Origin of the sequence: Staphylococcus taiwanensis, from assembly GCA_020544305.1 — a bacterium.
Classification (GTDB): domain Bacteria; phylum Bacillota; class Bacilli; order Staphylococcales; family Staphylococcaceae; genus Staphylococcus; species Staphylococcus taiwanensis.
In genome coordinates this window covers 519,041-576,711 of sequence record CP058667.1, presented here as the reverse complement: position 1 = coordinate 576,711, position 57,671 = coordinate 519,041, and the positions used below count along the sequence as shown (strand labels likewise).

Sequence of the window (57,671 nt, the reverse complement as noted above, 5' to 3'; positions counted from 1 at the left end):
CCCTATTAATAAACCAACAATTGACATGACGACAATCGATGGCCATTTAATTTGTGTCGCTAACCATTGACTGAATATGCCTAATGCTAAAAACAGGACAATGATTAACATGACAGGTAAATCTATAGACATACCTACACCTTCCTCAACTAATTTCAAGTTTTTTATAATACTGTGTAATACTATCAAACTTTGTTTAAGTCTGCATTACTATTCTTTAATCATTCTGTTAATGACCACTTCGGACACACAATGTTCACTTCGAGTAAACTTTCCTATTTATTTCTGGTCTAGTTTCGTCTAAAATAGATAATTGCGTTTTACATAAAGATATTTATTAATTGAAAGGGTTTTTTATCGTGCGTCTTTTTAAGGAAGCCATTATGGTTGCGTTCGCGTTCGTCGGTGTTGTAGTGGGTGCTGGCTTTGCGACTGGACAAGAAATTTTCCAATTTTTCACTAGTAATGGAAGTTACAGTGTTCCTGGTATTATAATAACTGGAACCATTGTCACATTAGGTGGGATATTTGTTTTAAATACAGGCTTTACTTTAAAGTCTCATAATCATTCTGAGTCAATTCATTATTATTTACATCCAATTATCGCACGTATCTTTGATATTATTTTGACTATTTTTCTATTTTCATTAGCGATCATTATGACAGCTGGTGGTGCTTCTACCATTCGAGAAAGTTTCGGTCTACCATATTGGTTAAGTTCATTACTACTCGTTCTTTTAATCTTAGTCACTTTATTTTTAAAGTTTGATCGTTTAATTACTGTATTAGGGATGGTTACACCTTTTTTAGTTATTGTAGTTACGATTATTGCTATTTATTATTTTTCAGTTGGAGATTTGAATTTTTCGGCTGCCAATCATTTTGCTGAACTTCGTCATACGCTATCTTTAGGATGGTGGTTTGACGGTTTAAATTATGCTAGTTTACAAATTGCAGCTGCTTTTAGCTTTTTAAGTGTTATGGGCGGTCGTTTGAAGCAGCGTCAGTCAGCGTTGTGGGGCGGTTTATTAGGCGGTATCATTATTACCTTTTTATTATTAATGATTAATTTAGGCTTAGTAACGGAGTTCAATCATATTAAATCTGTGGCGTTACCTACATTATTATTGGCTCATCAAATTTCACCCATATTAGGCACGATGATGTCGATAATTATGATTCTAGTAATTTATAATACGATTGTTGGTTTAATGTATGCCTTCGCATCACGATTTACAGCGCCCTTTTCCAAAGGTTACTTTATACTCATTGTCGTGATGGCTTTAATTACATTTATATGTACATTTATTGGTTTCATTTCTTTAATCGGAAAAGTCTTCCCAATTATGGGATTATTTGGATTCATACTCCTTATCCCAATTTTATATCAAGGCTTTAAGCATATTACTTCACTTAAATAATACACTCGATTTGTATTTATTATAAAAAAACAATTCATCGTAATGGAACTTGAAGTTATGAGATAAATGACCTCAAGTTTCTTTTTATATACATTTCCAAATAACCGTTGTCACTATTTTATTTCGATTTCGATGTAATTTCAGTGATAAATAAAAGTGCACCAGTTTACACTTCTGTGGACTGTGCACTTAATTTTTTGAACGCTTGTTGAATTGTAGTGAGTTCTTCGTCTGTTAATACTGAGAAAGCTTGTTCTAATGTTGCAGCGTGTTGTGGAAATATCTCTGCCATAAATGCTTGTCCTTTGTCAGTTAATGTGGCATTAAATACACGCTTATCACTTGGATCTTTAGCTCGAATAATCCACCCTTTTTCCTCTAATTGACTCACAACATATGAAATACTGCTACTCGCAATAAGTACCCTATCCCTAATACGTTGTATAGGTTGTGGACCTTTACTATAAAGTAGTTCTAACACTGCAAACTCAGTGACATTGAGTCCATAATTTTTCACATCTTGTTGTACTATCTTTTCTAAAGTATCTAGGGATCGATTTAAACCAACAAATGCTTTTAATGAATGTGTCGTTCTATCCATTTTTCCACCTCCTCTTCATTTATTTCGATTTCGAAACAAATGGTATAGACCTTTAATTTTAAAGTCAAAACTTTAGTTTGTTAGTAGTATTTTACTATGTTTTTACCATTTTGTGAGATGCTTTTTTCTTTGATTTAACTTTTCCTAAAAATTAAAAATAAGCATACATCAATTAGGTTAAGGGAATACATATCTTGGAGGTGTCTCATATGACCAATCAATTATTTATTAACAATGAATTCGTAGAAAGTAAATCCAATGACACAATGGACGTTATCAATCCAGCCACTGGTGAAACATTTGATACTATTACTTTCGCAACAGAGGATGAAGTTAACGAGGCAATCGAAAAATCTAAACATGCACAACTTGAATGGGAACAAGTACCTGCGCCTACACGTGCAGAGCATGTAAAATTATTAATCCCTTTATTGGAGAAAAATAAAGACGAACTAGCTCAATTGTATGTTAAAGAACAAGGTAAAACGTTAGCACAAGCTGAAGGTGAAATCGACAAAGCTGTGCAATTTATCGACTATATGACAAGTCTAAGTATGCATAATAAAGGTGAAGTTCTACAAAATAGTGTAGCCAACGAAACGATTCAATTAACGAAAAAACCAATTGGTGTAACTGCGGGCATCGTGCCTTGGAATGCACCAATTATGGTCTTAATGCGTAAAGTGATTCCAGCGTTGGTAACAGGCTGTTCAGTTGTCATTAAACCAAGTGAAGAAACAACTCTATTAACATTAAAATTAGCTGAACTATTCCGTGCTTCAACGATTCCAGCTGGTTTAGTTCAAATTGTGCCAGGTACTGGCGAAACAGTTGGCACACAATTAGTCACACACAAAGATATTCAACTCGTATCTTTAACAGGAAGTATGCGTGCCGGTAAAGCGGTTTATAAGAATGCTGCGGATACTGTAAAAAAAGTTAACCTTGAATTAGGAGGCAACGCACCTGTCTTAGTGACACCACATGCGAATGTAGATAAAGCAGTGGATTATATTGTAACAGCTCGTATTAATAATGCTGGCCAAGTCTGCACTTGTCCAGAACGAATCTTTGTTCATGAAGATGTGCATAATGAATTTTTAAATAAAGCGAAACAACGTATGAGTGCGTTACACGTTGGTGATCCATTTGATGAAAAAACGGATTATGGTGCCATCATCAATCAAACTCAATTAGACAGTATTGATGACAAAGTTCAAGAAGCGATTAAAAATGGTGCTGACTTAGTCTTAGGTGGTCATAAATTAGACCGTGATGGTTTCTTCTATGAGCCTACGATTTTAGATCATGTTAAAAAAGACGATAGTGCCTTTAAAGAAGAAATCTTTGGCCCTGTATTAGCAATTACAACTTATCGTGATTTCGATGAAGCTATTGAAGCAGCAAATGACACAAATGCTGGTTTATCTTCTTATATCTTTTCAGAGAATTTAAAAGAAGTGATGGATGCAACAGAACGCTTGAAGTTCGGTGAAGTTTACGCTAACTGTGAAGCTGAAGAAGTGGTGAACGGCTATCATGCAGGTTGGAGAGAATCTGGACTTGGTGGTGCAGACGGTATCCATGGTTTAGAAGAATATTATAATACGACGGTAAGCTATATTAGATATGAATAATCGTCACTAAAAACCCCCAATTCCTATTGAAAGGAATTGGGGATTTTATTAGTTATTGATTCAACGCTTTGTCTAATGCTTTAACATTTTTCTTCATAATAGATTGGAATGTTAATGAATCATCATTAGCTTGTGATTTAGACAATACCGATAAGTTGTTGAAGCTAACAGGTTCTGCTTTAGTTTCATCACGAATCACGTTTGTAATCTTAGAAGTGATATTTTGTTCATATAAAATATATGGTTGATGTGTTTGGTTAATTTGTTTAATAAGTGCCAGAATATCTTTTTGACTTGGCTCTTCGTTATTCATACCACTGACACCTTCTTGTTTAAAGTGATAACGTTGTGCTAAATAGCCTAATGAATCATGTGAAATAATCACTTTATCTCTTTTCGGATGCTTAGTAATATGTTTCAATTCTTGGTCTATAGTGCTTAAATCTTTATTTAACTTTTTATAATTATGTTCATAATATATTTTGTGTTTGGGGTCTCTTTTAATGAGATCATTTTTTATTTTTAACGCAAATTGTTTATCTAATACAGGGTCTAGCCATACGTGTGGGTCATGACTACCTTCTTCCTCATGATGTTCATGCTCGTGTTCATCATGGTCGTCATCTTCTTTCAACAAATCTTTATGATTTAATCCGCTAGCTACTGCTAATTTCATATTATTATTATTCATTGATTGTGTGATTTTTTTAGCGACAGGGTCTAAATCGTCACTTGAATAAATAAACAAATCGCTTTTCGCAATATTAATCATATCTCTTTGCGTTGGTTCATATGTATGCATATCAGCTCCTGGAGGATAAATAGTATCAACATTCACATATTTACCGCCTATTTGTTGAGTAAAGCTTTTAAATGCAAATACAGTTGTATAAATATTAATCTTATTTTTGGTCGAGACATGTTCTTTTTGCTTATGTGTATACTGTTCTGTGCTACATGCTGACAGTGTAATACTCAAGACCATGACTAATATGACTAACCCAATTCGTTTCACACAGAACCCTCCAAAGCGTAATTATTTCGTTCTCAACTATATCTTTAATAATGCAAAAAATCAATATTCATGATTATATCATTTCTATAATAATTGCATACTAAATATAATTTATAGAATGTTTTAAATGTCTTAAAAAGTGAAATATACTACTATGACATTATTAGAGGAGTGACGTTAAATGGCTGAAGAAATTAAACAAGGTACAAACAAATTTTATGTTGGTGAAGATGAAAATAATGCACAAGCAGTGATTACTTTTAAACAAGTCGACAATAATGAAATTGATATTGATCACACAGGTGTCGCAGATGAGTTAGGTGGTCAAGGCTTAGGTAAAAAATTAGTTGAAGCTGTTGTTAACCATGCGCGTGAAAATAATTTAAAAATTATCGCATCTTGCCCGTTCGCAAAAGATGTTTTAGAAAAAAATGATGACTATCAAGATGTCTATTTAGGTTAATCTTTTTAATAACAATTAATTTAAGTTTATTTAGAAATTAGCATATGTAACAATTAATATAGCTTTTAGATTTACAATAGGACTTTTATGTTAGTCTTATTGATTAAGTCTAAAAGCTTTTTTAGTGCTTTTATCAATCACAAACAACTATCTTGCTAATTAGCAAAATAAGTAGTATATTTATTATACTTAATATAAATAATAGATAATGATGAGTATCTCATCTTAGGAGGCACGTATATACATGAATTCATTTCATACAACTGAAGCAACTCAAGTTACTAATATTACTCTAAATGTCGAAGATTTAACTAAAATGACAAATTTCTATACAAACATTCTTGGATTTTCAATTAAAGAACAAAATGATCATCAAGTCATCTTTAATGTGGGCGCGCATGGTCACACATTAACATTACGTTATTTAAAAGATGGACGTCATCCTGGTTTCCGCGAAGCAGGCTTATTCCACATTGCATATCTACTACCTACACGCACTGATTTAGCGAACTTCTTATTTCATGCAAGTCGCTTGAATGTGCCAGTTGGAGGCGGTGACCATTTAGTAAGTGAAGCTTTATACTTTAATGATCCTGAAGGTAATGGTATCGAAGTATATCAAGACCGTCCTTCTGAAGAATGGCAATGGGATGGTAATTTCGTCAAAATGGACACTTTAGCTGTAGATGCAGATGATTTAATCGCACAACGAACTGAAGACGGTTGGTCAGGATGGCCAGCTGATGGTAAAATCGGACATTTACATCTTAAAACAAATGATATCGGTCAAGCCCGTAATTTCTATATTGACCAAATTGGATTAGAACATATTTCTAATTTCCCTCAAGCATTGTTCATGTCAACTCAGAAATACCATCACCATATTGCGACAAATGTGTGGCAATCAAATCAAGTTAGAACAGATAATGAGAACACTTATGGCTTAGTTCACTTTGATATATATAAACCAAACGCTAAAGAAGAAAATATCACATCACCTGAAGGCTTTGACATTACGATTCATAGTGATACAAGCGTAGTTCCAGGATAATCACAAAAACAGGGTAGCCCTCAACGGCTACCCTGTTTATTTATTTTCCACGCATAAAGTTTACTTCTGTAGTTACTTGTTGACGTATTCTTTCTTGATCCTCTCTAATCCATCCAGGTATTAAAAATGCATCAATCACTACCCAAATAAATGTTGGAATACCCAATGTAAACCAAACTGTAATTAATGAGACTAATAATAAAGCAATTGCAGATCCTGTTTTACCCATATAAAATCGATGAGCACCAAAACCTCCCAAAAAGAACCAAAATAAATATGCAATATTTGTTTTTCTAGATTGATTTACAACTTGTTGTTCGACATAAGCTTTTTCTTCTAAATTCATAATTATACCTCACTAATAAATTTGAAAATAGTTTACCACTCTAAATTAAACAAACAAGTTATAAAATACATATTTTATCTTTATAAATAGTCGTCATAAATCTATATTAAAATAACTACAATAATATTAATATTTTATATAAAAGAACAGAGTTTACAATTTTATAAAGAAAAAAGCAGGACGTTTGAAACGCCCTGCCAACAATATATCTAACTCTATTAATATAATCCTTTAGTTTCATTGCTTGTATCGATAAAGATATTTTTAACTTGTTGATAGTTTTTAATCGCATCTTTATAAATTTCACGACCGATACCAGATTTTTTATATCCGCCAAATGGTGCACCAGCTGGGAATTGGTTGTAAGTGTTAATCCAAATACGTCCAGTTCTCATTGCTTTAGCAACATTTAATGCACGGTTGATATTAGTAGTAAAGATACCACCAGCTAAGCCGTATTCTGAGTCATTCGCAATTTTGATTGCTTCAGCTTCATCTTCAAATTTTTCAACGACAACGACTGGTCCGAAGATTTCTTCTTGAGCTAATTGGTGACTATTATCTTTAATTTCAACAATAGTAGGTTCGAAGAAGTAACCTTTGTCACGGCCGTTATCTGTTAAACGATGTCCACCTGTTAAGATGTTCGCACTGCTATCTTGTTCTGCAATTTTTACGTAGCTTTCAATTTTTTCAAGTTGTTCTGGACCTGTTTGTGCACTCATTTTAACGTCTTCGTCAAATGGGTCACCGACTTTAATATTTTCAAAAGCTTCTTTTAATTTAGGCATTACTTTATCGTAAATTGAAGATTGTACTAATAAACGTGAACCTGCACTACATACTTCACCTTGGTTGAATAAGATACCTAATTGCGCACCTTCAATAACTTGGTCTAGGTTTGCATCGTCAAAGATAATATTCGCACTTTTACCACCAAGTTCTAATGTCGTTGGTACGATACGTTCAGCACCTGCTTTTGCAACGCCATAACCAACGTCTGTTGATCCTGTGAATGATAATTTATTGACACCTTCGTGATTGAAGATTGCATCACCAGATTCAGAACCTTTACCAGTTAATACATTGACGACACCTTTTGGTAATACGTCTTGGAAAATCTTCGCAAGTTCGATTAATGATAATGGTGTAGAAGATGATGGTTGAATAACTACTGTATTACCTGCAGCTAATGCTGGTGCTAATTTCCAAGATGCTAATAGGATTGGGAAGTTCCATGCTACTACAGCACCGACAACACCGACTGGTTCATTAACAACTAAACTCATTGTATTTTCATCAATTTCATTGACTGAACCTTCGTCTGTTGTTAATACACTAGCGAAATATTTAAATTGATTTGCTGTTAATGGCACATCAATTGTAGATGTTTCTCGATATGGTTTACCATTTTGTAATGATTCAATCGTCGCGAAGTGTTCCACTTTCTCATGGATACGACGACTAATTTCTAATAAATAATCCGCACGTTCTTCTTTAGATGTCTTACTCCAACTGTCAAAAGCCTCTTGTGCAGCTTGTACTGCTTTATCAACATCAGATTTACTTGCTTTGGCTACTTTAGCTAAATCTTCACCATTTGCTGGGTTAGTTACAGTTAATGTGTCTCCACTTTCACTTGCTTGAAATTCACCGTTGATGAATAAACCGTATTGTTCCTCAATAAAATCTCTAACGTTTACTTTTGCCATTGTTCATCACCCTTTATATCAATTTATGAAAAACTATGTGCGCATCATATTTATGTTCATAATTAAATGTAAGCGCTTGCTTAATGCTATTGTCATTCTACCCTATTTAGATTTATAAATACACTATCTTGCTTGTATTTAATTTTCCAAATGTACCATGATTTAAACACGATCAAGATTGCTTAACGAATCTATTAAAAGAACTATCATCATAAAAAAAGAGAGCCGTTAAGCTCCCTTGTAAAACATTGAATTAATACCATGCATAAACATCATCGGCTGGTTGGCGAACTTTCTCTTTCGGTTCCTCCTTACGATAACCAAAAGCAACCATTACTGAAGGTGCGAAATGTTCAGTATCAACAATGCTTTCTTCTTCTAAGATTTCAGTGACTTTATCTAAATCAAATCCTTCCATAGGACATGAATCAATACCTAATAATGCTGCAGACGTCATCATGTTAGCTAATGCAATGTAGGTTTGTTTACTTGCCCAGTCCAATAATGTTCGTTCATTATCATTAATATGGAAGTTTGTTTGGAAATTATTATATTTATCTTCAACTGCAGGAATCGTACTTTCTTCATATTTTTTTATACCTCGAATCATATGTTGTACGTATTCTGAATCAGCAGTGACATTTTTACGTGCAAGAATAATCACAAAACGGCTTGCTGTGCTTAGTTGCTTTTGTGCACCCCAACTATAAGGTTTAAGTCTCTCTTTTATTTCTTCATCCTCAATAATAGCAAAACGCCAAGGTTCTAATCCCAATGAACTTGGTGATAAACGTCCCGTTTCTAATATCGTTTGGAATTCTGAATCACTAACATGTTTAGTAGTATCAAATACTTTCGTCGCATGTCTAAAATTAAACGCTTTTATAATTGTCTCTTGCATCTCATTCATGAAATAATTCCTCCTTAGTAGTTACTAATTTGATTATATATGAGTAATCAATTAGCCTAAAGTTATACGCTTATTAGTTAATTTTCATGAAAATTCGCTAAAAGCACCAATTTTATGTGAAATTTTTAACATTTTAAAAATAAATTTCATATTACCTATTGATTTGTGAATAAATTCACAATATAATATATCTGTAAGTTAAGTAATAGAGATGTTTCAAATCATTTTCTAATTATAAAGACGCATTTCTATAGACAACTTCAGCAAACTACTTAATTATTAAAATTATCAATCTTTATAAATTGAAATGAGGTTATTATAATGACAAGAATTATGTTTTACGGAACTCGTGATTACGAGAAAAATGACGCTTTAAATTGGGGTAAAGCTAACAACGTAGAAGTTGTTACAACTGAAGAAATTTTAAGTGAAGATACAGTTGAATTAGCTAAAGGTTTCGATGGTGTTACAACAATGCAATTTGGTAAATTAGCAGATTCTGTTTATCCTAAACTTGAAGAATTTGGCATTAAACAAATTGCACAACGTACAGCTGGTTTCGATATGTATGATTTAGATCTTGCTAAAAAACATGGCATCATCATTTCAAATGTACCGAGCTATTCTCCTGAAACAATTGCTGAATACTCAGTATCAATTGCTTTACAATTAGTTCGTAGATTCCCTGCAATTGAACAACGTGTTCAAGAACATAATTTCAAATGGGCTGCACCTATCATGTCTACCCCTGTTAAAAACATGACTGTAGCTATTATCGGTACTGGTCGTATTGGTGCTGCAACTGGTAAAATTTACTCTGGTTTCGGTGCTAAAGTAGTTGGTTATGATGCATATCCAAACAATGCTTTAGACTTCTTAGAATATAAAGATTCTGTTGAAGAAGCAATTGCTGATGCTGACATCATTTCATTACATGTACCAGCTAATAAAGAAAGTTTCCACTTATTTGATGCAGAAATGTTCTCTAAAGTGAAAAAAGGTGCTGTATTAGTGAATGCTGCTCGTGGTGCCGTTATCGACACACCTGAATTAATTAAAGCAGTGAACAATGGTACTTTATATGGCGCTGCAATCGATACGTACGAAAATGAAGCACCATACTTCACATATGATTGGACAGATAAAAAAGTAGAAGATGAAACTTTATTAGAATTAATCGAAAATCCAAATATTTTAGTTACACCACATATTGCATTCTTCTCAGACGAAGCTGTAAGAAACTTAGTTGAAGGCGGATTAAATGCTGCGTTATCTGTAATTAATACAGGTAAATGTGAAACTCAATTAAACTAAGATATTATTTATAAATATACGAAAGGTGAATCCTCAATCGTTGGGGACTCACCTTTTTTATGTTCTATTTATTTTAAGACTTCTTGTTCAATGATTTGAAGTACACCTTGCTCATCATTACTCGGTGCGACTGCTTTAGCAACGTCAAATAAAGACGGATCATGACTATTAGCCATTACATAACTGTGTTCTGCAAATGCTAACATATCTTTGTCATTATTTGCATCTCCAAAAGCCATTAATTCTGATGGTGACATGTGCCATTCTTCTAATAATCTTTGAAGTGCTTGACCTTTTGTCATATTTGGCATAATGATATCAATACTATCGTGGCCACTCGATACTAGTTTGATTGAATCTGAGAACTTCTCCTCTAAATCCGTATCAAGCGTTGAATGTGTCTCTCTATTGATATTAAGCGCAATTTTAACATAATCATCATCCGGTAAAGGTTGAAAAGAATCAATCTCTTCTAATTGATGGTAATAAAAATGTGCATCCTTTTTAAATGCATCACTTGTTTCTTTAAGAATATACGCACTTTTCAAACCACATACGATAAATTCATCAAGTTTTCTATCTTGATTTAAATAGTTTACTACTTCAGTATAAATATCCTTATCAAAACTACGATAATTGTATAATGCTTCCCCTTTATAAATAACTGCCCCATTTTCAGAAATAAAGAACATATCACGTTCTCCAAAGATTGATTTCAATTTCGCAAATTGATTACCACTCGCAGCGATAAATTCTATATTCCGTTCTTTCAATGCTTTAAAGATTTTCTCAAAACGGTCTTTATCATAATGCTTATTAGAATCTAAAAACGTACCATCCATATCCACAGCAATAGCTTTAACCATAAAGGTTCCCCCTTTGTTTCTTCATAATATTTATCTTTATTATAACTATCTAAATTTATCCATTGAAGTTTCAAGAATAATGATGAAACAAAATTCACCTTTTGAAATTACTTTCAATTTTAAAAAATGAAGCCTCTCCTTAGGAAAGGAAAGACTTCATATAAATATTATTTAAATTTATTTATTTGTTCTTAAACGATATCCACCAAGTATTAATATACTACCAAGTAATAGCATTAGATAATCTAAAGATAATGAATCTGATTGTCCAGTAGAAGGCAACGCATATTTCTGAGCTACTACTTTTCTGTATTGATGCATTGCGTCAGTCATTGTATAACCATGTCCATGATGAGAAATATATTTTCCAACATAAGGATGATGATGTTTATAGCTATTATAATCATAATCTTCTATCACTTCGCTAATTTCATCACCAAAATCATAACGCATTATTTGCGTCACTTGAATTGGCTTTCTTGGAATAACTATCTTTGGATGATTAGTTAATTCAATGTGAATATTTCCTTCTTCATCAAGATAGTAATAGTTAATTATAGCTGGACGACCATTTCTGCCTGGAACAGTAATTTGTCTACCGTCAGCTAATAGAATGATTGTATTTCTACTATTATCTATATAATAATTATTTACAATATTTTGATTTTCATGATTCACTTTAGGCTGACTTGTTTTCTCACGTTCAATTACAATTTTGTTATTGTCACTAAAAGTAATAACAGTATTACCCTGATGATCTTTGTGAATTCCCCTAATTGTAACTGAACGATCTTTAATACCATCATGACCATTATAGCCATTGTGGCCATTGTGGCCATTATAGCCGTTGTGACCATTATAGCCATTGTGACCATTATAGCCATTGTGACCATTATAGCCATTGTGACCATTATAACCGTTATGTCCATTATAACCGTTATGTCCGTCACGTCCGTCTCGACCGTTACGTCCATCTCGACCTTTTTCAACTGTAATGACATTATTATCACTAAATTCAATTACTGTGTTGCCGTCTTTATCTTTATGAGTTGCTCTGATTGTAACAGAATGACCATCTTTACCTTTAGGAATTATAATTGAATGACCATCACTAAATTCAATTACTGTATTTCCTTCAGGTGTAATTCTTTGACTAGTAATTGTAACTGATGCGCCATCATGACCATTCTCACCACGGTCTCCTTTTTCTCCTTTTGGTATTGTAATCGATTTATCATCGGTAAATGTAACTACGATATCTCCATTTGGATTATGCGCAATTCCTCTAATTCCAATTGAATGACCGTCTTGACCTTTTGGAACTTTAACTGTTTTGCCATCACTAAATGTAATAATTGTATTTCCATCATTATCAATATCAGTATTTGTAATAGTTATAGATGCGCCATTTTCACCACGATCGCCTTTGTCACCTTTTGGTATTGTAATTGATTTGCCGTCAGTAAATGTAACCTCTGTATCTCCGTTTGGCGTTTTTTCAGTATTTCTAATTCCAATCGAGTGACCATCTTGACCTTTTGGTAATGAAATTTGTTTACCATCATTAAACGTAATCACAGTATTTCCAGCATCATCCACATGCGTATCAGTTATAGATACAGATGTGCCATCATGACCATTTTCGCCACGTTCACCTTTTGGTATTATCATTGTTTTGCCATCACTAAATGTAACAACTGCATCGCCATTTGGATTATGTGTAATTTCTCGTATTTCAATTGAATGACCGTCTTGGCCTTTTGGAACTTTAACTGTTTTGCCATCACTAAAGGTAATGATTGTATTTCCATCTCCATCGGTATCAGTGGTTGTTATAGTTACTGATGTACCATCATGTCCATTATCGCCACGTTCACCTTTTGGTATTGTAATTGATTTACCGTCACTAAAGGTAACCACTGTATCTCCATTTGGCGTTTTCTCAGTTGTTTGAATTCCAATTGAATGACCGTCTTGACCTTTTGGTAATGTAATTGAATGACCATCACTAAAATGAACAATAATACTACCATGTTCATCTGTTTCTGTACTTGTAATAGTAATTGATGTGCCACTATCACCTTTGTCTCCTTTAGCGCCTTTTGGTATTGTCACCGTTTTGCCATCGCTAAAGTGAATAACTGTATTTCCATCTCCATCAGTGTCGGTATTAATAATACTTATAGATGTTCCATCATGACCGTTTTGGCCATTATCACCTTTGTCTCCTTTAGCGCCTTTTGGTATGGTTACCGTTCTTCCATCACTAAAGGTAATAACTGTATTCCCATCACCATCAGTAGTTGTGCTTGTAATCGTGATTGATCTGCCATCTTGACCGTTTTGACCGTTATCACCTCGATCTCCTTTAGCTCCTTTAGGAATGGTTACGGTTTTGCCATCACTAAAAGTAATAACTTTGTTTCCATCACCGTCGGTTGTTGTATTGGTAATCGTTACTGATGTTCCGTCATGTCCATTTTCTCCTCGATCTCCTTTAGGAATCGTGATTGTATGTCCATCGCTAAAGTTAACTACTGTATTTCCTTGATCATCTGTTGAAGTACCTGTAATCGTGATCGATGTACCATTTTGACCATCGTGACCATTTTGGCCATTATCACCTTTGTCACCTTTAGCGCCTTTTGGTATTGTTATTGTTCTTCCATCACTAAAGGTAATAACTGTATTCCCATCACCATCAGTAGTTGTGTTTGTAATCGTGATTGATCTGCCATCTTGACCATTTTGGCCATTATCACCTTTGTCACCTTTAGCTCCTTTCGGGATGGTCACTGTTTTGCCATCACTAAAAGTAATAACTTTGTTTCCATCACCGTCGGTTGTTGTATTGGTAATTGTTACTGATGTACCGTCTCGACCATCATGTCCATTTTCTCCTCGATCTCCTTTTGGAATAACAATTGTTTTACCATTTGTAAATGTTATTTCTGTGTCCCCATTTGGTAATTTTGTTGTTGTTTGTATATCTATAGAACGACCATCTTGGCCTTTCGGTATTGAAAGTTCTTTACCATCACTAAAACGAACGATTTTGTTACCATCAGTATCCGTATTTATGCTTGTGATACTTATAGATGTACCATTTTGACCATCTTGGCCATTTTCTCCATGATCACCTTTGTCTCCTTTAGGAATCGTAATTGACTTATTGTCAGTAAATGTTACTACAGTATTACCATTTGGTTGTTTTTCAATATTTTGAATACCAATTGAGTGTCCGTCTTGACCTTTTGGTACGGTAACTTGATTACCATCACTAAAGTAAATGACGGTATTTCCATTTGCATCAGGGGCTGTTCTTAAAATACTTATAGATGCACCATCTTGGCCATTTTCTCCATGATCACCTTTATCTCCTTTTGGTATTGTGATTGTTTTGCCATTTGTAAACGTAACGACTGTATCACCTTGAGGTGTTTTAATAACAGATTGTATATCAATAGAACGACCATCTTGACCTTTAGGAATACTAATTTGTTTGCCATCACTGAAGTGGACAATTGTATTACCTGATTCATCAACTTCCGTTCTTGTAATACTTACTGATGTACCGTCATGTCCATTTTCTCCTCGGTCTCCTTTTGGAATGGTGATTGTATGTCCATCGCTAAAGTTAACCACTGTATTTCCTTGGTTATCTGTTGTGGTACTTGTAATCGTGATTGATGTACCGTTTTGGCCATCATGGCCATTTTGTCCGTTGTCTCCTCGATCTCCTTTAGCGCCTTTTGGTATCGTTACTGTTCTTCCATCACTAAAGGTAATAACGGTATTTCCATCGCCGTCAGTAGTTGTGTTCGTAATTCTTATTGACGTACCATCTTGACCATTTTGACCATTGTCTCCTCGATCACCCTTAGCACCTTTCGGAATTGTCACTGTTTTGCCGTCACTAAAGGTAATAACTTTGTTTCCATCACCATCTGTTGTTGTATTGGTAATCGTTACTGATGTACCGTCACGACCATCGTGTCCATTTTCTCCTCGGTCTCCTTTAGCTCCTTTTGGTATTGTCATTGTTTTATCGTCAGTAAACGTAACTATTGTATCACCATTATCTTGAGGCGTAATTACTCTAATACCAACTGAAGTACCATCTTGTCCTTTTGGTATTGTTAACGTTTTTCCATCATTGAAATGTACTAACTTATTGCCATCTGAGTCTGTATCTATACTTGTAATACTCACAGATGTACCATTATCGCCTTTTTCTCCTTTATCACCTTTTGGAATAACGACAGACGTATTATCAGAGAAGATAATTTTACGATCACCGTTTGGCTCTAAATTATTGGATGTGATAGAGATTGAGTGCCCATCTGCCCCTCTAGCTCCGACTTCACCACGGTCACCTTTATCGCCTTTAGTACCTTTTGGTATCGTCATCGACTTACCATCACTAAATGTGACTAATGTATCTCCGTTTTCCTGTGGAGTGATAGATTGAATGCTAATTGATGTGCCATCTTGGCCTTTAGGTACAGTCATTGTTCTTCCATCACTAAAGTGAACAATTTTATCGCCATTACTACTTGTTTCAATATTAGTAATTCCAATAGACGTACCATTGTCTCCTTTATCGCCTTTAAGACCTTTTGGTATCGTCATTGTTTTATCATCAGTAAATGTAACAACAGTATCTCCGTTGGCTTGTGGTGTAATAGTGTTAATACCTATTGATGTACCATCTTGACCTTTTGGTATAACCATCGTTTTATTATCTGTAAAATGAACTACTTTATCACCATTTGCATTTGTATCTATACTTGTAATTCCTACTGACGTTCCGTTATCACCACGATCACCTTTATCGCCCTTTGGAATAACTATTGATGTATTATCTGAAAAGACAATTCTTCTATCACCATTTGACTCTACTGTACTAGAAGTAATAGTTATTGAACGACCATCTGCGCCTCTTGCACCGACTTCACCTCGGTCACCTTTGTCTCCTTTTTCACCTTTTGGTATCGTCATTGTTTTATCATCAGTAAATGTAACTATGATATCTCCATTAGCTTGTGGTGTAATTGTTCTAATACCTATTGAGGTTCCGTCTTGTCCTTTTGGTATTGTTAATGTTTTTCCATCTGTAAAATGAACCACTTTGTCACCATTTGTATTTGTATCTATATTTGTAATTCCTACTGATGTACCATTTTCACCGCGATCACCTTTGTCTCCTTTTGGAATAATAAGCGTAGTATTATCTGAAAAGACAATTTTTCTGTCACCACTTGGCTCTACAGTATTTGAAGTTATAGTAATTGAGTGTCCATCTGCACCATTTTCACCACGGTCACCTTTATCTCCTTTTGGAATTGTCATCGTTTTTCCATCTGTAAAAGTGACAACTGTGTCCCCATTACTTTCTTTATTTATAGAGCGTAAACCAACTGATGTGCCATCTTGTCCACGTGTTCCAGCTGGAATAATCATTGAAGAATTATCACTAAATTCAACTGTTGTATTTCCATCATGATCTTTAGTAATACGTCTAATGGATATAGATTGACCCGCCTGTCCTTGTGGACCTTGTGGACCAGGAGCCCCTGTATCTCCACGGTATCCTTGTGGGCCTTGCAATCCTTGTGGGCCTTGCAATCCTTGTGGACCTCTTGCTCCCGTCTCACCACGATCACCTTTGTCTCCCCTAGGACCTGTTGCGCCTGTTTCTCCTCGATCACCTTTCAGTCCTTTAGGAATTATAATTGAGGTATTATCGCTAAATCTCACAATCGTGTTGCCATTTGCATCAACAGAAGTATTTGTAATTGTAATTGAATGACCGGCTGGACCTTGTGCTCCCGCTGCGCCTGTCTCTCCACGGTCACCTTTGTCTCCTTTTGGTCCAGTTGCACCTGTCTCATCTCGAAGTCCTTGTGGACCTTGTGCGCCTGTTGCACCTGTTTCTCCACGTTCGCCTTTATCACCTTTTTGGCCTTTTGGAATTGTAAGTGTTGTATTATCACTGAATCTTACAACTGTATTTCCATTCGAATCAACAGAAGTATTTGTAATTGTAATTGAATGACCGGCTGGGCCTTGCGCTCCTGTTGCGCCTGTCTCACCTCGAAGTCCTTGTGGACCTCTTGCGCCTGTTTCGCCACGGTCTCCCTTATCACCTTTTTGACCTTTTGGAATTGTAAGTGTTGTATTATCACTAAATCTTATTATTGTATTACCGTTTGCATCAACAGTATGACTAGTAATAGTAATTGAATGGCCGGCTGGACCTTGTGGACCAGCTGGTCCTTGAGCGCCGGTTGGACCTTGCAATCCTTGAGGACCTTGTAATCCTTGTTGACCTTGCAATCCTTGCGGGCCTCTCGCTCCTGTTGCACCTGTCTCTCCACGATCGCCTTTGTCTCCTTTTGGTCCTTTTGGAATACGAATTGTTCGACCATCACTAAAATGAATAACACGATCCCCTGTATTTTGATCTAAATATTCATTTGTAATAGTTATTGAACGCCCATCTTGACCAGGTAAACCATCAGGAACAAAGAAACGACTAATTTGTTGACCCGTTGTTGCATTCGTTACAGTTACCCAGCTTCCTGGTTTATTATTATTTTCACCACGTTGAACATTTGTATTAAGATTTGGTGTTCTTCCATCTCTTGGAATAATCATTTTCCCTGGATTACTTTTCTTGCCATTCACTGTAGCAATAGCTGAGATATGGTCACCTTCTCGTAAAGTATAGCTTGGTAAATTATATGTAAAATGACCACTATCATTAGCAGTGACATGATATTCATTACCTGAAACATAAATTGTCACTTCAGCATTCGGACTTGTTTCACCACTAATGACATGATCACCTGATAATTGAGGTTCTAGTATTGGTGCTAACGGTCCATTGAGATTAGAGTCATTAACTGAACCTACACCTATTTTTACAATTTTATTCACTGGTGCTACATCATAGGTTTGTTTAACGAATCTGCCTATTAATTGATTATTATAACTTACACTAGTATATAATGTTCCTCGTTTCCCATTTTGACCTTCTCTTTGAACTTCTTGTTGACCAACAGGTAAATCTTTTGAAATGACATATTCAGTTTGGAATGGTACGACTTGAACTTCAGAGCTATCATCTGTAGATATTAAACGAGGATCATTGGGATTATATCCTTGAACTTTAGTTTCATCATAGAAATAGTTTTGATGAGATGTTGGAGTGATATTATTGTTAGGTATTTCACTACCATTCTCGAACATCATTACATAACCATTAAATCCTAAATCACCATTCCAATCGCGCACTGGAACTTTAAATTTATACTCTACTTCGCCCCCATTTTGCACCTCATTACGCGTAATATTAAAATTCTCTATAGGCGCATAACCTTGTGGGAAATTGGCACGTCCACCCTGAATTAAATTTCTACTATATTGATGTCCATATGGGCCAGTGATACGTAAAGTACCTGGGATTTCACTTGGTAATCTATAACCCGAACCAAATTTGAATCCACCTATATCAGCACCATGAGCTCTTTCAATTGCTGAAGCGTCTACGTGCCAAGTAATCGTATAGTCCATTGTATTGTTTCGTCTATTAGGTTTAACGTGAACTGTATATCGAGCTGGTGTTTGTCTTACAGCACTGTTACCTCTACCATTTATAGTCAACCCTCTAGAAGGGTCAATGTTTGTAACTCTTTTTAAATCTGCGACTGTATTGACACTTTGATTATTTATATTAGTTGAACTACTTGGTGTTACAGCATAAACAGTGTAACGAGATGTTTGTTCATTAGCATATTTGATACCCGCAGCCATAACAGCTTTAAAAGCTTCTTGTGCACTTTTTTTATTTAAATCAATATTTAAACGTCTGAGTATTTCAGTTACATCCGCTTCATTATATGAATCAGTTAATAATTCGCGAACTAGCTTTAATTTATCAGAGGCACTATTATATTTATCAATAAATTCTTGTGGTGCTTCTGGTAATTCGGATGTATCAACTTCTACATCACCATTTGGGTATGTAGGTACATCTCTAGCCACTCTAACTCTTGAATGATCAATTGATTGAATGTTTTCTTCCACTTCTTTAGTACTATCTTTTTTATCTTTTGAAGGAGTAGCTTTATCATTTGAAGCAGAATGCTTAACTTTTGAAGAAGTAGCTTTATCTTCTGATTGACTCATTTCTTTATTTTCTTTTATATTTTCGTCTAAGTTCTTATCTTTATTGTCTTCTTGATTATGTTTTTCATTTTTGGGATTACTTTTATTTATTGTAGGTATATCACTAGTATCATTTGAAGATTGATTGCTAGGTGTAGTTTGAGAAACTTTTGTATCTTTAGGTTCTGTAGTTTGTTCATGAACATTTGGAACAGAAACAGATTGGTTAATATTACTTGATTCAATCTTCGCTTCATTTTCCTCATTTATTTGGGAGGAGGCGATTGATTGTCCATTAGCTTTTTGTTCTACTGATGACTGATTTCCGTTATCACTTTGTGCTAGTGCCTCGTTACTTAAACCGAAAAACAAGGTTGATCCTATAAGAATCGAGGCTGTACCTACGGTGAATTTTCGAATAGAATAATTATTATGCTTATTTAAGAATGGTCCTAATTTATTAGTTGATTTATCTTTCACAGTTGTCACTTCCTTGATGTTTTAACTAGATATTAGACACCATTTAAGAATATCACCATATTATATTTTTAACAACTAAATATTTATATTAACTTATAACAAAATTATATTAATGACACATATTCCAACTATTAAAAAAAACATTTCGATTAGAAATTCTACTTCCCTAAATCGAAATGTTTAATTAGATTAATTAACTTGTTTAGCTACGAAGATTTTACGTTTTTCCCAAACGCCTGTTTTCTCATTATAATTGTCACAAGTGATGAGGGTTAATTGATTTTTTTCACCTTTATGTTCATCAAGGACTTTAACGTCATCTGGGTTAACATCACGAATACTCGTCATTTTATATTTACGCGTTTCTTTACCTACTTTGAAGTAGACCATACTTCCTTTTTTGGCAGCTTTTAAGTTTGTGAATTGATAGTGTGGTCTATCTGTAAAAGTATGTCCTGCGATGGAAATATTTTGATCACTTAATGATTCATCTTTTTCTGCGAAACTGACGCCACGATTTAATTGGTCTGGTGTCGCGGGTCCTGGGTATACTGGTTCTTTAATTTCTGCATCAGGTACACTGATATACCCTGCCATTTTAGTTTTGTCTTTCGGGATAGTTGGTGTTTTATTATTACTTGATTGCTGACTTTCATCTTTTTTATCATATTGTTCTATTTTATTATCGTTATCCTTTTGATGTAGATAATTATCGATATGTGGTTTAGCAAATAAATACACTGCTACTAAGATAAGAACCACGCCAATGATGGTCATCAATCGATTTGTCCAATTTTTCATTTATTTAAGTACTCCTTTTAAGTGTCTTACTTTGCACATAGTATACCATTTTTATTTAGAAGTTTTAATTTAATTCTCTTTTATAAATTGTGTCATATTTAATAACATATAGTTGCATTAAGCATTTTCTAAGATGTAATATAAAAGAAACTTTGAAAAGTAGGTGTCAACTTGATTAGAAATGCAGAACGCAAAGATTTGCCAGAGATACTAGAAATTTACAATGATGCAATTCTTAATACCACAGCAGTCTACACATACGACGAACAAAATCTTAATGAACGTGAAAGTTGGTTTGAAGCGAAAGTCCTTGCGAATGAACCAATATTTGTTTACGAATTAAATGGAAAAACAGTTGGCTTTGCTACTTACGGTCAATTTAGAAATTGGCCTGCTTATTTATATTCCATTGAACATTCTATTTATGTTGATAAGCATTATAGAGGCCAAGGTATTGCTTCTAAATTGTTAAGTCATTTAATCACAGACGCTAAAAAACGTAATTATCGTACCATTGTAGCTGGTATCGATGCTTCCAATGACAGTAGTATTCGATTACATGAGAAATTTGGCTTCACACATGCTGGTACTGTTAAAAATGTTGGTTACAAATTTGAACGTTGGTTAGATTTAGCATTCTATCAATATGATTTACATGCTAAATAAAAAAGTAAGTGAGCCCCTTTTACTCACTTACTTTTCTTTTATCGTCCTTTTCAAAAAGGTCTTCCTTCTCGTGAAAGAATTCTTTTTTAAGTAACATTTCTATTTGTTTCCTCTTTTTCTCCGCAATTACAAAACTCACATAATAAAACAGGAATACAATAATCATACTTAATGACATTGATTGCAATAAAAGGTTCTCCCATGTTCCCTCAACTGTCCATAAATGTGTAATAGTTGTGTTAGTCACGAATACTAAAAAGATGATACATAATCTAAGCATATCATCATCCCCTTTTGAGCTATTTTATACACAAGAGTGAAATTTTGCAACAACTTTTTTAAATTTTCAGTAATTTTAATTAAAGCGCTTTCATTTTTAGAAACAAAAAAACGCTCTTGAATGTTAAATAACACTCAAGAACGTTTGAATTTAGCTTATGTTCATCTTAGCTCTTAACTGGATTTTCAGATGCTTCGAAGATTTTTTTCTTGATAGCTTCTCCAGTAGGTGTTCCAGCTAAACCACCAAGACCTGTTTCTCTTAGTTCTGCTGGTAAGCCACGGCCTACTTTATCCATAGCTTCGATAACTTCATCTACTGGAATTCTGCTTTCAACGCCTGCTAAGGCTAGGTCAGCAGAGATTAAAGCATTACCTGAACCAATCGCGTTACGCATCACACATGGGATTTCAACTAAACCAGCAACTGGGTCACATACTAAACCTAATAAGTTACTAATAGCTAAAGCCATTGCATGTCCTGATGCTTCTGGTGATCCACCAGAAATTGCTACTGCTGCCGCTGCTGCCATTGCTGAAGCTGAACCAACTTCTGCTTGGCAACCACCAGTAGCACCTGCAACACTTGCGTTGTTTGCTACGACACGACCAAATAATGATGATACGAATAAGAAATCAACCATTTGATCTTCAGTTAAGCCATGTGTTTTTTCTAATTTGAATAATACGCCCGGAATGGTACCGGAGGACCCTGCTGTTGGAGTCGCACAAATGATACCCATTGCTGCGTTAACTTCATTAGTAGCTACAGCGCCTTTGACTGCTTCCATCATTTCATGACCAGATAGTGCATGATTGTTTTCATTGTAGTCACGAATTTTTGCCGCATCATGACCAGTATAACCTGTTACACTTTCAACACCGTCGCCCGTAGTTCCTTTAATTACAGCATCACGCATAACGTCTAGGTTTTGTTTCATTGTATCTCTAACTTCTTCGCGAGATTGACCTGAAAGGTCCATCTCTTCTTGAATCATAATATCTGCAAAAGACATTTTGTTTTCAACTGCGTAGTCTATCGTTTCTCTAATTGAATCAAACATCTTTAATCCCCCTCTATTTAATATAGGATATATTTAAATGACTATATTTTTCTTTAATTTGATTTAATGTTGCTTCTGGCAATGCTTTTGATAGTGGAATGACAACTAAGCTATGATCATTGCCCGTATCAATCATTTCTTCGTCAAATTTTGCTCCAAGTTCAGTAACATCATTTAAGAAATGGTTTACTTCTGATTTGCTAATTTTACCGTCCATTTCTAAAAGTGGTAAACCATGATTAAAGTTGACTTCTAGTCCTTCAACATTAATTCTACGTAATTTAATTGTTCCGCCACCGATAGAGTTACCGATGACTTCAATGTGACGACCTTGCGCTTCAGCTACTAAGTATGCACAGTTAGGATGTTCGCCAATACTTGGTCCGTCTTCTTCAATAATATCTACGTCAATATTTTGTTCTTTAGCAATTGATGTTGATTCTTTAATACGGCTGTCAAATGTACTATAACCCATTGAACCACCAATAATTGCTAAGTCTGTGCCATGACCTTGGTGTGTTTTTGCAAAGGATTCGTAATAATGAATCGTTAATTTTTCAGGTTGCATGCCGCCTAATACTGTATAAGCAGCATTTCCTATTTTAACAGCACCCGCTGTATGAGAACTTGAAGGTCCCATCATTACAGGGCCGATGATATCAAATGCACTTTGATAATCGTAGCTTTTTTTAGTAGCCATACTTAAACACTCTCCTTAGGTTGTTTCTGTTTACCAGGCATTTTAAAACTCATATCCATTAAGTTGAATTTTTTAATTAATGTGCTGAAGATAAATGCTAATATAATGCTTGTGATTGCAACTGCAATAATAGTGATGACAGATTTAGTTGGATTATTGAATCCGAATAATACGATAGCACCAGCGATTGGTGTAGCCATACCTTTAACGCCAATGACTAATCCACTAAATGTTACAATACATGCATTTACCATTCCAACAATTGCATTCGTACCATAAAGTTGTAATGGATATTTTGCGATTAAATCAATTTGAGTTAATGGTTCAATAAATACTGCGAATGCTTTAGATTTACTTCCGCCAATATTTAATCGGCTGAATAATACAGCGTTAACAAATGAAGAACCTGTACATGTTAAAGCACCGATAGCCATTGGAATTCCTGTTAATCCAAGTAAGCTTGTTAATACCATTGAACTTAATGGTGTCATACCCGTTACTGGAATAACTAATCCTAAGATGATTGCTAACGCATATGGATGACTATCTCCTACAGAAGTAATCGCACCACCAATTTGATGTAATACGGCCATAACTCCTGGGCTAATAACCGTTGCTAAACCAAATGCAATAGCTGGTGCTAATAAGATAACAACAATTAAGTCTAAACCTTCTGGAACTTTTTTCTCAATAAATTTGATTCCGAAAGCAACTAAATAAGCTGCAATGAAAGCTGGTAGTAATTTAAAATCATGTAATACTAAACCAACAATAACAGCAAAGACAGGTGAAACGCCAAGATTTAAACATGTTAATATACCAACTGCAACCCCTGCCAAACTTCCAACTAAATCACCAATTGTTTGAAAAAAGTGAATATGGAATACGCCACCAATAGCGTAACTTAGGAAAGCTTGTGGCAAGAATGTTGCACAAGCAGCCCCTGATAATGCTTGTAGTCCTTGTTTACCGTATGGCGCAAAGTTTAAGAATAACGTCATAACGATAAGCACTAATACGAGTGTACCCACTCCTAAGATAATGTTCATTCCCCAAAACCTCTTTCTATTTATTTACTAACCATAGACATGGTACACCCTTGAGAAAACGATTTCAAGACACATTAAGTGATAAATAAGTTAAATTTGTGAAAAAAATCACATTTTGATACTTTTTGAGTCTTAATTTTTTTCCTTTTTCAATTAATTGTAAATTACTAATTTATTCTTAACATATTACACTCTGCTATTAAGCCTTGTAAACCTTCCCAAAGACATTCACAATATTTGATATTTTCAGTTATATTGCATATTTATCGCAATATATACATCATTCCTTCAATACCGTCTCATAGTCCTTGTCATTAATGCATGTTCAATTTTATTTTTATTTCAAAATATTTCAAGTCATACAAAAAGAGCAATACAAATTTATTTTACTCTTAAAATAAATTTTGTACTACTCCTAATATCTTTATTCTTCAATTTTTAATAAATCTTCTGTAAGTTGATGTGTCTGTTGATAAATTTGTCGATAAATATTGTAATAAGCTTCGTACGTTTCATGTTTTTTGGAATCGGGTTCATACGTACATGCGATATCTATAAACGATGCCACACAGTCATCAAACGAATCAAACCATTCAAGTCCATATGCTGCAATCATCGCTGCGCCCATACTTGGTCCTTCTTCGTGTTTTAATTTACGAATCTTGGCATTAAAGATATCTGCTTGCATTTGTAGCCAAAAATCACTTTTAGCGCCCCCGCCAATTGAAGTAATGTGGGTGATTTGCTTTCCAGCTTCTCTCATAAGCTGAATAGAGTCATAGAGTGAGAATGTAATGCCTTCAAGCACTGCTCTAGCAAAATCAGCGCTTCGATGACTACCACTAATACCAATAAAACTTCCTCGAATAAATGCATCACCATGTGGTGTTCGTTCACCAGCTAAATACGGAGCAAACAAGAGATGATTCGCACCGATGGTTGAGGTACTTGCGTGTTTCACAATGTCGTCAAAGCTTTCATTTTCAAAGAAGGTTTGTTTTAACCAGTTGAGACTATAACCTGCTGCAAGTGTTACGCCCATCGCATAAAATGTTTGTGGCACACTGTGATCAAAGAAATGAATGTTATTGGTATATTCGGTATTGCCTTCATTTTCAACAGTTAATACGACACCTGACGTGCCGATACTACATAATGTATCATCGCCATTAATGACACCAGCACCAATGGCACCACATGCATTATCTCCGCCACCTGCAAAAACTTTAACATCTTCTGTAAATCCTAGCTCTACGGCTAAGTCCTTCATCACATCGCCAACATAGGCAGTTGAACGTACTAAAGGGGGATAAACGTCACCAATACCTAAACGTTCACCTACATCACGTGTCCAATCATGCGTCTTAGGACTCAACAATAACGTACTTGCTGCGTCAGAATATTCCATGTGAATCTTTCCAGTTAAACAATAACGCACATAGTCTTTTGGCAAGACAAATACACGCACACGCTTCCATAGCTCTGGTTCATGTTGCTGGACCCATAACATTTTAGGTAATGTAAATCCTTCAAGAATAGGATTACCATTGAGGCGTTCACCATAGATAGCTTTAATTTGCTGACACTGCTCAAAGTTACGTGTATCATTCCATAATATGGCATGACGTACGGGTTCATTATGATGATCTAATGCAACTAAACCATGCATTTGCCCTGAGAACGATATGCCCTTTACAACATAATCAGACATTTCCGATGATTGATTAATCCGTTTAATACCTGTTTTAACCGCTTCAAACCATTCTTTCGGATTTTGTTCGCTATATCCTGCACGTGGTTGCACTAATGTTAGTGGTTCACTTGTAGATGCAATAACATCTCCTTGACGATTTACAGCAATTATTTTCACTGCGCTAGTACCTAAATCTATTCCCAATACAACTGCTTCCATGACCATTCCACCTTTATGTAAGTATCTTAATCAGTAAATCTATTAATATAGAAAGGCAATTTAATCATTATTCGATTTATATATTATTCTAATTAAATTTAAAGTGCTTTATCTTAATCATATCTATTCTAGCTATAATTTCAATAGTTATAAAAGCGTTTAATCGCTATAAATTTATAAAATAAGACTCAAGAGTTTTTTATTATCTCTTGAGTCTTACTTCATTATTCTATTCAACTATGGTTATCTATTACCAACATCGTGTCCGATTTCTACTGTTTTATCATTTTTATTATATATTGCGCCTTGAACACTACCAAAGTTCGCATCATTACGTTTCTCTTTCACACCATAGCCCATACTTTTGAATGTATTAATATCCTCATCACTCATGGCATTTTCATAATAGATTGTACCTCCATCATTGTAGAAACGAGGTTTATCTATCGATTCTTGTAATGTACCATCATTTCTTAAGTAATCAATCAAGACTTCATTTAGTATCGTTGGAATTTTATTTCCGCCCGGTGTACCGATACCCATATAGAAGTCGGGTCCTACTACAATTGATGGTGCAGTATAAGAACGTGGTGCTTTATGTTTCGCACCGTAGTTTGGACTGTTAGGATCATTTGAGAAGTTCGTTAATGAGTTATTCATGTAGAAGCCTTCTTTGACAAATTTTCCTGAACCAAAGAAACTAGATAACGTATTCGTCGTACTTGCTAGTTTCCCCTCTTTATCAATGACAACAAAGTGCGTTGTACTTGTCGTCTCCATTGATGCATCAAAGTTACTACTATTGTCGCCGTTATTCCCGCCACTATTAACGTTATTTAAATTATCTAATAAATAATCTTGAGACAGATGCGTATCACTACTTGCCTCTTGACCATTAACTATATCACGGTTGCGATACATGACGTCACGAGATTTAACAATACCATTAATGAAATCAGCGCGTTGATTACTTGCATCTTCACTTTCGTCAATTTTCAAACCTTGTAACATCAGTGAACCACCAAGTGGATTTGAAGCTGAATACACTGTGTTATTTAAATACTTAGTAGATACCGGCTTCTTCTCTTCTGTTTTAAAAGATGACAAGTCTTTTTCAGTCAATTCATTATCAATTTGTTTTGATACGCTTTTAGCCATGTCTTTATAGAAAAATGATGTACCTTTATCTCTAATACCTTTTATTGTTTTAGCTAAGGCAGGTTGTTTAACGACATCGCCTTCACGTACAGTTTTATTACCTTTGAAGAATGGTGAATCTCGATCAATATCTGAACCATATAATTTCAAACTACGTTCCAACTCTGAATCCACTTCGAAGCCATCTTCAGCTAACGGAATTACATAGTTTAAGATTTTCTTTTCGTCCATTTTACCCTCACGTTCGTGTAAGTCATGCATACCTTGCACGAAACCAGGTGTACCGATTTTATCGCCTTTTTTATAGTTATATGAAGACAATGTTTTATACTCATACATTTTTGGTTCTTCGCCATCTTTACCATTATATGTAAGCGTAGCACCACCGCCACCAAGTCCTGATGAATGTGGTTCGGTAACCGCTAGTGCATACGACACACCGATGGCTGCGTCAGTGGCATTACCACCATCTTCAATAATTTTATTACCTACTCGCGTAGCAATCGCATTGTTAGAAGCAACGCCGTATTTTTTATTACTTCCTGATGCTTTATGTTTGGCGATTTTATTTTCAAATAGCGTATCTTTATCAGGTCGATCCTCTTTATTAAAATAATAGAAAACAAATGATACTAGAATTGTTATGACTAAAATGACTGATAGCGTCACTTTACTATAAATATTCATACTAACTGGCCCCTTTTGATAAGTATTGCTCCGTTGTATTTTTCAATTCATTTTTCTCGAAATTATCAAGGCCTTCGTTCGCTTTCGCAAACGTTACCATCAATAGAATAACAATGATAATGAGCGTTGTTACGATACCTACCCAATGCTTCTTAATATTCAAAGTGATACCCTCCATTCTCCTTTTTCAGGTGAATTGATTTATCTTTAATATTATTGTAATAGCGCTGTGCTTCCATCTTGCTCATGTTGTCTTTCGTAATTTTTCCATCAGCAGAACGTACGGGTGTAATGCTGAATTGATTGTGTTTACCATTCCAATCGTGTTGCACTACCATTCCTTTTTGGTTTTTAGATAAGAAGGAATCTGATGTTAGATTACCTAAACTATAAAAGATGCTTGCGTTTTTATATTTTTCAACTTTTTGAACAACTGAGTTATGACCTATGATGACATCTGCACCAGAATTAACTAAAGCATGTGCATATTCACGTTGACGATCTGTTACATTTCGTTCATTAGGTATACCCCAGTCAACATTAACCACGACTAAATCATTATTCTTTTTCAAGTTCTTAATTAGCGGAACAAAGATATTAGGATCCAAACTAATTGACGTCGTATTCTTCAACGGATCTTCATAATTTGAGCCAACATCTGTAAATGATACATTGGCAATCTTTTTACCCTTCACTTCTTGTTGAACAGTCTTACTGTTAATCGGGTTAGAGCCGTTACCAGTCATAAAGTTGTAATCCGTTTGCGCCTCAACTTGTTTACTCAAATCTTGAGCTTGTACATTATCAATCGTGTTATTAATTAAATTCACACTCTTGATATTTTGTTTCTTTAAGAACATGATATTCTCAATATTCTTTTTGATATTATCTTTTGGATTTTTTGAAAAGTGACTTACCAATAGCGATGCTGTTGAAAAATCGCTATGTTGAAGTGGTTCTTTTAAACTCGCAAACACATCATTTAAGTCCATTTGACGTATATGTTTATTGAGTGTGACATTACCTAAATATGTACTACGGATATTATCGTTACCAGAACTTGGCATTGCCGCTACTGGTTCAACCTTTACAGCACGTATGGCAAATACTAGAAGTACAAGTGCAACAATGAGTACGATTAATGTATAAATAAAATTTCGACGTTTATGTCGCTTAGATTGCTTGAGTAACCATTCGCTCGCTGTTAACCGTTTTTTCTTTTTCATTATTCTGCGCTCCTTGCTCGCGATTAATTAATAAAGCTATATAAGAATAAGATGACATATGTAATACAAGTTAATAACATTGTTGTTGATAACGTAATCACGACACCTTGTTTTTGAATTGTATTTGCGATGATACCAGGAATAACAACCCCGATTCCGGATACTTCTACCATTTCAAAAGGAGTTAGAGGATATATTAAGTCGAAGATAAATTTAAGTACCATACCTGTTAATATCATCGCCGCAAATTTTCGTCTACCGTATAAAATAACCCATCTACTTACACCATATGTAACAATGAAAAATGTTAAACAACTAATAACTAATACTGATAACAACATAATGGGTTGATCGAAAATAAGTGCTAAATAACCCGGTACAACGAGTCCTGCTGGATTAATCCCAAATTTCTCTGCAAAGATTAAACTTAATACAATGCCGACAAATAGGGAGAAGTATAATTCTGAACCTATCATTTTATTCTATCCCTTCTATGAATTCTGCGATTCTACCACCTGGACCATGAATGTTACCTACACAGAAAATAAGCGCATTTTGTGATTCTCTAATAATGGCTTTTTCTATTTCTGGGAATTCACGGTTTTCAAAATTTAGATACTTTTTCTCAGGCAAATGTTGCATTAAATCAGTGACCATTTGCGTACTTTTTCCAGTACAAATTAAAGTATCGAAATCTACTTCATCGATAAAGTTATCGACGAATTGGCGTGTTCTATCCACTCTGTCTGAACGACAATTTAGAATGACCACCTTTTTAGTGTATGGATAATTATATGATTCAACTTTATTTAAGATTGCTTTTGTCGATTGTGGTTCATTGGCTGCAAAAGCATTAACAAATACATTTCGCGTGTTATTTGCATTGAAGTACTTAATTTCAACTGCACCAGGGTCTGGCGGTGCATTCAACATACCTCGTAACGCAGTATCTTTATCTACGCCAACTGCTTCAGCAACCCCCAAGGCAATCGCTACATTATCTGGGAAGACGAGGTAAGGAAACTTTCGTAAATACGATTCAGGAACTTCATCTTTATCTACAACAATTAATTCTGTTTTACGTTTTTTTGCTTCTTTCGCGAAGAATTGTGTGAAGTCATCTTTCATAACGACTAACTTTCCTTTATAAGGAATAGTTGCTGTGAAAGCTTGCGCAATATCTTGTAGTGTGGGGCCGAGCACATCCATATGGTCTTCCATCACATTGACAATAACGCCGATATTCGCTCTTACTAAATCATTTTGGAATGTAATTTGGTAATCAGGGTTAACCGCCATACATTCATTAACTAAGGAATCCGCTTTTTGTTTGACGACTTTTCTTACGATGTCACGTTGTTCTCCAATATTGGCACCTTGTGGTTTACGTACAACGGGATACTCTTTATCAGTAAACCAATACAACATACGTGCATCTGTTCCTGTCGTCTTACCAATAACATGATAATGATCTTCTCTTAACACACTGTATATCATTCTTGTTATCGTCGATTTTCCTCTAATACCATTAATATTGATTCTTAAAGGAATTTTATTAAGTCGATTTGTATGGCGTTTTTTCTCTTTGACCCCTAACCATAAAATCAATGCGATACAAATTATTATGAGAATCACAATATAGTCCCTCTCTTTGATAGTTTTGTATTAAGTTGTATGAATATATTTCTAATTGAATATGTATAATGAAGATTTAGCAACATATTAATATAGAAGATATTAAAAATAGTTAGTTTCTAATTATGATGCTCATAAAAACTAACCATTTCTTCTAACTAAATGTATGCTATCATTTCCTTATTTAGTCAGTTTTAACAATGTAAATATTATGTAAAATATTATTAACAGACGTTAAAAATTTTAGATTTTATAAATAAATATGATTAAAACTAAAGAGAAATTTCAAAATTATTTTGAGAAACTTAATAATTAATTAGACTTTGCAGATAAATAATGAAATATTTACTTCCTATTTACACTATCTTAAAAATCAGATGTTACTTTATAAGTAAATTAAGGTACAACTTTAGGAGGATATTGATGGATAAAACGATGGCTAAACCGGTTAAAATCGCAGTTGGCATTTATCTAGCAATAGTATTATTAGCTTGTTCAAGTTATTTAGTGTTCATTCTTGTAGGTAGTTTACAAGGTAATGATATGAGTAATTCAGTTTTAGACACTGATCATCAACATATTAATAGCGTAACTAAAGATTCTAATGAGAATGTAAACGACATGAAATTAAACAAAGCTTCTGCAGCTACTTCTGAAGTCGCTAAGAAAGAACATAACACGACACATTCAAATACAATTTCAAATTCTAAACATAACGAAGCAGATGCAAGCTCATCCGAATGATGAGATATCGCATCTGCTTTATTTAATATATTTTGCATATTTAATTTGAAATTGTTTAGGTGTTAAGTTGTATTTACGTTTAAAACTCTGAATAAAGTAACTCGTCGTAGAGAAACCACAATTCATCGCGACCTCTGTCACATTGCTATGTACATACATTAATTGTTTCGCACTTTGCTCGAGACGATGATTCTGTAAAAAATTAAACGGTGTATCCCCTACAAAACGTTTAAATAATTTAATCGTTTCCGCTTCACTCATATGAATGATATGACTAAGATCGCATAGTTTAATCTTCGATGAATAATGACTTTGTAAATATTCAATACATTGTTTCACCCTAGGATCAAAGAAATAATGATTGATTTCCTTATATTTTTGGAAAATTAACAATAGTTTATTTAGACATTGATAAAATTCACTAAGTATTTCAAGTTGATAGTATCCTTCTTGTGCTATGTATATACGTCCAACCTTTTCAATGCTATTCAATAAATGATTATCCTCTTCCACATCACGTATTAATTTAATGAAAGGAATGGTTTGTGCTTGCTCTATGATATGACTTACATACGTAAAATTAATATATTCAGTAACATTAGGTAAGCCAATATTCCAACAATAAAATTTTGAATTTTCCACTATTTCATGGATTTCATGCACAACATTAGAATTGATAAATAAACCTTCCCCTTGCTTAATTTCTAATTCATTATCTGCAATTTTAACTTGAACGATACCATCAGTTACGTACATAAATTGTAATGCGTAATGCCAATGCAGCGGAATATAGCCTAGTACCGTTTCATTTAAAGTTGTATGTAATATAACATGAGGCCATCGACGATCAGGGTAGTTAATTTTCTCTTCTAAATCTTCTGAGAGCATCATTTTCGAAATCATTAAACCACCTCAATATTTTGATATTTTTACTCATTATTTGAGTATTATCAACTTTAATAACATTATATTATGAGATTTATAGTAAAACAATCGTGTTATGGAGGTGTATCATATGAATCAAACGCATCACAGATTAAAAGGTGTCCTTTTCGCAATTATTGGTGCGACACTATGGGGATTAGGAGGAACCGTATCAGATTTGCTATTTAATCAGCGTCATATTAATGTTGATTGGTATGTAACTGCACGATTATTAGTAAGTGGTATTTTTTTATTATCACTTTATAAAATACTTCACCCTAAACGTTCAATATTTATAGTATTTACTAATTTAAAAACGATTATCAGTTTACTTATTTATAGTTTAATCGGAATGTTGTTCGTTCAATATGCGTATATGGCTTCGATTGCAACTGGTAATGTTGCGGTAGCAACGCTCTTACAATATATTGCCCCAGTTTATATTATTATTTGGTTCGTTATACGAGGGCTTGATGTCTTTCGACCATTTGATGTGTTTGCAATTGCAATGACATTAATAGGTACTTTCTTGTTATTAACGAATGGCTCAATCTCTCATTTAGTTGTTTCACCCGTTAGTCTTATGTGGGGCATTATTGCAGGATTGGCACTCGCTTTCTATACCATTTATGCTACTGGTTTACTTGAAAAGTTCCCTTCCATTTTAATCGTAGGATGGGCCATGATTATTTCAGGTTTAGCCATGAACTTTAAACATCCTATATGGGATATTTCATTCGGTGATATGACTATATCTACAATCATTTATTTATTATTCGGTATTATTGCAGGTACAGCGTTTGCCTTCTATTTATTTATTGATAGTTTAAAATACCTTTCTCCAAAGGAAACAACATTACTTGGTACGATAGAACCAGTTATTGCAGTTATCACAAGTGCCTTATGGTTAGGTGTAACGTTTAAAACTGGTCAGGTAATTGGTATCGTATTAATACTCATTTTAATTCTGATACTATCCTTAAAAAAACAGCCTGAAGAAATCTAAAAAGGGCAAGGGAGTGGGACAGAATGCTTTTTAAATTCGTCGTCCACTCCCAACTTGCTTTGCTTGTAGAATTTCTTAGTGAAATTCTCTTTGTTGGGGCCCCGCCCGCAAGGATGACTAGAACTGAGAAAAGCTTGATTTAAGTGCCTTCTCAGTTCAGTCAGCTACTGCGAATTTGCGAAATAACATTAATATATTATTTGTGTCCCAGGCTCTTGCTCCCATTTACTTTACTTGTAAAATCAGTTTTTAAAATATTTTATATCCCTACCACAAGGATGACTTGAATTGTGAATTACTTAAAATTAGCTATTTCTCAATTCAGTCAGCTATTGCTCATTTCCCTCTGACATAATCTTCTTAATTTGTGCAAAGAACTTATGTCTTTCAGGTAATGGGAAGATAGGATAAATATGGAATAAGTTATACCCTGGAATAAAGTCATGTTCAATACCTTTATCATTGAGCATATTAGATAAACGTAACGCGTCAGGATAAAGTGTTTCTTTCGTACCAATAAAAATGGATATACGTCCTAGACCTTCTAAGTCACCATTGATAGGCGAAATTTTATAATCTTCAACTGGTAAATGACCTGCCCATAATTTAATGAAGTATTTACTACCATCTATCCCTAACATTGGATCAATTTTTTCATAGTCTCTCGCATCTGGATTACTAAATGTTGCATCTAACACTGGGGATAACATTACAATGTGACCAGGTTGTTGAAACTCAGTTTCTTGTTTTAAATATTCAGCAAAAGATAAAGCGATTTGACCACCAGCTGAATCACCCATAATCGTGAGTTGCTGTGGATGATCAACTTGAGCTAGATTCTTTTCATAGATACGTGTTAGCAATTCAAATGTTGTACGGTAGTCACGATGAGGCACTTTAGGATATATTGGCATAACGATTTTCGCATCAAGTTGACCTGCTAATTCATCAACGAAATTAAAGTGGTCATCTAATGGATCTTGGAACCAAGCGCCACCATGAATGTATAATATAACGCGTTGTAGGCGATCTCGTTTATCATTAATGACATAGGTCAATGAGCCATTCCAACTTTTTGTTCTCACATCATGTTGGAATTCGTAACTTGTACCGCCGTATTTGCCTGCCGTAACTTCTTTCATTTCTTCCAACGCTTTCTTAGCATCTTCGACATTTTCAAATGTCTTTTTCATTCCTGACATACGGATATATTTTTCAGTCAACACACTTTTATAACTTCTTTTTTCTTTCACTTTAACGAATGCTAGTGATCCTAATAGCGCTGACGTAGCAACAGTTAATAATCTTTTTTTCATAATTTCCATGACCTCCTATACACTTATTTATTATAAACCCTATCATCATATTATTTTAGTAAATCACACTACAAACTGACGTATTCCCAGACATTTTCTTTTTTTGCTCAAAATGATATTCTTATACTAAATTATCAGAATTTTCAATCTGAAAATGAAAGTAGGTTATGAATCATGACACAGAATAAAATTGTACTGATTGGTAGTGGTTATGTGGGCTCTGCTTTCGCACATGCCATTGTAGCGAGAGGTTTAGTAGATGAACTTGCAATCATTGATATTGACGAAGATAAAGCAAAAGCGGATGTGTGGGATTTGAATCATGCTACCCCTTTTAGTGATAACTTTGTCGACGTTCATGTAGGAACTTATGCCGATTGTGCTGATGCGGATATTGTGGTGATATGTGCTAGTGCGAAATTAGCTAAAGGTGAAACACGTCTTAAATTACTTGAAGATAATGTCAATATCTTTGTACCGATGATTCAACAAGTTATTGATAACGGCTTTGACGGTTATTTTGTGTTGCCTTCAAACCCAGTTGATATTATGAGTTATGTCGTCAAACAGGTATCTCATTTTCCTAAAAACAAAGTCATTGGTTCAGGAACATCACTCGATACTGCCCGCTTCGAGTTCTTCTTAAGTCGTACCTTTGATGTGGCACCTCATCATGTATATGCGCCTGTGATTGGCGAACATGGTGATTCTCAAGTTCAAGTTTGGTCACATGCACAAATCGCAGGAGAACCTGTGTTGGATTTATTGAGCAATGATACGGATATTGCGACATTTAAGCAATCGATTTCAACTCAAACGACACAAGTTGGTTATGATATTTATGTTCGAAAAGGCACAACCAATTTTGGCATCTCATTAAGTTTAGTTCGCATCGTAGAAGCAATCCTTTTCAATAAGAATGTTATTATGAATGTTTCAAGTTATGTCGAAGGCGAATATGGACTGAGCGATTTATATATCGGTACGCCTACAATTATTAACGGAAATGGTGCTGATCGTATTATTGAATTAACCCTATCAGAAACAGAATTATCTCAATTACAACAATCAGGTGAGGTCATCGCAGACTATCAACAACGTGCAGATAACCTTATTAATACTATAATGAATCGCATATAAGCGAATAGGAAGTGGGACAACGAATTTAAAAAGAATTCTGTCCCACTTCCTTTTCCACTACTATAAACTATCATGCATTCGTTTCAATTGGCGCTCGAAGTTTTGCATATCAATAAAGCGACCTTGACGATGCATTTCTTTACCATTCATAAAAATTAAATCTACTGGTACAGTGAAGATTGATAACGCTCCAGCAATTTCTTCTACTTCTGATTGATTAATTACACCTAGTGGCGCATGTGGATAGTCTTTTAAAATATCTTCAATTTGTGGTAAAACGGCATGACATACTGAACAGTTATCTCGCATCACATGAATCACAGCTAAATCATGCGTTTGAATAAATTGATAAAATTGACTCATACTTGTAAGTTGTTCTGCCATATCCGCTCACCTTTACTTTCATTTATTTTAATAAATCTTGAAAGACTTCAGGCATCTTTGTGATGCGTTGTCTTTCTAAGTCAAAGAAACCGCCAGTTTGATAACCAATACAATGGACTTTATCTCCTGAAGCAATCTCGAATTTGAATACCCATTTCATACGACTACCTTGCACATACCAACATCTACCAACTGGTTTATCATGAATTGTAATCGGCACTTTATATTCGATTTCTGTCTTCATTAATATTGGAGAAAGATGTTGTTTCATCATTTCAGAAAATGTCATATATTTGTTAATAAAAATGGTACGTAAATCTTCAAACCAACGTACATAAACAATATTACTTACAATTCCCATTGCATCTATATCATAATTATTGACTTCAATTTCTCTTTCAGCTACTAGTAAACCTTCTTCTGACATCATGTTAAGCTCCTTTAAGTTACTATATAGCTCTATTTTACGCCGATTGAATGTATTTTTCATCTACTTTAACTGTGTAGCCATTTTAGCTGTACCCTATCATTCTAACAATAATATATGTCAATTTTATTATATATTATTTTAATTAAATACAAACAAATATAGACATGATATACTTATTGTGAAAATATTCACATATATTGGAGGATAATGCTCATGAAAGCCTATATCTATGAAAAGCCCGGCGTAGCCAAACTTATCGACAAGGACAAACCAGTCGTTACTGAGAGTACAGATGCCATTATTAGAATGGTTAAAACGACTATTTGTGGTACCGACCTACACATCATTAAAGGTGATACGCCGGAAGTACCTGCCAACACAACACTTGGTCACGAAGGTATTGGTATCGTTGAGTCCGTTGGCTCTAATGTTAATAATTTCAAAGTTGGGGATAAAGTCATTGTCTCTTGTATATCATCATGTGGTAAATGTTATTACTGTAAGAAAGGTATCTACGCACATTGTGAAAATGATGGTGGCTGGATTTTAGGTCATTTAATTGACGGTACACAAGCAGAATATGTTAAAGTACCTTTCGCAGATAACTCTTTATATCATGCACCGGAATCTTTGCCAGACGAAGCATTAGTTATGCTTTCTGACATTTTACCAACTGGCTATGAAATTGGTGTCTTGAAAGGTAAAGTGAAACCAGGTAGTACTGTTGCGATTGTTGGTGCAGGCCCAGTTGGTTTAGCTGCATTATTAACAGCACAATTCTATTCACCTTCTAAAATTATTATGCTTGATTTAGATGATAACCGTTTGGCAACTGCGAAAGAATTAGGTGCTACACATACAATTAATTCAACTCATGCTGAAGACGCTGTCGCCCAAGTTAAATCATTAAATCATCGTGGTGTAGACGTAGCCATTGAAGCTGTTGGTATTCCACAAACGTTTGATTTATGTCAAAAGTTAATTGGCATCGATGGCACAATTGCTAACGTGGGTGTCCATGGTTTACCTGTTCAATTCGATATTGATAAATTATGGATTAAAAATATTAATGTCACAACAGGTTTAGTTTCAGCCAATACGACCGAAGAATTATTAGAAGCTTTGAAAAGTAAAATTATTCAACCAGAACAATTGGTTACACACTATAGCAAGTTAAGCGATATTGAACATGCCTATGATTTATTCAGAAATGCTACAGATCATAAAGCAATTAAATTACTTATAGAGAATGATGTAACACAATAATTCATAATCATCATTTTATATTATCAATTTTTATAAGACCTTTAGCCATTCTAAGCTTTTATCTCAAAATGCGTAGTCAATGGTTAAAGGTCTTTTTTACATGGAATATAACTAAAAATATCAGAATTATCAAAATTTAATCTCGTTTTTATTTAAATTGGTGTTAAAATAGATTTATTCAACTTTTCGAGAGGAGTGATGCGCATTGTTCTCTTACTTGCTTTTTATTACTACCATGTCATTCACACCTGGACCTAATACCATCATGGCAATGTCTGAAGGTCAACGTAAAGGCTTCATAAGAGCTTTACCTTTTAATTTAGGTGTGTTCATAGGTATTTTATTTACACTAGCAATTGCTTTATTATTTTCAGAACCATTAAAACATAATCATAGCTTTATTATCATTATGAAGATTATCGGTACGATTTATTTATTATATCTTGCGTATCATGTATTGATTTCAAAGCCAGATAGCGCAAAAGAGGCTTTAGATCGCCCTGTACTCAAAGGTATATTGATTCAAGCTACGAATGTTAAAGCAATGTTATATTTTTTAACTGGCTTAACAACGTTCACTTTACCTGATACTTGGAATTCTACTTTTGTACGCTCGGTTTTACTCATTGTTATTGGTATTGCAGGCGCAATCGTATGGAGCCTTTTAGGACAAATGATGAATCGAATCTATCAACAACATTATAAAATCATTAATGTAGTTATCACAGTTTTATTACTTTATAGTGCTATAGAACTTTGGTAGTTCATTTTCCCGATAAAAATAAACCTCCTGTCATTACTACTGACAAGAGGTTTATTTTAATATTATTTAATTTTCATAATTGCTTTTCCTGGATCTACGGATTCAACATCTTCAACTGTTAATGTTTTATCGCCCAAGTTAGTAATAATGATTGGTGTAACTGTGCTTGGCGCATGTTCTTTAAGGTAAGCTAGGTTAATCTTCATTAATGGTTGCCCTTGTGTTACAGGCTCATCTGCATTAACTAAACTTTCGAAACCTTCACCGTTTAATTTCACTGTATCAATACCGATATGGATAAGAACTTCCACACCAGTTTCAGATTCCAATCCAATCGCATGCTTAGTTGGGAAGATTGTCTTAACTGTACCATCGAATGGTGCCACGATTTCGCCTTTTTCTGGAACAAACCCTACACCGTCACCCATCATTTTTTCAGAGAATACTTTGTCTGGTACTTCTGATAATGGAATGATGTGACCTGTACCTGGTGCATAGATTTCTGTTTCTTTTACATCTTCTAAGTGAACTGGCTCATCAGATACTTCTTCAGTAACTGTTGTTTCACTAGGTTTCGTGATTTCACCTTTCATGATTAATGACATGTCATGTTTAATTTGGTCAGATTTAGGACCAAAGATTGCTTGCATGTTATTACCCACTTCAAGCACACCTGAAGCACCTAATGCTTTTAATCCTTGAACGTCTACTTTAGATTTGTCATTCACTTCAACACGTAAACGTGTGATACACGCATCTAAATGTTTAATATTCTCTTTACCACCCATTGCATCTAATACGTCAAATGGTAATCTCGCCACACTTGAGTTACGAATTTCTTGTTCTTCATCTTCACGACCAGGCGTTTTAAGATTGAATTTTCTAATTGCAAAATCAAATAAGAAGTAATAAACAACTGCATAAACTAATCCAACCGGAATAACTAATAATGCATGTGTACGATCCCAGTTCAATAAACCATAAAGGATATAATCGATAAATCCTCCTGAGAATGTCATACCAATCTTAACATCGAGTAAGTGCATGATTAAGAATGATGATCCTGCTAAAAATACATGAATAACATATAATAACGGTGCTACGAATAAGAATGAGAATTCTAATGGTTCTGTAATACCTGTTAAGAATGATGTTAAAGCAGCTGATAACATTAATCCACCGACTACTTTTTTACGTTCTGGGCGAGCGTTTTTATAAATCGCAAATGCTGCTGCTGGTAAACCAAACATCATGAATGGATATTTACCTGTAGTGAATGCACCAGCTGTAAACGGTACACCGTCTTTTAATTGTGCCATCCAGATACGTTGGTCACCACGAACGAGTTCTCCTGCATGGTTTGTATAATGACCAAATTCGAACCAGAACGGTGCATAGAAAATATGATGTAAACCAAATGGAATTAATGAACGTTCAATAATACCAAAGATAAATGTTGTTAACGTTAAGTTTTTATTCAATAAGAAGTTAGATAAGCCATTTAAACCATCTTGAATCGGAGGCCAAATAAAACATAATGCGATACCAGTGATAATCGCAACTAATGATGTCACAATTGGCACGAAACGTTTACCGGCAAAGAACCCTAAGAATGGCGGTAATGTAATATTGTAGTACTTGTTATAACACCAAGCAGCAAGTGCCCCCATGATGATACCACCGAACACACCTGTTTGAAGTGTTGGAATACCTAAGATTAAGGCATATGCTGGTAATTTATTCGCTTGACTGAGTTCTTTAGCGCCATTAGCATAACTATAAATATCATCGATTGTGATATGCATAATTTGTCCCATAGTGGCATTCATGATTAAGTAACCTACTAAAGCTGCTAGTGCGGCAACACCGTCACCACCGGCTAATCCAAGTGCTGTACCAACTGCAAATAAGAGTGGCAAGTTATCAAAAATAATTTGTCCAGCCGCTTCCATAACAGATGAAATCATGACGAAAGCATCCATTTTTAGCCAAGGTGCAAGTTTAACTAATTGTTCATTGTGCATAGCATTACCGAATGCTAATAAGATACCGGCAGCTGGTAAAATAGCAACTGGTAACATTAAAGCTTTACCAATACGTTGCAATTGACCGAAAAATTTCTTAAACATAATTCTTTTTCCCTTCATGTTAGATTGAACTTAATGGACAACAAAAAAGACATAAGCAAAACAGAGAAAAGTACGTTCAAGGTCATCATCGTAGGCATTTCTATACTGAAATACAGAAATACATAGGATGATTCCTAGTCTACTTTCAAGAATACACGTCGTTTTAGATAGTTAGATAAAGTATGTGTAGATATACTAATCCTTCAAGTGTGTATTCTAATTAAGATATTAAAGTATCTTAATCTCTTATTTTTGCTTATGCCTAATTTAATAGTAACACGCAGTTCTTTTTTCAATTCCATATTATTATATATATTTAGTAAAACGTTTTCAATACTTTTTTTGTTACAAATTGCTATTATTTCGAAAATAATATGCATAGCAATAAAAATTTTATTTGATATCAAAAAACTGCCAACAAAGTCTTAAACTTTGTCGGCAGTTTTCAAATATTCGATATATTATAAGAAACGTTTAGCAGCAACTGAAATTGGTGGAATTTCGTCGAAGTCTAATTTTTTATCTTCAGTAATTGATCTGTAAGCCCATTTACCATAGTTAATTGCTTCTTCATTAACAATTTTACCTGGTAATGGCGCAGCGTTTGGATCAACATGTACATCAACGATTGTTGGTACATTTTCATTTAATGCAGCTTCTACAACTTCATCGATACGGCTAGGGTCTTTTAAGACATAACCTTTACCACCTGCAGCTTCAGCGAATTTAGCATGGTCCATATCAGAGAAATCAATGGCATATTCTAATTCACCAGCAGCTTGTTGTTCATATTTAATGAATGATAATTGTTTGTTATTCATAACAAAGATTGTCATTGGTAAATCATATTGAACAGCAGTTGCAAAGTCTTGCATTACCATTTGGAATGCACCGTCACCACTAATTGAAATCGCTTGACGTTTAGGGAAAGCAATTTTAGAAGCAATCACTCCTGGTAAACCGCAACCCATTGTACCTAACCATGAAGAAATAATAAATTTATTATTTACAGATAGGTTTAGATAACGTGTAGACCAAACTGTTGATGTACCAACATCGATTGAGAATACCGCATCATCGTTACTATATTTACTGATTGCTTTCATTAAGCGTTCTGGGCGGATTGGTGTGCTTTCTTGGTTCATGTCTTGTTCCATCCATTTATCCCATACAGCTTTACGTTCTAACGTTTTGTCTAAGAATGCACGTTGTGGTACGTGTTTAATGCTTTCAGTTAATTGATGGAAAGCTACTTTAGCATCACCAACAACACCAACATTTACACTGAAACGATGACCAATTACATCTGGGTTAGTGTCAATTTGGATTGCTTTAATATTTTTCTTAGGTAGGTAGTCAACATATGGATAGTTTGTACCTGCCATGATTAATAAGTCAGCATCTTGGATTGTTTGATAAGATGTTTTAGTACCAATTTTACCTAAGTTACCAATACTATATGGATGGTCATCAGGTAAGATTGTTTTAGCTGGTAACGTATGAATGACTGGAATTTTTGCTGCTTCAATAAATTCACGTAATTCATCTTTAGCGTTTTGTGCACCAACACCAATAATCATAACTGGTTTTTTACTTTTATCGATTAATTTAGCTGCTTTTTTAATACTACGTAATGTTGGAGATGGTGCTTTTGGTTTAGTAGTATCAACTGCACGGTGTGTAGTGTCTTTGATTTTTTGAGTTAATAAATCATTTGGACAAACAACAACAGCTACGCCGCGTTTTTCATAAGCAGTACGAATTGCTTCGTTTACAACTTCAAATACATTGTCGCCTTTTTGAATTTGATGATTGAATACAGAAACATCTGAAACCATGTCAGTAATGTTTGTTTCTTGGAATGCTTTAGTTCCTAATAAAGTGCTGTTAGTTTGACCAGCTAAAATTAATTGTGGAACGCGATCCATTTTAGCATCATACATACCATTTAATAAGTGGACAATACCAGGACCACCAATACTTAATGCAACCCCAATTTTACCTGTCATTTTAGTATATGAAGCAGCTGCTAAACTTGCTACTTCTTCGTGACGTACGTGATAGAATTTGAATGAATCTCTAACTGTACGTAAACTATCTACTACTGCATCGATTGAGTCACCTGGAATACCATATAAGTGATCAATGTCCCACGCTTCTAACGCTTTAACTAATGCTTCATTTGCTTTAATCTTCGCCATTATTACAATAGCTCCTTTCATATCTTAAACGAGTACTTAATACATATTCCCTTAGTAGAATAAAATAATCATGATTGGAATGAGTATCGAACTGATTACAGCCGTTAAAATCATTCCTATTGAACTGAATGCGCCAGACTCGATGTCGTGTTCTAACGCTTTGGCTGTACCGAAAGCGTGTGATGCATTACCGTAAGTTAACCCTCTGGCAATTGAAGTCTTGAAGTTACCAACTTTTAATAACATTGAACCCATCATACTACCAATTAAACCAGTAGTAATAATGAATAATACTGTAATGGTATCTGTACCTCCCAATTCTTGAGATACTTCAATACCTACAGCAGCTGTTATTGAACGGGGTAAGATAGTTACAATCGTTTCTTCATCGTAACCCAATAACTTTAACGAGGTAAACACTAACACAAAATTAAGTATCACGCCAGCCAACACGCTTGAAAAAATGATACTTAAATTGTCGATGATTTTATGTCGATTCTTATATAGTGGATAAGCCAAACATACAACGGTAGCATTTAATAGATGATTAATCCATTTACCACCGGTCATATAGTCGTGGTAGTTCTGATTGGTTAATAATAATATGATAATAATTCCTACTGAACCGATTAATGCTGGATTCAAAAAAGGATTATCATATTTTTGTTGGAGTCTTTTGGCAATTAGGTACATGATGACGGTTAACAATATCATTAATGTAGCTTGTAGCAAGTTCATATTATTGATTACCTTTCTTTACGTCAGGTTGTTTAACCATCTTTTCAGCAATATAACCTGAGACAAGTGCTACACAACTTGTACCAACAATTATTAGAAGGAAGAATATGATATAACTTCGTGTGATATTAGAAACAATATCCATAATACCTACGACGGATGGAATAAAGAAGAAGACCATGGTTGCGAGTAAGAACTCTGCGCCTTCAGATATCCAATCCATTCGTATGATTTTAAATTCTAATAGGAGATAAAGTAACATCATCCCCACTATACTTCCAGCTAACGGTATGTGCAGCAACGTTTGTAAAAAACTACCTATATAACTGATGACTATGATAATGGCTATTTGAACAATGATTTTGGCAACTAATAATGCTTTTTTCAAGATGACTGACCCTCCACTAAAATATGTCGAAATTGTTACAATGAAATTTAAACCTATATTCAAAATTCTAATTTAAAATGGTTTAATAGAAAAATATCCATTTTAAATGCCACCTATAGTTTTTTTCTATGTAATCGCTTAACATATTATCGTGGATAGCATGAATTCATTTATTTTCGCAAAAATTTTATAACAAAAAGCACTTCAAAGTATCCATAATAAATGGTTACTTTAAAGTGCTTATATTATATGCGCTATACCTTAATCATATTTTAGGCGTTCGCTCATGAAATTAATCCATTTTGATGTTGCATGACTTAATAATTTGTCTTTTTTCCATACTGCGCCTAATTCCCAACTCATACCTGTATCTTCAATCTTGATACTTTTAATATTCTCTTTCAGCATATTAGCGATATGTTCTGGCAAGATACTCACACCTAAATGTGCAAGTAATAAATATTCTATGAAGTTCCATTGTGAAACATTTGAAACTGTATTTGGAATAAAGCCAGCATTTTTAGCAGCTGCGATGATTTTATCATTAAGATAGAAATCTTCATTAAAGAGTATGAAGTCTTCATTTTTCAGTTCAGCCATAGTCACTGATTCGCGTGTAGCAAGTTCATGTTCCTCACTAACAACTAATCTTAAATCTTCACTGTATAGTGAGAGATAATCAAAGATATTCTCGTCAATTGGAATCGTGGTAATACCGATATCAATTTGATCATTAATGAGACGTGTTTCAATCGATTTACCGCCACTTTCATTTAAACTATATGTAACATTTGGATAAAGTTTATGGAACTCTCCAAGGATATAGATAAATTGTTGCATATCCATTACTGCTGACATTCCAATATTAATATGTCCAGTTTCTAATCCTAATAAGCCATTGATTTCAAACGGAATATTATCATATAGTGCGATAATTTCTTCACATTTCTTGTAAAAGACTTTACCAGCGTCCGTTAATACAAGATAACGCTTTTGACGATCAAACAAGGACATATTGAGTTCATTCTCAATGTCTTTAATCGCCTTACTAATCGTTGGCTGTGCTATATATAAAGATTTTGACGCATTTGTCATACCACCTTGATTAACTACTTCCATAAAATATTTCATATGTTTGATATCCAAATGCTCACCTTCTCTACTTATCGTTATACCTATATTATACATGGGAGTTGCTCATAATTCATAATGAATTCGTTATAATCCCAACTTACTTTATTTGTAAATTTCTAAGTTGAATTCACTTTATTGACGGACCACTCACTTTCACTAGCTAAAAGATAACTTAGGCTGAAATATCTTGATATAAATGAAAAAGGAATTTAAAAACGGGAACAGTTTAGCACGTGAATCCGAATTAAAATTCCTTTTAAATGTATAATTACAAAAATTCAATATTTTAATATAAACTATTCAAGCTATATGTTTCTATCGCAAAAAATGTTATAATCACATAGGCTCAATTTGATTAAAGAGGTGAGGCATTGAGCTTTTATGAATTTATGCAAAATTTTGTTGGTGATGACACACCATTAGGTGAATTGGTAAATTGGATTAATCAAGATAGCAATTTCCCTAGAACAGTGAAGAGCCAAATAGAAATATTGTCATATTTTCGAAATAATCCATGCCCAGAAAACATACCCGTGACGATCGTTAAAAGAGCATTGGCTGTTTTTAACCAATTCACAAATGTATGATTTCTAATTATGTAATTATACATCATGGACGTATCATCTCACCGGGAGTGCCTTTATGGCACTCTTTTTTTATTAGGCATCAAACATTCTTTCAGTATTACCGCGACGAGATATCAATACTTACATTTTGTCATAAAAATTGAAACAAAATTATTTTCCTCTCAATTTTCATAACTTCAACTCTCATACCCTTTTTATTTAGTAAAATTCACATTTTGAAAAATTAATTACAAAATTTATAGTTATATTTCATGTATATTACATTTACTTGTATAATTGATTTCTTATATTGTATTAAACATTTTTACCGTATATGATGAATACAGTTTTTAATTCTTTTATATTTTGAGGAGAACAAATGAAAATTAAAAAATTGATTTCACGTCTTTTATTAGCTACTGGCATTATGTTCGCAGGGACTTTCGCATATCAAAATATTGAACACACAAACGTATCTCACGCTGCTTCATATAACTATTACACGAAAGGTCAATGTACTTGGTGGGCATATCAACGTCGTGCTCAATTAGGTAAACCTGTATCAAATAGATGGGGTAACGCTAAATATTGGTATTACAATGCACAACGCTCTGGTTACAGAACTGGTCATACACCTAAACGCTACGCAGTTATGCAATCTACTGCAGGTTATTATGGTCATGTTGCTGTTGTTGAACGTGTTTATGGTAATGGAAGCATTTTAGTTTCAGAATATAACTACAATAGACCAAATGCATACGGCACTCGCTACCTAAGTAAAGCAGCCGCAAGTAGTTATAATTATATTTATTAATTTTAAATTTATTTCCTTTTGCATATAGAGAATAAGCCACTGATTATGTTTAAAGTACTTCGTATCGGTACTTTGGTCATAATGAGTGGCTTATTTATATATCATTTTAAGTTTCTATTTACCGCTTAAACTGTATAAAAAAGTAAGCAGCTGACCATTTATCATGATCATTCTGCTTACGCCTTTACATTATTTATTACGTAATTCTTCTAAAATACGTTGTGCTGTTGCAGTATTGGCTTTTGGTTCTTGTTTTAGCGCATCAGCTACCTGTGCGATTTCATCGCCTTGAGCACCTACAACGATAGCCAATGATTTATATTGTAAGCTCATATGGCCTTTTTGAATACCTTCAGAAACTAACGCTCTACATGCTGAAAAGTTCTGAGCTAATCCTACTGCTGCAACAACTTGGCCAAGTTCTTGTGCAGATGCTACATTTAACAATTCAAGTGATGCTTTTGCGATAGGCAATACTTTCGTTCCACCACCAACAATTGCTAATGTCATTGGCACTTCAATCGTACCAATGAGGCGACCACGTGCTTTGTCATACTCCCAAGTTGCTATACCTCTATACTGACCATCGCGACTCGCATATGCATGTGCACTTGCTTCAGCACCACGCGTATCATTACCTGTTGCCAACACGACTGCGTGTATACCATTCATCACACCTTTATTATGTGTCGCTGCTCGGTGAATATCGACTTGTGCAAGTACTGACGCACGTTCCATTCTTTGTGCTACTTCTTCACCGGTACGTTCACCTTTATTTAAATCTTGAATATCTATTTCACCTTGAACGCTCACGACAGATGCAGTGGCATGATTTGATAAGATACTCATTAAGACATCACGGTCTGGGAATTCATTTTTCAAATGCGCAGTTATTGCCTCTAAAATTGTATTAAGCATATTGGCGCCCATCGCATCTTTCGTGTCGACATATACTTTCAGTGATAATAAATAACTTTCAGGGAAAGTATCAATCTTAATACGACGATAACCACCCCCACGTTCAATAATAGATGGATATGCTTCTGCAGCAATCTGCTTAATTTGTGGTTCAATTGCTTGAATCGCTTGCGCTAAATCATCTGTGTCATGTACACCGTCAAAGACAATTTGACCAATCATTAAACGTTCGCTTTTAATTGTCTTGAATCCACCTGTATGATTTACAAGTTTAGCACCATAACTGGCTGCAGCTACTACAGACGGTTCTTCAACCATCATAGGTACTACGTATTCCTTATCATCAACAATAATCTTTGGTAACAAGCCTACTGGAAATGTACCTTGTCCAATCACATTCTCTATTAAACTGTTTGCCACTTCTTCATTAATCATAGGATGATTTAACAATACATCATAATTGTCATCTGTTAGCCATCCATAATCAACAAGTTGCTTTAATTTATCTTCACGAGTTAAATGTCGAAATGATTTGTCCAAACTTTTCATCTTCTATTCCCCTTTATCAATCATTAAAGCGATACCAAGGCCACCGCCAATACAAGCTGTGGCAATACCCGTTTGTTTGTGCTCTTGCTCAAGCGCATTAACTAATGTTGTTACTAGACGTGCACCACTTGCACCAATCGGATGTCCTAATGCAATGGCACCACCATAGATATTTAATTTCTCATCTGGAATATGTAGATTATCTTTAACTGGAATACTTTGTGCAGCAAAGGCTTCGGTCATTTCGACAATATCAACATCATCAATCTTGCTATCTGTTTTTTCGAGTAACTTTTCAACAGCATAGAATGGTGCGTAACCCATATATTGAGGATCACAACCAACTTCAGCATAATCACCTACGATACCTAAGATATCGAAGCCATGCGCTTTAGCATATGTTTCTTCCATTAAGATAAGTGCTGATGAACCGTCATTAATACTTGATGCATTACCACCAGTTACCGTACCATCTTCTTTAAAAATCGTCTTTAATGTCGCAAGTTTTTCAACACTGCTATTCGGACGTACGCCTTCGTCAGAAGTCATTTCTTCGCCTTCAGCATCAGTCATTCCAATAATTTCATTACTAAATTTACCGTCTTGTGTTGCTTTCGCTGCTTTCACTTGTGAGTTATTAGCAAATTCATCTTGCATTTCACGTGTGATATGATATTTTTCAGCGATATTCTCTGCTGTCACACCCATTGGTACATAATGGAACGCATCTGTTAAACCATCATTCATGAAACTTTCAACAGGTTCTTGTCCCTCTTTTAAAATTAATTGCGGTGCATTTGTCATACTTTCAACCCCACCGACTGCAACTACATCAGCTTCGCCTAATTGAATCAATTGTTTACCGAGAATAATGGCTTTAAGACCTGAACCACACACTTCATTAATGGTCATCGCAGGCGTCGTATCAGGTACACCGGATTTGATTGCAATTTGTCGTGCTGGATTTTGACCTACACCACTTTGTAATACATTACCAAAGATAACTTGTTGAATTATATTTGGATCAATATTTGCCGCTTCAATTGCGCCTTTTAATGCAGTTGTACCAAGTTCAACTGCTGAATAATCTCTTAGTTTCCCTTTATATCTGCCGATTGGCGTTCTTTTTGCACTTACAATAGCAATTTTTTTCATTCTATATCTCCTTGTATGTAGTTTATATATAATTGTAATTTAGTTATTTAATTTGGTAAAATAACTATTAATATGATTATTAATAATAGCCGATAGAAGGTCTCTAACACTCAATGTTATGTCCTGCATAATCACGTATTTTATTATTTTATAATATTAAATAACATGAGTTATTGCATTTAAACACTTTGAATGAAAACGCTTTCTATTAGTCAGCATTGTAACTGAAAATGTCCTAAATAGCTACTATTAATATGACTTATAAAATTCATTTACGAAAGGATGTTGTGCCCTTGACTATAGGTATCGATAAAATTAACTTTTACGTCCCTAAATACTATGTAGACATGGCAAAGCTTGCAGAAGCACGCCAAGTTGATCCAAATAAATTCTTAATAGGTATTGGTCAAACCCAAATGGCGGTTAGTCCCGTATCACAAGATATAGTATCTATGGGGGCTAATGCTGCTAAAGATATTATAACAGATGATGATAAAAAACATATTGGAATGGTCATTGTAGCAACTGAATCTGCGATAGATAATGCTAAAGCAGCTGCAGTTCAAATTCATAATTTACTAGGCATTCAACCATTTGCACGTTGTTTTGAAATGAAAGAAGCATGTTACGCAGCAACACCTGCCATTCAACTTGCGAAAGATTATCTTGAGAAACGCCCTGAAGAAAAAGTATTAGTCATCGCTAGCGATACTGCACGTTATGGTATTCAATCTGGTGGCGAACCAACCCAAGGCGCTGGTGCCGTTGCTATGGTTATTGCACATAATCCAGGTATCTTAGCATTAAATGATGATGCCGTTGCTTATACAGAAGATGTCTATGACTTCTGGAGACCAACAGGCCATAAATATCCTTTAGTAGCTGGTGCGTTATCTAAAGATGCATATATTAAATCATTCCAAGAAAGTTGGAACGAATATGCACGTCGTGAAGGCAAATCATTATCTGACTTTGCATCACTATGCTTCCATGTGCCATTTACTAAGATGGGTAAAAAAGCTTTAGACTCAATCATTAATGACGCTGATGAAACGACACAAGAACGTTTAATTTCTGGCTATGAAGATGCTGTATACTATAACCGTTATGTAGGAAACATTTATACTGGTTCTTTATATTTAAGTTTAATTTCTTTACTTGAAAATAGAGACCTACAAAGCGGACAAACAATCGGTTTATTTAGTTATGGTTCTGGTTCAGTTGGTGAGTTCTTTAGTGCTACATTAGTAGACAGCTATGAACAACACCTTGATAAAGAAGGTCATAAAGCATTATTAAATCATCGCCAAGAAGTATCAGTAGAAGAATACGAATCATATTTCAAACGCTTTGATGATTTAGCATTCGACCATGATACTGAAAAAACAGAAGACGATAAAGACATTTTCTATTTAGAAAGTATCGATGAGGACATTAGACAATATCATCGTCCTGAATAATACTTTTAAAATTTTAATTTGAAATAGACAAAGTGGTACAGAAATCAATTTAAATTTCTGTACCACTTTTTTATTATTATTTAAGGTTTCGTCGAATGTGATGGTCTATATAATGAATCCATATCCACTTGTTCAAGTTCGAGCAGTTTTATTTTATTGTTAATTGTACCACCATATCCTGTTAAACTACCGTCTTTACCGACAACGCGATGACATGGAATAATAATGGAGATTGGATTACTTCCCACAGCACCACCTACTGCTTGTGCAGACATTTTCGGCTTATTTAAACGTTTACCAACTTCTTTCGCAATGTCACCATATGTTTTTAAGTCTCCATACTCTATAGATTGTAAGATATCCCACACGTGTCGTTGGAATTCGGTTCCTTTAGGTTCAAGCTTGAAATCAATAGTAGGATTATTTCCTGAGAAATAGTTATCTAACCATTGCGTTACTTGCTCAAATACTGGTAAATCTGACTTAGTAGGATGACTTAATTCTGAACTATCATACTTATACAGTAAGTGTGTAACCGACTTGCCATCACTTATGATTTCCAAATTTTGTACGGGTGATTGATAAAGCATTGAATATGACATCGTATTCCCCCTTTTAATATGCATTATGAAGAAGTTTTATCCAAAAGTACAACGGGAAATATAAAGAATATAATGAATTACCTTGGGAGGGCTATATATGGCTGGTATTAATAAAGACGACGTGGATTTACACTTTAATACAAATAAATTTAATGATGATGATCACGCTAAGCAAATTTCATTTTTCTACAAAGCTTTATATCAAATCAATGACATTGTATTGGGTATCATCTTCTTAGTAGGCAGTTTCTTTTTCTTTAGCGACAGTACCATGGTCGCAGGAACGGTTCTATTTGTGATCGGTAGTTTACAAATGACAGCTAGACCTGTGATTTCATTTATCCATGATTTAAAACTATCTAAGTATTATAAACAAAAATATCGCGAATTATCGAAAGAAATTAACTCTAAATAATATTAAGCCAGATTAGGCAATAATCAATTGTCTTAGTCTGGCTTTAATTATTAGAACCATTTTTTCTTTTTGAAAAGCAATACAAGTGATAGTACTACAATAATAGAAATAGCTATAAAGACAAAATAACTATAATGCCAATTGAGTTCCGGCATATACGAGAAGTTCATTCCATACCATCCTGTTAAAAATGATAAAGGAAAGAATATGGATGAAATAATCGTTAAGACATTCATCACGCCATTTATTCTATTAGAACGATATGATTCATTGTTATCTTTAATATCATCGGTAATTTGTTCGCATGCGATCAGTGTATCTTTTTGTCTATCTAAACGACTATGAATATGCTGAATTAATATTTTTATATGATTAGCACTATCTTGAAAGTCATAGTTTTCAAAGTCTTCTAACATTTCTTCCATTGGTATTAACACACGTTTAAGCTTAATAATTTGTGATCGTATATCGTACACATCTTGCATCATCTTCTTGTTATTAACAGAATCGACATTTTTATTTTCAAAAGAAAAGACTGTATCTTCTACAGTATTTACATATTTGAAGTAACTACTTGTAATTTCATCAAGTAATTGTACAGCTAGTTCGTCAGCTGTAGCATATAGCGTGCCATTATGAATATCATGTTCCATCCTATGAATTTCATCTATCACATCTTCATGAATCGTTATCAGTTTATTCTTCTGCACTGTAATACTAATAGGCTTAGCACTAAAGTTTGCATCATCAATAGCATGTAAGACTAGATATTTTTCACTTTGATGATGATTAACATTAAATTTGGGACGTGAAATAGTATATACAGATTCTTTAATTCTATGACTTGTAATTTTAAATTGCTCAACAAGGATTTGGCGCTCACGTTCCGTAGGTTGTGTGAAATCATACCAAATGAGTTTTGATGTATTAGGTACTTGATTCACATCTTGTGTTTTTTGAAAATAATTCTCTTCATTCAAATAGCGTATGGTTAGTGACACAATCGTTTCACCTCATTTCTTTTAAATATGATTAATTATCATATTCCCTTAATCTTCATAGTCACACAATAATCCTGTCAGTAATTTCTTTTTTTTGAAAATTAACACGCAAAAAACTCCACCAAAGTTGTCATATTTATCGTCAACTTGATGGAGCCATTTAAACTAAAGCCATTACTTTAAATTAGTATGCTTAAAAATTATACAATTCATAGCCTTTGTCTTTTGCATATTCTATCGCTAAAATTTCAAGTACATTAATAAATGCTGGTTCATCTTTAACATTTACATATTGAAATTTTAATTTATAGTCTTCAGCAGTAATTGATTTGATATCTTCTTCGCTAACGCCTTTTTTCTGAGCTAAGGCTTTTTTGAATTTAGTAGTCCCTACACCAGATTTTAAATTATATTGACCCAATTTATTAAATAAGTCTTTTGTAATAGGTTGATAACCTGTAGAATAACCACCTGTTTGACCTACAAAAATAGGTTTTTTGTTATCAAAGATGACATATACGCCATATTTATCTTGAACTTTCTCACGGTCCTTTTTGCTAAATGATAAAGCATTGTCTTTATCATATTTAAATAATTTTTTTAATTGCTTTTTATTGTCTTCCTTAATTTGATCTAATTGTTTGCTACCTTTCATAACTTTCGTCCTCCCATATAGATAAATTCTATTGAAATATAAGATTCGATAGAATAATTCAATTTTCATACTATTAATTTTGCAATTTTTAAAATTAATTTCTATTTCAGTCAATTTATATTAATATTTATACCCTTTGATACTCCTTTAAAACTAAAAACGCTACATGCTAGTGCCCAATACTTATTGAAATAAACTCTAGTTTAATTTTTATACGTATTTTACATATTAAATGTAAATATAGGTTTATTTATGTATTTATTTATTTTATAATTATATATTATACATTTATGACTTTTTTCATATTGTATTCATGTTAGGGGAGAAGAATCTTGAATGATAAAGACTTGAGGGTAATCAAAACTAAAAAAGCGTTAACAGAGAATTTATATGCTTTACTTGAACAAGAAATGTTTTCATCCATTTCTGTAAATAAGATTTGCAAAAACGCTAATATTCATCGTACAACATTTTACAAACATTTCTATGATAAATACGAATTATTAACTTACCTTTTGCAATTAGCGCATGATGACTATTTTTCTACTGATATCAAAGAACGTTTAAATAATCCTTTTCAATCTTTATCTAATTCATTCAACAAAGAGGAAATTTCACGCATTGAGGTACAACAACATGGTGATAAAGAATTTGAAGATGTTCGTAACAACTATTTAATTAATATAATGCAAAATGATTTCAAAGATAATATGCACCGTATCGTTGTAGATAGTATGGTACCAAAGAGCTTAGTATTTTATGCATTCGGTTCTATCTTAAATGCATTTATTGAATGGAAGAAAAATGAAAATGTAGACATTAACCCTAAACAAATGGATCAAATATTTCATAAATTAATCAATGTCAGTGCTAGAGATTAAATTATTCGCTATCTCAGCAAAATCACTATATAATGGCACCAAGTAATTCAATTTTTTAAAAGGGGTAAATAAAATGACAGTATTACATCCATATTTGGCATTTGATAAAGCAAAAGACGCTCTAGCCTATTACGAAGAAGTCTTTGGTGCAACACATATCAACAGATTACAAGTCGGCGAGGACCAAGCAGAAAACTTTGGTTTAACTAAAGAACAAGCTGAAGAAGCTACAATGCATGCTGAATTTGAAGTATTAGGCGTTAAAATTTTATGTTCTGATTCTTTTGGACGCGTAGATCATATTAATAATGGTATTTCATTACTTATTGATTTCGATGTAAATGATAAAGAAGATTCTGACCGCGTGCAACGTTTCTTTGATCGTATTAAAGACCATGAGTCATTAAACATTGAAATGCCACTTGAAGAACAATTCTGGGGTGGCAAAATGGGCGTATTTACGGATAAATATGGTGTTCGTTGGATGCTCAACGGACAAGATTATTCAAAAATGTAAATAATGAATTAAAAAAAGAGGTTTGGGCTAATAATCATTGTCCAAACCTCTTCTTGTATATACTCAACCTTCTATTCAATAACAAGACTATTTTTTAAGATGATTGCGTATATCAGTATGAACCTTTTTTGTAGAATCCACTGCACAATGGCACTCAGATTTACAACTACCACAATCTCCACGTTTAGCCCGTTTGAAGAATTTAACAAGCGTAAAAAGCGTATAACCAATGATGGCTATCAATAAAATTGCATTAATTATTATATACATTGTAAGACTTCCTTATATAAAAAATTTACTTATTTGGTAAAAAATCAATGTTAAACTATATGCTGTCACAATTGGATAAATGAGTCCAAACAGCGTCCATTTCCATGATGCAGTCTCTTTACGAATAGTAGCCACCGTCGAAATACATGGTACATAAAGTAAAATAAAAATCATAAATGCATATGCTGAAAGTGGTGTGAACTGCTGTTGTATAACATTAACGAGGCCATGATCACTTGAAGAATAAAGAATTGACATCGTACTTATAATAACTTCTTTTGCTAAGAAACCTGGTATCAATGTTGCACCTGCTTGCCAACTACTAAAGCCTAATGGTGCAATAATTGGCGCAATTAACTCACCCAGAATATGCATAAAGCTATGATTGATGTTTACATTGACACCATGAGGTCCAATATAACTTAATGCCCAAATAATCACTGAACCACCAAATATAAATGTGCCTGCTTTTCTAACAAAGCCTTTCGCTTTTTCCCAAGTACTTCGCCATAACGTTCTGATTGAAGGAAAACGATATGTTGGTAATTCCACAATAAATACAGCATTTTCATTTTTTAAAATAAAACGATTTAAAATGGTACTCACAATAAGTGCTACGACAATACCTAATATATATAAACTCAATACGACGAGTGATTGAGATCTTTTAAAAAATATACCAACGAATAATGCGTATACTGGTAAACGCGCTGAGCATGACATGAAAGGTGAGATTAGAATTGTAATTAATCGCTCTTTTTCATTTTCAATACTACGTGCAGCCATAATGCTTGGCACATTACAACCAAATCCGATTATCATTGGAATGAATGATTTACCGCTTAATCCTATTGATTCCATTGTCTTATCCATTAAAACTGCAATTCGAGCCATATACCCCGAATCTTCCAAAAGTGAAATGAAAAAGAATAGCACTAAGATCTGTGGAACAAAAACTAGAACTGATCCGACGCCCGCTATAATGCCATCTGTTATTAAATCTTGAAGAAAAGGAAATATATGTAAATAATTCATTACTATTTTGACCCAATCAGTCAGTTGATTACTAAAAAATTGATCCATCTGATCGGATAGTGGTGTTCCTATCCAAGTGAATGTTGTTTGGAATATTAACCACATTATGCCTAAAAAGATAGGTATACCTAAATATTTATGCATTAATATTTTATCTACTTTTTCTGTTAAAAACTGTCTTTCTTCCTGTGGATATTCAATCACATCTTTTAACAACATATTAATATATTGATTTCTAGTTTCTTCTATGCGGTCATGTACACTTAATTCAGATAAATCACTCAACTGTTGTTTTAATGGTTTCAACTTCTCTAAAATATGTGCATCCAATTCTTGATAAATTTCAATATTATCTAATAGATATTGAATAGCAATAAATCGCAATCTTTCATTAGGATAATTGGCATGTTGTTTAATAATTACACATATTTGTTTGATTGTCTCCTCAATATCTTCGCCATAATTAATTTTAAACACTTGTCTTTCATCTAATTTTAGATATTGCAACTCATTCAACAAATCATGCGTCCCTTTAGCATTTCTTGCTATGATAGGAAAAATTGGAATTTTTAATTTCTTCATTAACTTCTCATAATTAACTTTAATGCCTCTTTTAGTAGCAACATCTATCATATTTAATCCAATAATCATAGGACTATTTAACTCTAATAATTGGATGGTAAGATGCAAGTTTCTTTTTAACTGGCTAGAATCAATAATATTAATCATTCCTGAAAATGGTGTCTTCATTAAATAATCCGTTACAACACTTTCATCTTTTGAAATAGGTGATAAATCATATAAACCAGGTAAATCTATTAATTCTCCTAAATTCTCTCTCAATTTACCGATTTTTTCTCTACTGTTACACCGCTCCAATTGCCTACATATTCGTATGACCCTGTTAATGCATTAAAGAGTGATGTTTTGCCAACATTAGGATTACCCAGAATACAAAAACTATTATCCATAAGATTTACCCCTCTAGTTCAATAAGACGTGCATCACGTTGACGAATACTAAGAAATTGTCCATTTATTTCGATAACACTTGGACCACTTAAGAGACATTTTTGTTTAATTTTAATATGACTTCCTTTAGTTAA

At 34.0% G+C, this 57,671-nt stretch carries 52 protein-coding genes and 1 pseudogene (2 of these 53 running past the window's edge); 17 read left to right on the top strand and 36 right to left on the bottom strand.

Annotation, left to right across the window (positions count from 1 at the left end):
- A protein-coding gene (locus HYI43_02600) for a sodium:proton antiporter (protein ID UDI79257.1) crosses the window boundary here: on the bottom strand, positions 1-132 show its start. It extends 1,650 nt beyond the left edge of the window; the window shows 132 of its 1,782 coding nt (coding positions 1-132); the start codon lies at positions 130-132; its stop codon lies off the left edge, out of view.
- A 227-nt stretch (positions 133-359) separates the two neighbouring features.
- Between HYI43_02600 and HYI43_02595 the strand changes: the two genes are divergently transcribed.
- Entirely contained in the window at positions 360-1,421 is a 1,062-nt protein-coding gene (locus HYI43_02595; protein UDI77491.1) for a hypothetical protein, read from the top strand.
- A gap of 166 nt (positions 1,422-1,587) precedes the next feature.
- Here the strand turns inward: HYI43_02595 and HYI43_02590 are convergent, their stop codons facing one another.
- Positions 1,588-2,022 (bottom strand): MarR family transcriptional regulator, encoded by a 435-nt coding sequence (locus HYI43_02590; protein UDI77490.1) that lies wholly within the window; start codon positions 2,020-2,022, stop codon positions 1,588-1,590.
- Positions 2,023-2,231: 209 nt separating this feature from the next.
- Here HYI43_02590 and aldA point away from each other — a divergent pair, with 209 nt between their 5' ends.
- A complete protein-coding gene (gene aldA, locus HYI43_02585) occupies positions 2,232-3,659 on the top strand; it encodes an aldehyde dehydrogenase (GenBank protein ID UDI77489.1) in 1,428 nt (475 codons plus the stop codon).
- A 52-nt stretch (positions 3,660-3,711) separates the two neighbouring features.
- On the opposite strand, the gene HYI43_02580 is transcribed toward aldA, so the two are convergent.
- Positions 3,712-4,674, bottom strand: coding sequence for a zinc ABC transporter substrate-binding protein (locus HYI43_02580; GenBank protein UDI77488.1), 963 nt, complete (start codon positions 4,672-4,674; stop codon positions 3,712-3,714).
- Between the two features lie 181 nt (positions 4,675-4,855).
- Between HYI43_02580 and HYI43_02575 the strand changes: the two genes are divergently transcribed.
- Both HYI43_02575 and HYI43_02570 read left to right on the top strand, forming a co-directional pair.
- On the top strand, positions 4,856-5,137 hold the full coding sequence (locus HYI43_02575; protein ID UDI77487.1) for an N-acetyltransferase: 282 nt from the start codon (positions 4,856-4,858) through the stop codon (positions 5,135-5,137).
- A 244-nt stretch (positions 5,138-5,381) separates the two neighbouring features.
- The gene (locus HYI43_02570; protein ID UDI77486.1) at positions 5,382-6,188 is read left to right on the top strand and encodes a VOC family protein; all 807 of its coding nucleotides are present in this window, start codon (positions 5,382-5,384) and stop codon (positions 6,186-6,188) included.
- Positions 6,189-6,228: 40 nt separating this feature from the next.
- Here the strand turns inward: HYI43_02570 and HYI43_02565 are convergent, their stop codons facing one another.
- The 3 genes from HYI43_02565 to HYI43_02555 all read right to left on the bottom strand — a co-directional run bounded on the left by HYI43_02565 (position 6,229) and on the right by HYI43_02555 (position 9,156).
- Complete coding sequence (locus HYI43_02565; protein ID UDI77485.1) at positions 6,229-6,534, bottom strand: TM2 domain-containing protein; 306 nt, start codon at positions 6,532-6,534, stop codon at positions 6,229-6,231.
- A gap of 218 nt (positions 6,535-6,752) precedes the next feature.
- The gene (locus HYI43_02560) at positions 6,753-8,246 is read right to left on the bottom strand and encodes an aldehyde dehydrogenase family protein (GenBank protein UDI77484.1); all 1,494 of its coding nucleotides are present in this window, start codon (positions 8,244-8,246) and stop codon (positions 6,753-6,755) included.
- Positions 8,247-8,499: 253 nt separating this feature from the next.
- Positions 8,500-9,156, bottom strand: a complete 657-nt coding sequence (locus tag HYI43_02555; protein UDI77483.1) for an NAD(P)H-dependent oxidoreductase — start codon at positions 9,154-9,156, stop codon at positions 8,500-8,502.
- 321 nt (positions 9,157-9,477) lie between these two features.
- Between HYI43_02555 and HYI43_02550 the strand changes: the two genes are divergently transcribed.
- Complete coding sequence (locus HYI43_02550; protein ID UDI77482.1) at positions 9,478-10,470, top strand: D-lactate dehydrogenase; 993 nt, start codon at positions 9,478-9,480, stop codon at positions 10,468-10,470.
- Positions 10,471-10,538: 68 nt separating this feature from the next.
- Here the strand turns inward: HYI43_02550 and HYI43_02545 are convergent, their stop codons facing one another.
- The 3 genes from HYI43_02545 to srtA all read right to left on the bottom strand — a co-directional run bounded on the left by HYI43_02545 (position 10,539) and on the right by srtA (position 20,789).
- A complete protein-coding gene (locus HYI43_02545) occupies positions 10,539-11,336 on the bottom strand; it encodes an HAD family hydrolase (protein ID UDI77481.1) in 798 nt (265 codons plus the stop codon).
- Between the two features lie 177 nt (positions 11,337-11,513).
- Positions 11,514-19,988 carry a YSIRK-type signal peptide-containing protein gene (locus tag HYI43_02540; protein UDI77480.1) on the bottom strand — a complete coding sequence of 2,825 codons (8,475 nt, stop codon included), beginning with the start codon at positions 19,986-19,988 and terminating at the stop codon, positions 11,514-11,516.
- A 189-nt stretch (positions 19,989-20,177) separates the two neighbouring features.
- Positions 20,178-20,789 carry a class A sortase SrtA gene (gene srtA, locus HYI43_02535; protein ID UDI77479.1) on the bottom strand — a complete coding sequence of 204 codons (612 nt, stop codon included), beginning with the start codon at positions 20,787-20,789 and terminating at the stop codon, positions 20,178-20,180.
- Between the two features lie 171 nt (positions 20,790-20,960).
- Here srtA and HYI43_02530 point away from each other — a divergent pair, with 171 nt between their 5' ends.
- Complete coding sequence (locus tag HYI43_02530) at positions 20,961-21,455, top strand: N-acetyltransferase family protein (protein UDI77478.1); 495 nt, start codon at positions 20,961-20,963, stop codon at positions 21,453-21,455.
- A 19-nt stretch (positions 21,456-21,474) separates the two neighbouring features.
- Here the strand turns inward: HYI43_02530 and HYI43_02525 are convergent, their stop codons facing one another.
- The 10 genes from HYI43_02525 to pgsB all read right to left on the bottom strand — a co-directional run bounded on the left by HYI43_02525 (position 21,475) and on the right by pgsB (position 31,165).
- Entirely contained in the window at positions 21,475-21,735 is a 261-nt protein-coding gene (locus tag HYI43_02525) for a hypothetical protein (protein ID UDI77477.1), read from the bottom strand.
- 166 nt (positions 21,736-21,901) lie between these two features.
- Positions 21,902-22,798 carry an L-serine ammonia-lyase, iron-sulfur-dependent, subunit alpha gene (sdaAA, locus tag HYI43_02520; GenBank protein UDI77476.1) on the bottom strand — a complete coding sequence of 299 codons (897 nt, stop codon included), beginning with the start codon at positions 22,796-22,798 and terminating at the stop codon, positions 21,902-21,904.
- 13 nt (positions 22,799-22,811) lie between these two features.
- Positions 22,812-23,498, bottom strand: coding sequence for a serine dehydratase (locus tag HYI43_02515; protein ID UDI77475.1), 687 nt, complete (start codon positions 23,496-23,498; stop codon positions 22,812-22,814).
- A gap of 2 nt (positions 23,499-23,500) precedes the next feature.
- Positions 23,501-24,547, bottom strand: a complete 1,047-nt coding sequence (locus HYI43_02510) for a PTS sugar transporter subunit IIC (protein ID UDI77474.1) — start codon at positions 24,545-24,547, stop codon at positions 23,501-23,503.
- Positions 24,548-24,971: 424 nt separating this feature from the next.
- Positions 24,972-26,459, bottom strand: a complete 1,488-nt coding sequence (xylB, locus tag HYI43_02505; protein UDI77473.1) for a xylulokinase — start codon at positions 26,457-26,459, stop codon at positions 24,972-24,974.
- Between the two features lie 243 nt (positions 26,460-26,702).
- The gene (locus HYI43_02500) at positions 26,703-28,304 is read right to left on the bottom strand and encodes a gamma-glutamyltransferase (protein ID UDI77472.1); all 1,602 of its coding nucleotides are present in this window, start codon (positions 28,302-28,304) and stop codon (positions 26,703-26,705) included.
- Between the two features lies 1 nt (position 28,305).
- A complete protein-coding gene (locus HYI43_02495) occupies positions 28,306-28,467 on the bottom strand; it encodes a hypothetical protein (protein ID UDI77471.1) in 162 nt (53 codons plus the stop codon).
- On the bottom strand, positions 28,457-29,530 hold the full coding sequence (locus tag HYI43_02490; protein UDI77470.1) for a CapA family protein: 1,074 nt from the start codon (positions 29,528-29,530) through the stop codon (positions 28,457-28,459). Before HYI43_02490 ends, HYI43_02495 begins: the two co-directional genes overlap by 11 nt.
- Positions 29,531-29,553: 23 nt before the next feature.
- Positions 29,554-30,006 carry a poly-gamma-glutamate biosynthesis protein PgsC gene (pgsC, locus tag HYI43_02485; protein ID UDI77469.1) on the bottom strand — a complete coding sequence of 151 codons (453 nt, stop codon included), beginning with the start codon at positions 30,004-30,006 and terminating at the stop codon, positions 29,554-29,556.
- Position 30,007: 1 nt separating this feature from the next.
- The gene (pgsB, locus tag HYI43_02480) at positions 30,008-31,165 is read right to left on the bottom strand and encodes a poly-gamma-glutamate synthase PgsB (GenBank protein UDI77468.1); all 1,158 of its coding nucleotides are present in this window, start codon (positions 31,163-31,165) and stop codon (positions 30,008-30,010) included.
- A 423-nt stretch (positions 31,166-31,588) separates the two neighbouring features.
- Between pgsB and HYI43_02475 the strand changes: the two genes are divergently transcribed.
- Positions 31,589-31,909 carry a hypothetical protein gene (locus HYI43_02475; GenBank protein UDI77467.1) on the top strand — a complete coding sequence of 107 codons (321 nt, stop codon included), beginning with the start codon at positions 31,589-31,591 and terminating at the stop codon, positions 31,907-31,909.
- Between the two features lie 18 nt (positions 31,910-31,927).
- Here the strand turns inward: HYI43_02475 and HYI43_02470 are convergent, their stop codons facing one another.
- Positions 31,928-32,812: a helix-turn-helix transcriptional regulator gene (locus HYI43_02470; protein UDI77466.1), complete on the bottom strand. Its 885-nt coding sequence runs from the start codon at positions 32,810-32,812 to the stop codon at positions 31,928-31,930.
- Between the two features lie 112 nt (positions 32,813-32,924).
- Here HYI43_02470 and HYI43_02465 point away from each other — a divergent pair, with 112 nt between their 5' ends.
- Positions 32,925-33,839, top strand: a complete 915-nt coding sequence (locus HYI43_02465) for an EamA family transporter (GenBank protein ID UDI77465.1) — start codon at positions 32,925-32,927, stop codon at positions 33,837-33,839.
- Positions 33,840-34,168: 329 nt separating this feature from the next.
- Here HYI43_02465 and HYI43_02460 read toward each other — a convergent pair whose 3' ends face one another.
- On the bottom strand, positions 34,169-35,155 hold the full coding sequence (locus HYI43_02460) for an alpha/beta hydrolase (protein UDI77464.1): 987 nt from the start codon (positions 35,153-35,155) through the stop codon (positions 34,169-34,171).
- A gap of 174 nt (positions 35,156-35,329) precedes the next feature.
- On the opposite strand from HYI43_02460, the gene HYI43_02455 reads away from it, so the two are divergent.
- On the top strand, positions 35,330-36,295 hold the full coding sequence (locus tag HYI43_02455) for an L-lactate dehydrogenase (protein ID UDI77463.1): 966 nt from the start codon (positions 35,330-35,332) through the stop codon (positions 36,293-36,295).
- Positions 36,296-36,355: 60 nt separating this feature from the next.
- Here HYI43_02455 and HYI43_02450 read toward each other — a convergent pair whose 3' ends face one another.
- Together HYI43_02450 and HYI43_02445 are read right to left on the bottom strand one after the other, a co-directional pair.
- Positions 36,356-36,679, bottom strand: a complete 324-nt coding sequence (locus HYI43_02450; GenBank protein ID UDI77462.1) for a thioredoxin family protein — start codon at positions 36,677-36,679, stop codon at positions 36,356-36,358.
- A 22-nt stretch (positions 36,680-36,701) separates the two neighbouring features.
- Positions 36,702-37,106, bottom strand: coding sequence for an acyl-CoA thioesterase (locus HYI43_02445; protein UDI77461.1), 405 nt, complete (start codon positions 37,104-37,106; stop codon positions 36,702-36,704).
- Positions 37,107-37,322: 216 nt separating this feature from the next.
- Here HYI43_02445 and HYI43_02440 point away from each other — a divergent pair, with 216 nt between their 5' ends.
- Both HYI43_02440 and HYI43_02435 read left to right on the top strand, forming a co-directional pair.
- A complete protein-coding gene (locus tag HYI43_02440) occupies positions 37,323-38,375 on the top strand; it encodes a zinc-dependent alcohol dehydrogenase family protein (GenBank protein ID UDI77460.1) in 1,053 nt (350 codons plus the stop codon).
- Positions 38,376-38,610: 235 nt separating this feature from the next.
- Positions 38,611-39,138, top strand: a complete 528-nt coding sequence (locus HYI43_02435; GenBank protein UDI79256.1) for a LysE family transporter — start codon at positions 38,611-38,613, stop codon at positions 39,136-39,138.
- 62 nt (positions 39,139-39,200) lie between these two features.
- Here HYI43_02435 and HYI43_02430 read toward each other — a convergent pair whose 3' ends face one another.
- From HYI43_02430 to HYI43_02410, 5 genes are all read right to left on the bottom strand, one after another.
- Positions 39,201-41,267 carry a PTS transporter subunit EIIC gene (locus tag HYI43_02430; protein UDI77459.1) on the bottom strand — a complete coding sequence of 689 codons (2,067 nt, stop codon included), beginning with the start codon at positions 41,265-41,267 and terminating at the stop codon, positions 39,201-39,203.
- Positions 41,268-41,728: 461 nt separating this feature from the next.
- A complete protein-coding gene (locus HYI43_02425; protein ID UDI77458.1) occupies positions 41,729-43,468 on the bottom strand; it encodes a pyruvate oxidase in 1,740 nt (579 codons plus the stop codon).
- Between the two features lie 51 nt (positions 43,469-43,519).
- A complete protein-coding gene (locus HYI43_02420; protein UDI77457.1) occupies positions 43,520-44,206 on the bottom strand; it encodes an LrgB family protein in 687 nt (228 codons plus the stop codon).
- Between the two features lies 1 nt (position 44,207).
- Positions 44,208-44,594: a CidA/LrgA family protein gene (locus HYI43_02415; GenBank protein UDI77456.1), complete on the bottom strand. Its 387-nt coding sequence runs from the start codon at positions 44,592-44,594 to the stop codon at positions 44,208-44,210.
- A gap of 261 nt (positions 44,595-44,855) precedes the next feature.
- Positions 44,856-45,740, bottom strand: coding sequence for a LysR family transcriptional regulator (locus tag HYI43_02410; GenBank protein ID UDI77455.1), 885 nt, complete (start codon positions 45,738-45,740; stop codon positions 44,856-44,858).
- Positions 45,741-46,099: 359 nt separating this feature from the next.
- Between HYI43_02410 and HYI43_02405 the strand changes: the two genes are divergently transcribed.
- Positions 46,100-46,315, top strand: coding sequence for a sterile alpha motif-like domain-containing protein (locus tag HYI43_02405; GenBank protein UDI77454.1), 216 nt, complete (start codon positions 46,100-46,102; stop codon positions 46,313-46,315).
- 358 nt (positions 46,316-46,673) lie between these two features.
- Positions 46,674-47,108 carry a CHAP domain-containing protein gene (locus tag HYI43_02400; protein UDI77453.1) on the top strand — a complete coding sequence of 145 codons (435 nt, stop codon included), beginning with the start codon at positions 46,674-46,676 and terminating at the stop codon, positions 47,106-47,108.
- A 189-nt stretch (positions 47,109-47,297) separates the two neighbouring features.
- On the opposite strand, the gene HYI43_02395 is transcribed toward HYI43_02400, so the two are convergent.
- Together HYI43_02395 and HYI43_02390 are read right to left on the bottom strand one after the other, a co-directional pair.
- The gene (locus HYI43_02395; GenBank protein UDI77452.1) at positions 47,298-48,575 is read right to left on the bottom strand and encodes a hydroxymethylglutaryl-CoA reductase, degradative; all 1,278 of its coding nucleotides are present in this window, start codon (positions 48,573-48,575) and stop codon (positions 47,298-47,300) included.
- A 3-nt stretch (positions 48,576-48,578) separates the two neighbouring features.
- Positions 48,579-49,730 (bottom strand): thiolase family protein, encoded by a 1,152-nt coding sequence (locus tag HYI43_02390; protein UDI77451.1) that lies wholly within the window; start codon positions 49,728-49,730, stop codon positions 48,579-48,581.
- 293 nt (positions 49,731-50,023) lie between these two features.
- Here HYI43_02390 and HYI43_02385 point away from each other — a divergent pair, with 293 nt between their 5' ends.
- Positions 50,024-51,190, top strand: coding sequence for a hydroxymethylglutaryl-CoA synthase (locus tag HYI43_02385; protein ID UDI77450.1), 1,167 nt, complete (start codon positions 50,024-50,026; stop codon positions 51,188-51,190).
- An 80-nt stretch (positions 51,191-51,270) separates the two neighbouring features.
- Here HYI43_02385 and HYI43_02380 read toward each other — a convergent pair whose 3' ends face one another.
- Positions 51,271-51,792 carry a methylated-DNA--[protein]-cysteine S-methyltransferase gene (locus tag HYI43_02380; protein ID UDI77449.1) on the bottom strand — a complete coding sequence of 174 codons (522 nt, stop codon included), beginning with the start codon at positions 51,790-51,792 and terminating at the stop codon, positions 51,271-51,273.
- 97 nt (positions 51,793-51,889) lie between these two features.
- On the opposite strand from HYI43_02380, the gene HYI43_02375 reads away from it, so the two are divergent.
- A complete protein-coding gene (locus tag HYI43_02375; GenBank protein ID UDI77448.1) occupies positions 51,890-52,207 on the top strand; it encodes a YrhK family protein in 318 nt (105 codons plus the stop codon).
- Between the two features lie 50 nt (positions 52,208-52,257).
- Here HYI43_02375 and HYI43_02370 read toward each other — a convergent pair whose 3' ends face one another.
- Both HYI43_02370 and HYI43_02365 read right to left on the bottom strand, forming a co-directional pair.
- Positions 52,258-53,208: a magnesium transporter CorA gene (locus HYI43_02370; protein UDI77447.1), complete on the bottom strand. Its 951-nt coding sequence runs from the start codon at positions 53,206-53,208 to the stop codon at positions 52,258-52,260.
- A gap of 193 nt (positions 53,209-53,401) precedes the next feature.
- Positions 53,402-53,863, bottom strand: a complete 462-nt coding sequence (locus HYI43_02365) for a hypothetical protein (protein UDI77446.1) — start codon at positions 53,861-53,863, stop codon at positions 53,402-53,404.
- 332 nt (positions 53,864-54,195) lie between these two features.
- On the opposite strand from HYI43_02365, the gene HYI43_02360 reads away from it, so the two are divergent.
- Both HYI43_02360 and HYI43_02355 read left to right on the top strand, forming a co-directional pair.
- A complete protein-coding gene (locus tag HYI43_02360; protein UDI77445.1) occupies positions 54,196-54,744 on the top strand; it encodes a TetR family transcriptional regulator in 549 nt (182 codons plus the stop codon).
- A gap of 73 nt (positions 54,745-54,817) precedes the next feature.
- A complete protein-coding gene (locus HYI43_02355) occupies positions 54,818-55,261 on the top strand; it encodes a glyoxalase/bleomycin resistance/extradiol dioxygenase family protein (GenBank protein ID UDI77444.1) in 444 nt (147 codons plus the stop codon).
- 87 nt (positions 55,262-55,348) lie between these two features.
- Here the strand turns inward: HYI43_02355 and HYI43_02350 are convergent, their stop codons facing one another.
- The 3 genes and pseudogenes from HYI43_02350 to HYI43_02340 form a co-directional block, all read right to left on the bottom strand.
- Positions 55,349-55,531: a FeoB-associated Cys-rich membrane protein gene (locus HYI43_02350; GenBank protein UDI77443.1), complete on the bottom strand. Its 183-nt coding sequence runs from the start codon at positions 55,529-55,531 to the stop codon at positions 55,349-55,351.
- A gap of 12 nt (positions 55,532-55,543) precedes the next feature.
- Positions 55,544-57,537 (bottom strand): annotated as a pseudogene (feoB, locus tag HYI43_02345) (ferrous iron transport protein B).
- Positions 57,538-57,542: 5 nt separating this feature from the next.
- Positions 57,543-57,671 carry the 3' portion of a ferrous iron transport protein A gene (locus HYI43_02340; protein UDI77442.1) on the bottom strand. 99 nt of this gene lie beyond the right edge of the window, so 129 of the gene's 228 nt are visible here — the last part of the coding sequence; its start codon lies off the right edge, out of view; the stop codon is at positions 57,543-57,545.

What these genes read in the sequence shown, in the direction of transcription:
- HYI43_02500 (UDI77472.1), bottom strand. Translation starts at nt 28,304, where the DNA reads ATGAATATTTATAGTAAAGTGACGCTATCAGTCATTTTAGTCATAACA.
- HYI43_02555 (UDI77483.1), bottom strand. Translation starts at nt 9,156, where the DNA reads ATGAATGAGATGCAAGAGACAATTATAAAAGCGTTTAATTTTAGACAT.
- HYI43_02350 (UDI77443.1), bottom strand. Translation starts at nt 55,531, where the DNA reads ATGTATATAATAATTAATGCAATTTTATTGATAGCCATCATTGGTTAT.
- HYI43_02420 (UDI77457.1), bottom strand. Translation starts at nt 44,206, where the DNA reads ATGAACTTGCTACAAGCTACATTAATGATATTGTTAACCGTCATCATG.
- HYI43_02510 (UDI77474.1), bottom strand. Translation starts at nt 24,547, where the DNA reads ATGAACATTATCTTAGGAGTGGGTACACTCGTATTAGTGCTTATCGTT.
- HYI43_02430 (UDI77459.1), bottom strand. Translation starts at nt 41,267, where the DNA reads ATGTTTAAGAAATTTTTCGGTCAATTGCAACGTATTGGTAAAGCTTTA.
- HYI43_02475 (UDI77467.1), top strand. Translation starts at nt 31,589, where the DNA reads ATGGATAAAACGATGGCTAAACCGGTTAAAATCGCAGTTGGCATTTAT.
- HYI43_02570 (UDI77486.1), top strand. Translation starts at nt 5,382, where the DNA reads ATGAATTCATTTCATACAACTGAAGCAACTCAAGTTACTAATATTACT.
- HYI43_02550 (UDI77482.1), top strand. Translation starts at nt 9,478, where the DNA reads ATGACAAGAATTATGTTTTACGGAACTCGTGATTACGAGAAAAATGAC.
- HYI43_02425 (UDI77458.1), bottom strand. Translation starts at nt 43,468, where the DNA reads ATGGCGAAGATTAAAGCAAATGAAGCATTAGTTAAAGCGTTAGAAGCG.
- srtA (UDI77479.1), bottom strand. Translation starts at nt 20,789, where the DNA reads ATGAAAAATTGGACAAATCGATTGATGACCATCATTGGCGTGGTTCTT.
- HYI43_02515 (UDI77475.1), bottom strand. Translation starts at nt 23,498, where the DNA reads ATGGCTACTAAAAAAAGCTACGATTATCAAAGTGCATTTGATATCATC.
- pgsC (UDI77469.1), bottom strand. Translation starts at nt 30,006, where the DNA reads ATGATAGGTTCAGAATTATACTTCTCCCTATTTGTCGGCATTGTATTA.
- sdaAA (UDI77476.1), bottom strand. Translation starts at nt 22,798, where the DNA reads ATGTTTGATTCAATTAGAGAAACGATAGACTACGCAGTTGAAAACAAA.
- HYI43_02435 (UDI79256.1), top strand. Translation starts at nt 38,611, where the DNA reads ATGTCATTCACACCTGGACCTAATACCATCATGGCAATGTCTGAAGGT.
- HYI43_02545 (UDI77481.1), bottom strand. Translation starts at nt 11,336, where the DNA reads ATGGTTAAAGCTATTGCTGTGGATATGGATGGTACGTTTTTAGATTCT.
- xylB (UDI77473.1), bottom strand. Translation starts at nt 26,459, where the DNA reads ATGGAAGCAGTTGTATTGGGAATAGATTTAGGTACTAGCGCAGTGAAA.
- HYI43_02565 (UDI77485.1), bottom strand. Translation starts at nt 6,534, where the DNA reads ATGAATTTAGAAGAAAAAGCTTATGTCGAACAACAAGTTGTAAATCAA.
- HYI43_02395 (UDI77452.1), bottom strand. Translation starts at nt 48,575, where the DNA reads ATGAAAAGTTTGGACAAATCATTTCGACATTTAACTCGTGAAGATAAA.
- HYI43_02390 (UDI77451.1), bottom strand. Translation starts at nt 49,730, where the DNA reads ATGAAAAAAATTGCTATTGTAAGTGCAAAAAGAACGCCAATCGGCAGA.
- HYI43_02450 (UDI77462.1), bottom strand. Translation starts at nt 36,679, where the DNA reads ATGGCAGAACAACTTACAAGTATGAGTCAATTTTATCAATTTATTCAA.
- HYI43_02445 (UDI77461.1), bottom strand. Translation starts at nt 37,106, where the DNA reads ATGTCAGAAGAAGGTTTACTAGTAGCTGAAAGAGAAATTGAAGTCAAT.
- aldA (UDI77489.1), top strand. Translation starts at nt 2,232, where the DNA reads ATGACCAATCAATTATTTATTAACAATGAATTCGTAGAAAGTAAATCC.
- HYI43_02590 (UDI77490.1), bottom strand. Translation starts at nt 2,022, where the DNA reads ATGGATAGAACGACACATTCATTAAAAGCATTTGTTGGTTTAAATCGA.
- HYI43_02355 (UDI77444.1), top strand. Translation starts at nt 54,818, where the DNA reads ATGACAGTATTACATCCATATTTGGCATTTGATAAAGCAAAAGACGCT.
- HYI43_02525 (UDI77477.1), bottom strand. Translation starts at nt 21,735, where the DNA reads ATGCTTAGATTATGTATCATCTTTTTAGTATTCGTGACTAACACAACT.
- HYI43_02560 (UDI77484.1), bottom strand. Translation starts at nt 8,246, where the DNA reads ATGGCAAAAGTAAACGTTAGAGATTTTATTGAGGAACAATACGGTTTA.
- HYI43_02490 (UDI77470.1), bottom strand. Translation starts at nt 29,530, where the DNA reads ATGAAAAAGAAAAAACGGTTAACAGCGAGCGAATGGTTACTCAAGCAA.
- HYI43_02455 (UDI77463.1), top strand. Translation starts at nt 35,330, where the DNA reads ATGACACAGAATAAAATTGTACTGATTGGTAGTGGTTATGTGGGCTCT.
- HYI43_02470 (UDI77466.1), bottom strand. Translation starts at nt 32,812, where the DNA reads ATGATTTCGAAAATGATGCTCTCAGAAGATTTAGAAGAGAAAATTAAC.
- HYI43_02465 (UDI77465.1), top strand. Translation starts at nt 32,925, where the DNA reads ATGAATCAAACGCATCACAGATTAAAAGGTGTCCTTTTCGCAATTATT.
- HYI43_02400 (UDI77453.1), top strand. Translation starts at nt 46,674, where the DNA reads ATGAAAATTAAAAAATTGATTTCACGTCTTTTATTAGCTACTGGCATT.
- HYI43_02440 (UDI77460.1), top strand. Translation starts at nt 37,323, where the DNA reads ATGAAAGCCTATATCTATGAAAAGCCCGGCGTAGCCAAACTTATCGAC.
- HYI43_02575 (UDI77487.1), top strand. Translation starts at nt 4,856, where the DNA reads ATGGCTGAAGAAATTAAACAAGGTACAAACAAATTTTATGTTGGTGAA.
- HYI43_02365 (UDI77446.1), bottom strand. Translation starts at nt 53,863, where the DNA reads ATGAAAGGTAGCAAACAATTAGATCAAATTAAGGAAGACAATAAAAAG.
- HYI43_02375 (UDI77448.1), top strand. Translation starts at nt 51,890, where the DNA reads ATGGCTGGTATTAATAAAGACGACGTGGATTTACACTTTAATACAAAT.
- HYI43_02380 (UDI77449.1), bottom strand. Translation starts at nt 51,792, where the DNA reads ATGTCATATTCAATGCTTTATCAATCACCCGTACAAAATTTGGAAATC.
- HYI43_02460 (UDI77464.1), bottom strand. Translation starts at nt 35,155, where the DNA reads ATGAAAAAAAGATTATTAACTGTTGCTACGTCAGCGCTATTAGGATCA.